Annotated in this window: 52 protein-coding genes (1 of these 52 running past the window's edge); 18 read left to right on the top strand and 34 right to left on the bottom strand. The window is 39.7% G+C overall.

Annotation, left to right across the window (positions count from 1 at the left end; all coding sequences use genetic code 11):
• Nucleotides 1–1,368 carry the 3' portion of an indolepyruvate ferredoxin oxidoreductase family protein gene (locus R5R67_RS10035; RefSeq protein ID WP_001017554.1) on the top strand. 2,115 nt of this gene lie to the left of the window's left edge, so the window shows 1,368 of its 3,483 coding nt (coding positions 2,116–3,483); its start codon lies beyond the left edge, outside the window; its stop codon occupies nt 1,366–1,368.
• Between the two features lie 61 nt (nt 1,369–1,429).
• Here R5R67_RS10035 and R5R67_RS10030 read toward each other — a convergent pair whose 3' ends face one another.
• Together R5R67_RS10030 and R5R67_RS10025 are read right to left on the bottom strand one after the other, a co-directional pair.
• The gene (locus R5R67_RS10030; RefSeq protein ID WP_000995514.1) at nt 1,430–2,233 is read right to left on the bottom strand and encodes a thioesterase family protein; all 804 of its coding nucleotides are present in this window, start codon (nt 2,231–2,233) and stop codon (nt 1,430–1,432) included.
• Between the two features lie 196 nt (nt 2,234–2,429).
• Nucleotides 2,430–4,232 carry an acyl-CoA dehydrogenase C-terminal domain-containing protein gene (locus R5R67_RS10025; RefSeq protein WP_001131913.1) on the bottom strand — a complete coding sequence of 601 codons (1,803 nt, stop codon included), beginning with the start codon at nt 4,230–4,232 and terminating at the stop codon, nt 2,430–2,432.
• Between the two features lie 304 nt (nt 4,233–4,536).
• Here R5R67_RS10025 and R5R67_RS10020 point away from each other — a divergent pair, with 304 nt between their 5' ends.
• A complete protein-coding gene (locus R5R67_RS10020) occupies nt 4,537–4,986 on the top strand; it encodes a PaaI family thioesterase (RefSeq protein WP_001990030.1) in 450 nt (149 codons plus the stop codon).
• 20 nt (nt 4,987–5,006) lie between these two features.
• Here the strand turns inward: R5R67_RS10020 and R5R67_RS10015 are convergent, their stop codons facing one another.
• The 6 genes from R5R67_RS10015 to R5R67_RS09990 are packed head-to-tail and all read right to left on the bottom strand — an operon-like array spanning nt 5,007 to nt 11,461.
• Nucleotides 5,007–6,224 (bottom strand): MFS transporter, encoded by a 1,218-nt coding sequence (locus R5R67_RS10015; RefSeq protein WP_000411823.1) that lies wholly within the window; start codon nt 6,222–6,224, stop codon nt 5,007–5,009.
• An 18-nt stretch (nt 6,225–6,242) separates the two neighbouring features.
• The gene (dcaP, locus tag R5R67_RS10010; protein WP_000733485.1) at nt 6,243–7,559 is read right to left on the bottom strand and encodes an outer membrane trimeric porin-like protein DcaP; all 1,317 of its coding nucleotides are present in this window, start codon (nt 7,557–7,559) and stop codon (nt 6,243–6,245) included.
• Between the two features lie 36 nt (nt 7,560–7,595).
• Nucleotides 7,596–8,249 carry a 3-oxoacid CoA-transferase subunit B gene (locus tag R5R67_RS10005; RefSeq protein ID WP_000116041.1) on the bottom strand — a complete coding sequence of 218 codons (654 nt, stop codon included), beginning with the start codon at nt 8,247–8,249 and terminating at the stop codon, nt 7,596–7,598.
• On the bottom strand, nt 8,249–8,917 hold the full coding sequence (locus tag R5R67_RS10000) for a 3-oxoacid CoA-transferase subunit A (RefSeq protein ID WP_000608703.1): 669 nt from the start codon (nt 8,915–8,917) through the stop codon (nt 8,249–8,251). Before R5R67_RS10000 ends, R5R67_RS10005 begins: the two co-directional genes overlap by 1 nt.
• A gap of 47 nt (nt 8,918–8,964) precedes the next feature.
• A complete protein-coding gene (locus R5R67_RS09995; RefSeq protein WP_002041103.1) occupies nt 8,965–10,248 on the bottom strand; it encodes an MFS transporter in 1,284 nt (427 codons plus the stop codon).
• 58 nt (nt 10,249–10,306) lie between these two features.
• On the bottom strand, nt 10,307–11,461 hold the full coding sequence (locus R5R67_RS09990; RefSeq protein ID WP_000617392.1) for an acyl-CoA dehydrogenase family protein: 1,155 nt from the start codon (nt 11,459–11,461) through the stop codon (nt 10,307–10,309).
• 311 nt (nt 11,462–11,772) lie between these two features.
• On the opposite strand from R5R67_RS09990, the gene R5R67_RS09985 reads away from it, so the two are divergent.
• From R5R67_RS09985 to R5R67_RS09945, 9 genes are all read left to right on the top strand, one after another.
• Nucleotides 11,773–12,561 (top strand): enoyl-CoA hydratase, encoded by a 789-nt coding sequence (locus R5R67_RS09985; protein ID WP_000116914.1) that lies wholly within the window; start codon nt 11,773–11,775, stop codon nt 12,559–12,561.
• Nucleotides 12,562–12,590: 29 nt separating this feature from the next.
• Nucleotides 12,591–13,352, top strand: a complete 762-nt coding sequence (locus R5R67_RS09980) for an SDR family oxidoreductase (protein WP_000101941.1) — start codon at nt 12,591–12,593, stop codon at nt 13,350–13,352.
• Nucleotides 13,353–13,413: 61 nt separating this feature from the next.
• Nucleotides 13,414–14,937: a 3-hydroxyacyl-CoA dehydrogenase gene (locus R5R67_RS09975; RefSeq protein ID WP_000220497.1), complete on the top strand. Its 1,524-nt coding sequence runs from the start codon at nt 13,414–13,416 to the stop codon at nt 14,935–14,937.
• Nucleotides 14,938–14,951: 14 nt separating this feature from the next.
• A complete protein-coding gene (locus R5R67_RS09970; protein ID WP_000930806.1) occupies nt 14,952–16,157 on the top strand; it encodes a 3-oxoadipyl-CoA thiolase in 1,206 nt (401 codons plus the stop codon).
• A gap of 109 nt (nt 16,158–16,266) precedes the next feature.
• A complete protein-coding gene (locus tag R5R67_RS09965; protein WP_000081482.1) occupies nt 16,267–17,109 on the top strand; it encodes an IclR family transcriptional regulator in 843 nt (280 codons plus the stop codon).
• Nucleotides 17,110–17,797: 688 nt separating this feature from the next.
• Entirely contained in the window at nt 17,798–20,011 is a 2,214-nt protein-coding gene (locus R5R67_RS09960) for an iron-containing redox enzyme family protein (protein WP_000240177.1), read from the top strand.
• A complete protein-coding gene (locus R5R67_RS09955) occupies nt 20,011–20,631 on the top strand; it encodes a LysE family translocator (RefSeq protein WP_001108708.1) in 621 nt (206 codons plus the stop codon). The genes R5R67_RS09960 and R5R67_RS09955 overlap by 1 nt, the downstream gene beginning before the upstream one ends.
• Nucleotides 20,628–22,460 carry a carbamoyltransferase gene (locus R5R67_RS09950; RefSeq protein ID WP_000120407.1) on the top strand — a complete coding sequence of 611 codons (1,833 nt, stop codon included), beginning with the start codon at nt 20,628–20,630 and terminating at the stop codon, nt 22,458–22,460. Before R5R67_RS09955 ends, R5R67_RS09950 begins: the two co-directional genes overlap by 4 nt.
• Nucleotides 22,447–23,532 (top strand): hypothetical protein, encoded by a 1,086-nt coding sequence (locus R5R67_RS09945; protein WP_001241325.1) that lies wholly within the window; start codon nt 22,447–22,449, stop codon nt 23,530–23,532. Before R5R67_RS09950 ends, R5R67_RS09945 begins: the two co-directional genes overlap by 14 nt.
• A gap of 207 nt (nt 23,533–23,739) precedes the next feature.
• Here the strand turns inward: R5R67_RS09945 and R5R67_RS09940 are convergent, their stop codons facing one another.
• Nucleotides 23,740–24,711, bottom strand: coding sequence for an NAD(P)H-dependent flavin oxidoreductase (locus R5R67_RS09940; protein WP_000850355.1), 972 nt, complete (start codon nt 24,709–24,711; stop codon nt 23,740–23,742).
• A gap of 221 nt (nt 24,712–24,932) precedes the next feature.
• Between R5R67_RS09940 and R5R67_RS09935 the strand changes: the two genes are divergently transcribed.
• On the top strand, nt 24,933–25,733 hold the full coding sequence (locus R5R67_RS09935; RefSeq protein WP_001186969.1) for an enoyl-CoA hydratase: 801 nt from the start codon (nt 24,933–24,935) through the stop codon (nt 25,731–25,733).
• Nucleotides 25,734–25,806: 73 nt separating this feature from the next.
• On the opposite strand, the gene R5R67_RS09930 is transcribed toward R5R67_RS09935, so the two are convergent.
• Together R5R67_RS09930 and R5R67_RS09925 are read right to left on the bottom strand one after the other, a co-directional pair.
• Nucleotides 25,807–26,652: an IclR family transcriptional regulator gene (locus R5R67_RS09930; protein WP_000996083.1), complete on the bottom strand. Its 846-nt coding sequence runs from the start codon at nt 26,650–26,652 to the stop codon at nt 25,807–25,809.
• A 186-nt stretch (nt 26,653–26,838) separates the two neighbouring features.
• Nucleotides 26,839–28,056 (bottom strand): CaiB/BaiF CoA transferase family protein, encoded by a 1,218-nt coding sequence (locus tag R5R67_RS09925; protein ID WP_000501117.1) that lies wholly within the window; start codon nt 28,054–28,056, stop codon nt 26,839–26,841.
• Between the two features lie 331 nt (nt 28,057–28,387).
• Here R5R67_RS09925 and R5R67_RS09920 point away from each other — a divergent pair, with 331 nt between their 5' ends.
• Complete coding sequence (locus R5R67_RS09920; protein WP_000617424.1) at nt 28,388–29,539, top strand: acyl-CoA dehydrogenase family protein; 1,152 nt, start codon at nt 28,388–28,390, stop codon at nt 29,537–29,539.
• Nucleotides 29,540–29,600: 61 nt separating this feature from the next.
• The gene (locus tag R5R67_RS09915) at nt 29,601–30,851 is read left to right on the top strand and encodes an MFS transporter (RefSeq protein WP_000224785.1); all 1,251 of its coding nucleotides are present in this window, start codon (nt 29,601–29,603) and stop codon (nt 30,849–30,851) included.
• A gap of 225 nt (nt 30,852–31,076) precedes the next feature.
• Here the strand turns inward: R5R67_RS09915 and phnX are convergent, their stop codons facing one another.
• From phnX to pobA, 8 genes are all read right to left on the bottom strand, one after another.
• Nucleotides 31,077–31,892 carry a phosphonoacetaldehyde hydrolase gene (gene phnX, locus R5R67_RS09910; protein WP_000210521.1) on the bottom strand — a complete coding sequence of 272 codons (816 nt, stop codon included), beginning with the start codon at nt 31,890–31,892 and terminating at the stop codon, nt 31,077–31,079.
• Between the two features lie 36 nt (nt 31,893–31,928).
• A complete protein-coding gene (phnW, locus tag R5R67_RS09905) occupies nt 31,929–33,116 on the bottom strand; it encodes a 2-aminoethylphosphonate--pyruvate transaminase (protein WP_009520436.1) in 1,188 nt (395 codons plus the stop codon).
• A 26-nt stretch (nt 33,117–33,142) separates the two neighbouring features.
• A complete protein-coding gene (locus R5R67_RS09900; RefSeq protein ID WP_001057864.1) occupies nt 33,143–34,297 on the bottom strand; it encodes a TIGR03364 family FAD-dependent oxidoreductase in 1,155 nt (384 codons plus the stop codon).
• Nucleotides 34,298–34,398: 101 nt separating this feature from the next.
• Entirely contained in the window at nt 34,399–36,108 is a 1,710-nt protein-coding gene (locus R5R67_RS09895) for a putative 2-aminoethylphosphonate ABC transporter permease subunit (RefSeq protein WP_000930932.1), read from the bottom strand.
• Nucleotides 36,102–37,304, bottom strand: coding sequence for an ABC transporter ATP-binding protein (locus R5R67_RS09890; RefSeq protein ID WP_001166814.1), 1,203 nt, complete (start codon nt 37,302–37,304; stop codon nt 36,102–36,104). The genes R5R67_RS09895 and R5R67_RS09890 overlap by 7 nt, the downstream gene beginning before the upstream one ends.
• A gap of 22 nt (nt 37,305–37,326) precedes the next feature.
• Nucleotides 37,327–38,364 carry a putative 2-aminoethylphosphonate ABC transporter substrate-binding protein gene (locus R5R67_RS09885; protein ID WP_000816400.1) on the bottom strand — a complete coding sequence of 346 codons (1,038 nt, stop codon included), beginning with the start codon at nt 38,362–38,364 and terminating at the stop codon, nt 37,327–37,329.
• Between the two features lie 91 nt (nt 38,365–38,455).
• Nucleotides 38,456–39,178, bottom strand: coding sequence for a UTRA domain-containing protein (locus R5R67_RS09880; protein ID WP_000434324.1), 723 nt, complete (start codon nt 39,176–39,178; stop codon nt 38,456–38,458).
• A gap of 175 nt (nt 39,179–39,353) precedes the next feature.
• A complete protein-coding gene (gene pobA, locus R5R67_RS09875; RefSeq protein ID WP_000353520.1) occupies nt 39,354–40,568 on the bottom strand; it encodes a 4-hydroxybenzoate 3-monooxygenase in 1,215 nt (404 codons plus the stop codon).
• Nucleotides 40,569–40,709: 141 nt separating this feature from the next.
• Between pobA and pobR the strand changes: the two genes are divergently transcribed.
• A complete protein-coding gene (pobR, locus tag R5R67_RS09870; RefSeq protein ID WP_001139492.1) occupies nt 40,710–41,525 on the top strand; it encodes an IclR family transcriptional regulator PobR in 816 nt (271 codons plus the stop codon).
• Between the two features lie 56 nt (nt 41,526–41,581).
• On the opposite strand, the gene R5R67_RS09865 is transcribed toward pobR, so the two are convergent.
• Nucleotides 41,582–42,178, bottom strand: a complete 597-nt coding sequence (locus tag R5R67_RS09865) for an NAD(P)H-dependent oxidoreductase (RefSeq protein WP_001062873.1) — start codon at nt 42,176–42,178, stop codon at nt 41,582–41,584.
• A gap of 98 nt (nt 42,179–42,276) precedes the next feature.
• Here R5R67_RS09865 and R5R67_RS09860 point away from each other — a divergent pair, with 98 nt between their 5' ends.
• Entirely contained in the window at nt 42,277–43,188 is a 912-nt protein-coding gene (locus R5R67_RS09860; RefSeq protein WP_001163448.1) for a LysR family transcriptional regulator, read from the top strand.
• 57 nt (nt 43,189–43,245) lie between these two features.
• Here the strand turns inward: R5R67_RS09860 and R5R67_RS09855 are convergent, their stop codons facing one another.
• The 10 genes from R5R67_RS09855 to R5R67_RS09810 all read right to left on the bottom strand — a co-directional run bounded on the left by R5R67_RS09855 (nt 43,246) and on the right by R5R67_RS09810 (nt 52,973).
• Entirely contained in the window at nt 43,246–43,629 is a 384-nt protein-coding gene (locus tag R5R67_RS09855; RefSeq protein ID WP_000064100.1) for a carboxymuconolactone decarboxylase family protein, read from the bottom strand.
• On the bottom strand, nt 43,626–45,083 hold the full coding sequence (locus R5R67_RS09850; protein ID WP_001176561.1) for an NAD-dependent succinate-semialdehyde dehydrogenase: 1,458 nt from the start codon (nt 45,081–45,083) through the stop codon (nt 43,626–43,628). Before R5R67_RS09850 ends, R5R67_RS09855 begins: the two co-directional genes overlap by 4 nt.
• Before the next feature lie 137 nt (nt 45,084–45,220).
• A complete protein-coding gene (locus R5R67_RS09845) occupies nt 45,221–46,390 on the bottom strand; it encodes a hypothetical protein (RefSeq protein ID WP_000750368.1) in 1,170 nt (389 codons plus the stop codon).
• Between the two features lie 25 nt (nt 46,391–46,415).
• Nucleotides 46,416–47,822: a purine-cytosine permease family protein gene (locus R5R67_RS09840; protein ID WP_000081167.1), complete on the bottom strand. Its 1,407-nt coding sequence runs from the start codon at nt 47,820–47,822 to the stop codon at nt 46,416–46,418.
• Between the two features lie 38 nt (nt 47,823–47,860).
• Nucleotides 47,861–47,989 (bottom strand): hypothetical protein, encoded by a 129-nt coding sequence (locus R5R67_RS09835; protein ID WP_002041109.1) that lies wholly within the window; start codon nt 47,987–47,989, stop codon nt 47,861–47,863.
• A gap of 137 nt (nt 47,990–48,126) precedes the next feature.
• Nucleotides 48,127–49,596, bottom strand: coding sequence for a (Z)-2-((N-methylformamido)methylene)-5-hydroxybutyrolactone dehydrogenase (gene tgnC / locus R5R67_RS09830; protein WP_000123059.1), 1,470 nt, complete (start codon nt 49,594–49,596; stop codon nt 48,127–48,129).
• A gap of 11 nt (nt 49,597–49,607) precedes the next feature.
• Nucleotides 49,608–50,645: a flavin-dependent trigonelline monooxygenase oxygenase component gene (tgnB, locus tag R5R67_RS09825; RefSeq protein ID WP_001212563.1), complete on the bottom strand. Its 1,038-nt coding sequence runs from the start codon at nt 50,643–50,645 to the stop codon at nt 49,608–49,610.
• A gap of 2 nt (nt 50,646–50,647) precedes the next feature.
• Entirely contained in the window at nt 50,648–51,580 is a 933-nt protein-coding gene (gene tgnA / locus R5R67_RS09820; protein ID WP_001293243.1) for a flavin-dependent trigonelline monooxygenase reductase component, read from the bottom strand.
• Nucleotides 51,581–51,610: 30 nt separating this feature from the next.
• Nucleotides 51,611–52,402, bottom strand: coding sequence for an alpha/beta fold hydrolase (locus R5R67_RS09815; protein WP_000987213.1), 792 nt, complete (start codon nt 52,400–52,402; stop codon nt 51,611–51,613).
• A complete protein-coding gene (locus tag R5R67_RS09810; RefSeq protein WP_000420415.1) occupies nt 52,371–52,973 on the bottom strand; it encodes an amino acid synthesis family protein in 603 nt (200 codons plus the stop codon). The genes R5R67_RS09815 and R5R67_RS09810 overlap by 32 nt, the downstream gene beginning before the upstream one ends.
• A gap of 152 nt (nt 52,974–53,125) precedes the next feature.
• Here R5R67_RS09810 and R5R67_RS09805 point away from each other — a divergent pair, with 152 nt between their 5' ends.
• Together R5R67_RS09805 and R5R67_RS09800 are read left to right on the top strand one after the other, a co-directional pair.
• Nucleotides 53,126–53,788 (top strand): GntR family transcriptional regulator, encoded by a 663-nt coding sequence (locus tag R5R67_RS09805; RefSeq protein WP_001049495.1) that lies wholly within the window; start codon nt 53,126–53,128, stop codon nt 53,786–53,788.
• Nucleotides 53,789–53,850: 62 nt separating this feature from the next.
• A complete protein-coding gene (locus R5R67_RS09800; RefSeq protein WP_001277472.1) occupies nt 53,851–54,135 on the top strand; it encodes a DUF1330 domain-containing protein in 285 nt (94 codons plus the stop codon).
• A 140-nt stretch (nt 54,136–54,275) separates the two neighbouring features.
• Here the strand turns inward: R5R67_RS09800 and R5R67_RS09795 are convergent, their stop codons facing one another.
• The 4 genes from R5R67_RS09795 to R5R67_RS09780 form a co-directional block, all read right to left on the bottom strand.
• The gene (locus R5R67_RS09795; RefSeq protein WP_001180291.1) at nt 54,276–54,848 is read right to left on the bottom strand and encodes a cytochrome b; all 573 of its coding nucleotides are present in this window, start codon (nt 54,846–54,848) and stop codon (nt 54,276–54,278) included.
• A gap of 12 nt (nt 54,849–54,860) precedes the next feature.
• Nucleotides 54,861–55,925: a catalase family peroxidase gene (locus tag R5R67_RS09790; RefSeq protein WP_001061490.1), complete on the bottom strand. Its 1,065-nt coding sequence runs from the start codon at nt 55,923–55,925 to the stop codon at nt 54,861–54,863.
• A 118-nt stretch (nt 55,926–56,043) separates the two neighbouring features.
• A complete protein-coding gene (locus tag R5R67_RS09785) occupies nt 56,044–56,670 on the bottom strand; it encodes a hypothetical protein (RefSeq protein WP_000670340.1) in 627 nt (208 codons plus the stop codon).
• 202 nt (nt 56,671–56,872) lie between these two features.
• Complete coding sequence (locus R5R67_RS09780) at nt 56,873–57,475, bottom strand: TetR/AcrR family transcriptional regulator (RefSeq protein ID WP_025467460.1); 603 nt, start codon at nt 57,473–57,475, stop codon at nt 56,873–56,875.
• Nucleotides 57,476–57,671 lie beyond the last annotated feature (196 nt).

The raw sequence follows: 57,671 nt of genomic DNA, 5'->3' as shown, positions 1-57,671 counted from the left end.
ACTGTTCATACACGTGATATGAAACGTCCTGCTAAATTTGAAGGTATTAGCGCAGGATGGCCAACGTCCCCAATTATTCCTCAGTTATATGATGTTCCAAGTCGCATTATGGTCGGCGGTATTGGTGGTACGGGTGTTGTGACTATCGGTGCACTTCTTGGTATGGCAGCTCACCTAGAAGGCAAAGCAACACGTGTTATGGATATGGCAGGTCTTGCGCAAAAAGGTGGTACGGTTTATTCATACGTACAACTTGCAGCAAGTGATGAGCAAATTTCTTCGACCAAGATTCCAGCAGGTCAATGTGAATTACTCATTGGTGCAGATGCGGTAGTTGCTGGTAGTGGTGCAGCCCTCTCTCGCTTAAAAGAAGATGCCTTAGTGATTGTGAATGAAGACAGCACTCCTACTTCTGAGTTTATTAAATCTCGCGACTGGTATGCACCTATTACTGATTTAATTGACCGTCTTCGTGGTCGTGTTCGTCAAGGTCAATTGGTTTCTCTACCAGCGGCTCGCATTGCCACACTACTCTTGGGTGATTCAATTTATACCAACCAGTTATTACTCGGTATGGCATGGCAATCTGGTCGCATTCCGCTATTACGTGAAAGCATTGAAAAAGCAATTCGCCTAAATGGTACGGCTGTTGAAAAGAACATCGAAGCTTTCCGCGTGGGTTGTCATCTTGCAAGTGACCCGACTTTAGCTGCTCGTTTACTTGCAGCAATGCCAAAAACTAAAACTCCGCAAACTTTGGCTGAACTTGTTGAAGACCGTTCTGCTCGTCTAACAGACTACTGGAATGAAGCTTATGCAGCTAAATACCGCACACTTGTAGAATTGGCAGCTAAAAAGTTACCAGAAGAGTTAACAGGTACGATTGCAACTCAGCTTTACAGAGTCATGGCTTATAAAGATGAATATGAAGTTGCACGTCTACTAACAGGTAAAAGCTTCAAAGAATCGATTGAAACCCAATTCGGTAAAGGCTTACGTTTAACGTATCATCTTGCTCCGCCAGCTTTACTTGGTGGCCTGAAAAATGTCCGTAAACGTGCGTTTGGTTACTGGATGCGCTTCCCAATGATGATGCTTGCTCGCTTACAATGGCTTCGTGAAACTTTCCTTGACCCATTTGCACGTCAAGAAGAACGTCAACACGAACAAGCTTGGCGTGACCGTTACATCGCATTTGTTGAAGCACTTGTTGAAGCACCCGACAATCATAACTTGGCAGTTGCTGAACAAATTGCAAAACTACCGGCAGAAGTCCGAGGTTATGGACATATCAAAATGAAAGCAATGGACGCTGCAAAACAACGTTGGGATGAACTTACCCCAACACTGCTAAAAGTCCGTAACTAAAAATTAAATCTCAAAATAAAAAAGTCATCCTGAGGGATGACTTTTTTATTGGCTCAAAAATTTATTTAGTCATTTTACGTAAAGTCAAAATCTGCTCGCTTCGTCCAAATGGACCATACACATCATGTAAAACTGCACTGGTTAAACCAATGCCATCCGTACCATATTGCTGAACGGTTTCCAAACCTAGCCATTTCCCTTGCGGATAACGGTGCATGTGGATTTGTAAATCAAGATTTGGAAAGCCCCAAGTAAATTCTCCTTCTTGTCTTGGAACAATGCCGTTTGCCGCATCTACCATGCCAATTAAATGCGCAAAATCTGTGGTCGGCTGCCCTTCAACCATTTCTTTGTCATTGTTTAGCCAAACAATGCCTTTGCCCGCGCGATGCTGATCATCTGTTTTAGTGACTAATGTCTGGATAAAACCACCCGGCCATCTTTTCATGCCCGACCATTCAGTAAAGGTATCGGGATGATGAATTGGTTGATCTTCAAGCCCCGCAATCTCGGAACTGTCTTGAGTGCACATGCGCCATGCTCTAGCCACAATACAAGTTTTACCTTGTGCTTGTAGTTCTGCTTCAATCAATTCAATCGTTTTACCGGCACGAATCACCTGGGTCTTAATCGTAAATTCACCAAATGCAATTAATCCAAAAATATCAAAACTAATTCGGCCAATTCGCATATCTTGTCGCGGTGAAAACTGTTCTAACTCTACTGCGATCACGCCACTTGCAGGCGCCATATGCTGTTCATGAGGGTTCCAAGCACCTTGCGCATGAACAGTTGAGCAATAATGAGCAATCACTTCACCTTGAGGACCAATTGTTCTATTCAGTAATTGATAATAAGCATTCATGATTTTCTTTCCTTAGTCCTTATACAACTTCAATATTTGATGAAAATTCACGTTTTAATGCTTATGTTAACCCTCTATTTCATTGGCTCAACTGGTTTTTCCTACCAAAAACTGATGAGTCTAAAATTACAAATTTAATCACTAGGTAAAATTTCGCATGTCAATTTCACCCAGCGATTCTAGAACTTACCATTCACTAAAATGCAAAAGCATCTTGATCGAGCTCCATCACCGATTCAGCTCCTGACTCAATAGAAGCGGCATGGCTCTGTGTACGATTTAAAAGTTTTTGATAGAAAAACTTAGCTGTCGTTAATTTTGCTTTATAAAAAGCTTCCTCTTGTGTACCCGATTCTAATTTTTCATGGGCAACTTGTGCCATTCGAGCCCATAAATAAGCGAACACGACGTAACTGGAAAAATAAAGATAATCCACCGAAGCGGCCCCTATTTCTTCAGGGTTGTGTTTTGCTTTGTCGGCAATAGTTTTGGTCAGTGACAGCCATTTCTGCTTAAGCTCAGCTAATTTTTCTAAATAAGGTTTCAAGACTTCATTGGATTGCTGTTGACCAATAAACTGATCAATTAAATCAGTCATATTTTTTAGAAGTTTACCTTCTGACTTGAGAACTTTACGTGCCAGCAGATCTAGAGACTGGATTTCGGTCGTTCCTTCATACAATGTCGAGATACGTGCATCACGTACAATTTGCTCCATTCCATGCTCAACAATAAAGCCGTGGCCGCCAAATACTTGAACGCCATGCTTTGCAGACTCATTACCCGACTCTGTTAAAAAAGCTTTAGCAATTGGCGTTAAAAAAGCCAGTAATTCGTCAGAGTGTTTTTGCTGTTCCTGATCGTTTGAGCTTTCGACAATATCGACATGCTGGGCTAAAAAGTAAGCCAGTGCACGACCACCTTCAGAAAATGCTTTTTGGGTCATTAACATCGAACGTACAGCGGGATGCACAATAATTGGATCGGCATTTTTGTCAGGATATTTAGGACCGGATAACGAACGCATAGCGAGGCGCTCTTTGGCATAACTTAATGCGCCTTGAAATGAAATTTCAGAAGCAGCAAGCCCTTGTACAGCTGTTCCAATACGTGCGGTATTCATAAAGGTAAACATACAATTAAGCCCGCGATTTTCCGGACCAATCAAATAACCTTTGGCACCATCAAAATTAAGTACGCAGGTAGCATTACCATGAATCCCCATTTTATGTTCAATCGCACTACAAACGACTTTATTACGGTCTTCTAAATTACCTTCATCGTCTACATTAAATTTAGGCACAATAAATAAAGAAATGCCTTTAGTCCCTGCAGGTGCCTGAGGCAAACGGGCTAAAACAATATGAATAATATTTTCAGAAAGATCATGCTCACCCGCCGAGATAAAAATCTTTTCACCTGTAATGGAGTAGCTACCGTCCGGATTTGGTTCTGCTTTCGTTCTAATTAACCCAAGGTCTGAGCCTGCATGGGATTCGGTTAAACACATGGTTCCGGTCCAAGCCCCACTAATGAGTTTAGTCAAAAACTTTTGTTTTTGTTGCTCGGTCCCATGATGCTCAATTGTTCTCATTGCGCCATGAGACAATCCCGGATACATTGCCCAAGCCCAATTAGAACCACATAACATTTCAGAAATCGCAATCCGCAGCAATGTCGGCAAGCCTTGCCCACCATATTCTGGATCGGCCGTTAGCGAGGTAAAACCTAGCTCGGCATATTTTTGGTAGGCTTCTTTAAACCCTTTCGGGGTTGTGACTACACCTTGATTTAAATGACAGCCTTCCTGATCACCATTTTGGTTAATCGGCGCCAACTCATTTTCACAAAAATCTGCTGCTGCTTCTAAATATTGATCAATTAATTCTCGATTTACGCTTTCCTGATATTTTCTTAAACCTTGATAGTTTTGTTCTGTTTGAAGCATTTCATGCAGTACAAATTGCATATCACGTAATGGAGCTTTGTATAAAGGCATCGTTTTTTCCTTTCACTTCACTGCCTGTGTCATGGGCAGATATCGTTTTTCCTTAAAATGGACTTTTATTGTTTCAATCTCACCAAAATATCAAAAAATTTCTTATAGCAAAATATATTTTCACTAATTTAATAAAATTATCCTAACTTAGTTATAGAGATAAAATATAAACATATGTTTTTAAATACAAATATAAGATAAAAATTAATTAGTCTTGTTTAACTAGAATAAATTTATATTTTGTATTGCAAAATTTTATTCCGTAAAAAATCAATTTATAGTATGGTGATTAGACTGCTTAATCATGCAAGGACGATTTATGGAAAGCCCGAAATACACAGGTCTTGAGTTTTTAACCGCTTTAAAAAATGGTGAAGTTTCTCCATCACCTATGGCTCACACCATACCGATGGAACTCATTGAAGTTTCCGAAGGTAAAGCAACTTATAAAGTTACTCCTCGCAAAGAACATAGAAATATACAAGGCGGTGTACACGGCGGCTTTTGTGCCACAGCTTTAGATACGGCGACAGGCAGTGCGGCCCATACCCTACTTGAACATGGTGTTGGCTATGGAACCATTGATTTAAATGTAAAAATGATCCGCCCCATGCAGGTTGATACGTCTTACTATGCGACGGCCGAGTTGATTAATGCGGGCCGCAATATTATTAGTACCCAAGGTAAAATCGTAGATGAAAACGGCAAAGTGTATGCTTTTGCTTCGGCAACCTTAATGATTATTCGCAAATGATAAAATATCTAAGCTCCTGTTTATGGAGCTTTTTCTTGCTTTGCTATCTTGTTCATTTCATAAAAATCAAAGCGATCAATCACGAAACTTAATATTGCCAACCCTAGCCCTAAGGCTGCACATGCTTCCCATCCCCAGTGTTTCCAAGCATACACCGCAATAAAAGAACCTAAGGCGGCTCCGCCAAAATATAAGGTCATATAAATTGAATTAATACGGGAACGTGCCTCGGCCGAAATACGGTAGACCAGATTTTGGTTGAGTACATGAAATGCTGACAAACCGAAGTACGCCATAATCACACCAACAGCGTAGGCAACCAGAGACTGCTGAGCAAAAAATAGGGGTATCCATGCACTCATTAATAACCCCATGCAAATCACTGCAATTTTATTTTCAAGACCTGCTGCAATTTTCTTACCTGCCCAAGGAGTCGCAAATACGCCAGCCAAGCCCACAATTCCAAATAAACCAATTTGGAAATCGTTAAAGTGATAAGGCTCATTCGCCAAAATAAAAGTCATGGTGGTAAAAATGAGAGCCAAAATACCAAAGCCAATTCCACCAGCAAAACCACGGCGTAATAAATGCGGCTGGTGAACAGCTAATGAAAATAGTGAGCCATAAATCTGTAGAATATTGAGTTCGTGAGACTTACGCGCAACTGGCAACTTCACCCACATTACCCAAGCAAACACCAAAATGACAATTCCACTAATTAAATAAACCGCATGCCAAGACCAAACTGTAGAAAGTAAGCCTGCAATAGAACGTGCCAATAATATTCCTAAGAACAAACCACTCATGAGAGTGCCTACAACTTGAGGACTTTTTTTCGGGCTGGCTAAACCTGCGGCAAAAGGAACCAAAACTTGAGTCGCAATCGAAAAGAATGTGGCTAAAAAGGTAAAGCCATATAAAGCTGGCAAGGTTTGACTTAAGGATAACCCTACTTGGGCAAGGCCTGTACAACACATGAGCAAGCAAATATAACTTCGCTTTTCAAAAAAGTCGCCTAAGGGAACCAATATAAAAAGGCCAACTGCGTAGGACAGTTGGCTAATCACAATAGTTAAAGCGACTTGATCGGCATTAACTTTTAATGCTTCAGCAATCGAATAGATTAAGGGCTGGTTATAATAGTTTGAACCCGCACAAATTCCACATGTCATTGCCATGATAAAAATAAAGCTTTTTGACAGTATATTTTCTGCATTGGGCTCAACTATTTTTTCCATTTTTAACTACGCCCTATTTTAAAATTTATACATCGAAACAAAGTTTACACGTGATACATCAGCGGTTCTGCCGTCAAACACTTCTCGTTTGCCTTGGTGATATTCCATCCCAATATCCATTTGCTCAATCGGTGAATAAAAGACGTTAGCTGCGTAGTCCGTTAAGCGTTTATTAGCATCTGGGTTGAGTTTGGCATATGCCGTGTCGTCGTCATAATCAAACATTGAAGCCGATAAGTTTGCACGCCATTGCTCATTAAATTTATATGAATAACCAATATTGATGCTATTCAACTTATTCATAACCAAATCTGTTTTGTCTTCGTTTAAAGAGAAATCACCCGCGGCATTTAAACTTGTTGAATTTGCCAACCCACTTTGGGCGGTATACGGCATAAATTTTTGATCACCGACAATATATTGATAATTTGCTTGTACTGATTGTTGTGGCGTGAGTTGATATTTTAAACCGCCTCCAGCACCCCAGCTTACTTTTTTCACCGTGGCAGTTGCGACATCTGTAGACTTTTCATTAATAAAACCTTGAGCAAGTGCCGTTAGAGGCCCCTGTTTAAAGGTATAGCGACCCGTTAAAGTTGGAAATGCCGATACTCTCGAACCTGTATATTCCAAAGCTACTTTTAAATCATTATTGGCATCAATTTTCCAGTCATAACGAATTTGAGGAGTACGTGTATAAGAAGTCCCCACAAATTGGGTGTAATCGACAGCTTCTGTACGGGTTTCCATGTTAGACATGAGTGACCATGTTTGACCAAAAGTCCAGTCTTTATAGGTAAAAAATGCATGACGGATACGGAATTTACCATCCCCCGTTCCCATGTTAGAGCTATCAAAGAAATCGGCTTCGATATTCCCTGTAACCGCTTTATTTGGGCTATTAAAATAAACACCTAATCGGCTTGCATTAATCATGGCATCAGAGCGTGCATGGTTTGAACGTTTTTCACTTTCAAAAGGTGTTCGGTACAGGCTGCTGGTCGTTCTACCACCCGAGTCAGGTGATGATTTAAAATCGACCGCTGCATCAATACGGGCAATACCGTAAACCTTGACATTATCCGTCCAAGTGACCCATGAAGGAGCAACTGGCTTTTCTGTTACCGTTGCTTTAGTTTTTTCAATGTTCTCTTCGATCTTAACCTGTTTGACCTGTAAATTATTTTGAGTTTGTTTCTGAGCAGCAAGTTCTGCTTTTAATTTTTGCAGCTCAGTTTCTAGCAAATTAATTCTTTGTTCTGTCGTATCTGAAGAATTTGCAAAAATAGTCCCTGAAGCCGCAGCACAAGCTGCAGCTAAAATTAATTTTTTCATCTTTTAATCCTTAAAGAAGCGTTTTTCCGTGTGTATTTAGGCTACACGTGCATCGATTAGTTCACAGTCAGTGACTGCCTGTAATTCATCAAAAGTTAAGCCGTCTACCATTTCCTTGACGTAAGCTTTTTGGTCTTTGAGTTCAATAATGCATAAATCGGTATAAATACGGTTTACACACTGCTCACCCGTTATTGGATAGCTCAGTTCTTTTACAATTTTGGGCTCACCTTTTTTAGTGACATGCTCCATATAGACATAAATCGTTTTTGCACCGACTGCCAAATCCATAGCACCACCAACTGCTGGCACATCATCTGCCTTACCGGTATGCCAGTTTGCCAGGTCTCCATTTACCGCAACTTGGAATGCACCAATCACACAAACATCCAGATGACCGCCACGCATAATGTCAAATGAGTCGCCATGATGCATAAAGCATCCGCCGTCTAACAAAGTAACAAGTTCTTTTCCGGCATTCACTAAGTCTTGATCTTCCTCACCCGGTTGTGGTGGTGGACCAAAAGCCAAAACCCCATTTTCCGAATGTAAAAAGATTTCTTTGTCTTTTGGCAAAAATTTAGCAACGTTGGTGGGTAAGCCAATGCCTAAATTGACATAAGAACCTTCCGGAATGTCATTGGCAATGAGTTTAGCAATATCTTCACGAGAACGCTTTTGAACTGACATTAGATATCTCCTACTTTTACAACGTGCTGAACAAAAATTCCTGGTGTAATAATGCACTCAGGGTCAAGCGTTCCTAGCTCTACGGTGTCATTCACTTGAACAATCGTGGTCTTGGCAGCTTTTGCCATAATTGGGCCAAAATTACGGGCTGCTTTGCGGTAAGTTAAATTGCCCCAGCGATCGGCTTTATCGGCATAAATCAGTGCAAAATCAGCTTCAAGTGGATATTCAAGCACATAGTTTTTACCGTTAATGGTTCGGGTCTCTTTACCCTCGGCAACTTTAGTGCCATAACCAGTCGGAGTAAAAATAGCCCCGAGACCAGCACCTGCGGCCTGAATACGACAAGCCAAATTACCTTGTGGAACCAGTTCTAACTCAATTTTTCCCGCTCTATATAAGTCTTGAAAAACGGTTGATCCAGCAGATTTCGGAAATGAACAAATCATTTTTTTAACACAGCCAGCAATAATCAGATTTGTTAAACCACGATCACCAGAAGCTGCATTGTTATTTACAATGGTGAGTTCTTTTTTTCCTAAATCGATTAAGGCTTCAATTAATTCAGCAGGTTGCCCCGTCACACCAAACCCGCCTGTCATGATGGTTGCCCCATCAGGAATAGCTTTTAAAATCGGTTCAATGTCACTGGTGATTTTATTTATCATCTCACTTGTCCCTTTTCATCCTTAATTTAAGGTGACAGATTGATCTGTCACTCTGCCTTTTGCGGGTTAAATAGTCGGTCTTTAATAAATAACAATGGAATTACACCGCAGATAAAATAAGCTGCAGCCATCACCAAGAGCCCTAAACCAATAGAACCGTTTTGCGATAGATAACCAATTGTTAATGGAGAGAAAATAGAAAGTACTTTGCCAATGTTATAAGCACCACCCACTGCCGAGCCTCGAATAGAAGTCGGGAAGCTTTCTGTCATATATGTGGCATTAATTGCATAAGGCATACCGTAAAGGAAACCGAAAAACAGCATCATCCATAAAATGTTGGTTGGTGTATTTAAGTAGACAATGACCGGAATAAATAAGGCTGTACCAATGGTTCCGAAAGCAAATACAGCGCGGCGTCCTAATTTATCGGCAACAATACCTGCAATTACTTTGGCAAACATCATAATTAGGAATGTACCGACCATATACATCGCCATTTCTTTAAACTTGATGCCAAGGTCAGACTCTAAATAAGCAGGTAACCAGTTACTTACGCCGTAATAACCAAACTGCAATGCACCCGTACTAATAATCCAAAGAACAAACATGGTGCCATGTTTCTTATCTCTTAAAATCTCAAGATATGGATTTTGGCGTTTTTTAGGTTGGTTACTTTGAGCGACTTCTAGCGCTTTTAGTTGACGGGCTTTTTTCCATGACTCAGGTTCAGGTACGCAAAAGTGCATCAAAACTGACAAAACCACAGGCGTAATTGCAATCCAGTATAGGAAACGCCAGCCATGTTCAGGAATAATATGTCCAGCTAATAAGGTCGCTAATAAAGAACCTAGTGTATAACCTGTCATCAGCGTTGCTAAAACGGTAGAACGGTGTTTGGTTGGCACCATTTCAGACATAAGAATGTTACAGGCAATATATAATGCACCTAAGCCCATGGCGCCTATTGTTCTTAAAACTGCAAATTGCATATAAGAATGTGTAAAGCCGAGTGCGCAGGTTAATATCGAAGAAAAAGCAATAAAGAAAACAATAATGCGAACCCGACCAAAACGGTCGCAAGCCCAACCACCAATAAGACCACCCACGGCCGAACCAAATAGTGTCAAGCTTCCTAATGTTCCGGCTTGCACACCAGTTAAATGAAACTCTGCTTTAAGACTAGTGAGACTTAATGCCAAAAAACCTAAGTCGGCCCCGTCACATAAAAGTGTAAAAAAAGCGAATATAAAAGCTGTAATCCAAATCTTTTTTGGTGTTTGAATAGCTTCAGTGCTACTCATATTCTCTGTAACAGTCTTTGTTGTCATGTCCATATCCTCAGAAGGAACATGAGGCATCCCATGCCTCATGGCATTTGATTTTTTATTAGGCTGTAGCTTCCCTAATCATGTTTTTGGCAATAATAAGTTGTTGAACTTGCGTGGTTCCTTCATATAAACGGAACAAACGCACATCTCGATAAAAACGCTCGATGGCATATTCACTGATATAGCCCGCACCACCGTGAATCTGTACACAGCGGTCAGCAACACGACCACACATTTCGGTCGCAAACATTTTTGCGCAAGAAGCTTCCGTGCTAATGTTTTCACCATTATCACGGCGGCGAGCTGCATCTAGGACCATACATTTAGCTGCATAAATCTCGGCTTTTGAGTCGGCAAGCATGGCTTGAATAAGCTGGAAGTTTGCAATAGGTTGACCAAACTGCTTACGCTCAATCGCATAGTGCAGTGCGTCGTTTAACATGCGTTCGGCAACACCTACGCTATAGGCACCAATATGCAAACGCCCTTTATCAAGCACTTTCATGGCCGTTTTAAAACCGACACCTTCTACCCCACCAATCAGTGCAGAAGCAGGCACACGGCAATTTTCAAAAATCACATCACAGGTATGTGAACCCTTTTGCCCCATTTTTTGGTCAATTTTGCCCAACGTAATGCCTGGCGTATTGGCCTCAACTAAAAAAGCTGAAATGCCACCCGACCCTTTAATTTCAGGATTTGTCCGAGCCATTACAGTGAAAGTTGCAGCATGGGGTGCATTGGTAATAAAACGTTTGGTGCCATTTAACACATAAAAATCGCCATCTTTTACGGCACTGGTTTTTAAAGAGGCAGCGTCAGAGCCAGATTCAGGCTCGGTTAAACAAAATGAACCAATAATTTCGCCACTTGCGTAACGTGGTAAATATTTCTGCTTTTGCTCTTCTGTGCCATCAATCAAAATTGCACTTGAGCCAATACCGTTATTAGTACCAATTAAAGAACGGAAAGCTGGTGAAGTTTGTCCAAGTTCAAATGCAACTCTGACTTCCTCTTCCATAGTGATGCCTAAGCCACCATATTCTTCGGGAATTGTAAGACCGAACAAACCAAGCTCACGCATTTGCTGCACAATGTCATCCGGAATTTTGTCTTTCTCTACCACTTCGTTTTCACGAGGGATCAATTCATTTTTTACAAAATCTCGAATTGTTGAAAGTAACTGCTCCAACATCCCTTCATCACGGATCATCTGTGATCTCCCTTTTTATGTATTTCCATCGTACCCATCAGCCATCTCCAGCTAATCTGGATACCATGTTTTAAATCTTGTTTACTGCGGATGTGTTTCATAGTACGAGAACAAAAATACAAATTTCAAGCTTTTTTGAAAATTAATTTCGTTTAACGAAATTTAAAATTAGACCACTACGTAATATCAATAACTTAGATCTTTTAAAAGATAACAACTACGCTCTTAAAAGAAATAAGACTTGAAATAAATTCCAAAATAAGCATCATAAAAGGAATATAGTTTTGATATGCGAAACAAGGAATTCAAAAATGAGTGTGTCAACAGGGAATAATTTCGTAGAAGTCGACTTTTCTATTCAAAAAATAGCGGTTGTTAAAATTAACCGCCCAGAAGCAAAAAATGCTTTAAACGGTGAAGTTCGCAAACAACTCGCACAAGCTTTTACCGAGTTAAGTTTTAACGATGAGATCAATGCGGTTGTGCTCACAGGCGGTGAAGAAGTCTTTGCCGCAGGTGCAGATCTAAAAGAAATGGCAACCGCAACTTCCACAGAAATGTTATTGCGTCATACAGAACGTTATTGGAATGCGATTGCCCAGTGCCCTAAACCCGTGATTGCTGCCGTAAATGGTTATGCATTAGGGGGTGGCTGCGAACTTGCAATGCACGCTGACATTATTATTGCAGGTAAAGGCGCAACATTTGGCCAGCCGGAAATTAAAGTTGGTTTAATGCCTGGTGCTGGCGGTACACAACGTTTATTCCGTGCTGTGGGTAAATTCCATGCCATGCGCATGATTATGACAGGCGCCATGGTCAAAGCCGAAGAAGCTTATTTGATTGGTCTTGTTTCACAAGTCACAGAAGATGACCAAACCATTTCAACTGCAATTCAAATGGCACAAAGCCTAGCCAAAATGCCGCCGATTGCCCTGCAACAAATTAAAGAAGTTGCGCTTATGAGCGAAGATGTTCCATTAAATGCAGGCTTAACGTTAGAACGTAAAGCATTCCAGTTGTTGTTTTCTACGGAAGATAAAAATGAAGGCGTTCAAGCTTTTATCGAAAAGCGTAAGCCGTCGTATCAAGGTAAATAATTTAAAACCATAATAACAAAGGAATGAAAATGGCCAGAAAAGTATTGATTAGTGCAGGTGGTTCAGGGATTGGACGATGCATTGCTGAAGTTTTTTTAAACAATCAGGATGAAGTTTTTGTTTGCGATATTAATGCTAAAAGCCTAGAACAATTTCAACAAGATTATCCAAATTTGCATATCTACACATGTGATTTGGCTGATCATGAGCAAATTAAACTCATGTTTAGTCAAGCCATTCAGAAACTTGGCGGTATTGATATTTTAATCAATAACACAGGCATCTCCGGCCCAACCGTTGCAGCAGATGAGCTAAGTTTTGAAGATTGGAACACGGTGATTAATTTAAACCTGAATAGCACTTTTTTAATTACCCAGTTAGCCATTCCCTATTTAAAGCAAGCACAGGCAGGCGTGATTATAAATATGTCGTCTATTGCCGGACGCTTAGGCTATCCATATCGATTGGCCTATTCCACTTCAAAATGGGGACTGATTGGTTTTACCAAAACGCTTTCTATGGAACTTGGTGCAGATAATATTCGAGTTAACGCTATTCTTCCGGGTGCAGTCGATGGTGATCGGGTTCAACGCGTATTACAGGCCCGTGCCGATGTAGCGCAGACCTCACTTGAAGAAGTGACTCAAAATGCACTGAAAAATCAGTCACTCAAATATTTTGTCAATCCAAAACATATTGCAGATTTATGCCTATTTTTAGCGTCAGACAGTGGCCGCTCAATTTCAGGGCAAATCTTACCAATTGATGGTGATAAACAATGCTTAAGCTAAATCACCCAACCCTATTTTTCCGTTTAATTTCAAATATAGATTAATCATCAGGATGATCGACATGACTTATGATATTAAAAGCATGGCTGTGATTGGTGTAGGTGTTATGGGCAGTGGTATTGCTCAAATTGCTGCACAGTCAGGTCATACCACTTATTTATATGATGCCAAAGCAGGTGCAGCAGAACAGGCTAAAGAAAAACTGGCTGCTACATTTCAAAAGTTAGTCGACAAAAATAAGATTACATCTGAGCAAGCAGCAGCGGCAAATAACCATTTAATTGTTGCTCATCAAATTGAAGATTTAAAAAATTGCGACCTCATTGTAGAAGCAATTGTTGAACGTCTTGATATCAAACAAAGCTTGATGCAGCAGCTTGAAGATATCGTTTCGGATAATACTATTTTAGCCTCAAACACCTCTTCTCTTTCTATTACAGCCATTGCTGCAAATTGCAAAAAGCCTGAGCGTGTTGTGGGTTATCACTTTTTTAACCCCGTTCCACTCATGAAAGTGGTCGAAGTCATTCGTGGTTTAAAAACAGACCCACTTATTATAGATGCTTTAAACGATCTGTCTCGTGCATTTGGTCATCGTCCTGTTGTGGCAAAGGACACCCCTGGATTTATTATTAACCATGCGGGCCGTGCTTATGGCACCGAAGCGCTCAAAATTTTAAATGAAAATGTCTGTGATATTAGTGAAATTGATCGAATTTTACGTGACGGCGTCGGTTTTAGGATGGGGCCATTTGAATTAATGGATTTAACTGGCCTTGATGTTTCGCATCCAGTTATGGAGTCGATTTATCACCAATACTATGAAGAAGCCCGCTACAAGCCAAACCCGCTCACCAAACAAATGCTTGATGCCAAACAACTTGGACGTAAAGTTAATCAAGGTTTTTATAATTATGAAACCGGTTCAAAAACAGGTGAACAACCTGCCAAGTTTGTAGAGCGTTTAGCGCAATATCCAAAAATTTGGATCGCTGCCGATTTCTTAGACGATAAAAAACAGCTCGAAGATTATTTAACTCAGCAAAATATTACCTTAGACACCAATTCGGAACCACAAACAGGTAGCTTATGTTTGCTCGCTTGTTACGGTGAAGACACAACCCAAGCGGCGACCCGACTAGGGATTAACCCAGAACAAGCCGTTGCTATAGACATGCTTTATGGCATTGCAAAGCATCGAACCTTAATGCCTTCACTCATTATCAAACCTGAATACCGACAAGCCGCTCACTCTATTTTCAATCTAGATGGAAATATGGTCAGCATGATTGCTGAAAGTATTGGCTTTGTTGCGCAGCGCGTTTTAGCAATGGTCATTAATTTAGGTTGCGATATTGCCCAGCAAAATATTGCAACGGTAGATGACATTAATGCTGCAGTACGTCTTGGCTTAGGCTACCCATTTGGTCCAATTGAATGGGGCGATCAAGTCGGCAGTGAAAAAATCTTACTTATTCTGAACCGTATAACAGCACTTACGCATGACCCGCGTTACCGCCCTAGCCCGTGGTTACAGCGTCGTGTCGCACTTCATTTACCTCTTACTTTTACTCACGAGTCTTGAAAAGGAATTTCTCAATGTTAAATGCATATATCTATGATGGTTTGCGTAGTCCATTTGGCCGTCATGCGGGTGAACTTGCCTCAATTCGTCCTGATGATTTAGCAGCAACGGTCATTCAAAAACTACTAGAAAAAACTGGTGTGCCGGGTGCGGATATTGAAGATGTTATTTTAGGCGACACCAATCAAGCGGGTGAAGATAGCCGTAATGTGGCACGAAATGCATTATTACTTGCCGGTTTACCTGTTACTGTACCGGGCCAGACAGTAAACCGCCTATGTGCTAGTGGTTTAGGCGCTGTGATTGACTCAGCACGTGCCATTACTTGTGGTGAAGGCGAACTGTATATTGCAGGTGGTGTAGAAAGTATGTCACGTGCTCCCTTCGTGATGGGTAAAGCGGAAAGTGCTTATAGCCGTGATGCAAAAATTTATGACACCACGATTGGCTCTCGTTTTCCAAATAAAAAAATTATTGCGCAGTACGGTGGTCATTCAATGCCTGAAACGGGCGATAACGTTGCAGCCGAGTTTGGGATTAGCCGTGAACAAGCCGACTTATTTGCAGCTCAATCACAAGCCAAATATCAAAAAGCCAAAGAAGAAGGTTTCTTTGTCGATGAAATTACGCCGATTGAGGTTTTCCAAGGCAAAAAATTGCCCCCTAAACTCGTTTCAGAAGATGAACACCCTCGCCCAAGCTCAACTGTTGAAGCACTCACAAAGTTAAAACCACTCTTTGAAGGTGGCGTGGTTACAGCTGGTAATGCCTCAGGGATTAATGACGGTGCAGCAGCACTTTTGATTGGTTCAGAAGCTGCGGGTCAAAAATATGGCCTAAAACCAATGGCAAAAATCTTATCCGCTGCAGCAGCTGGTATCGAGCCACGCATTATGGGTGCAGGTCCGATCGAAGCCATTAAAAAAGCGGTTGCACGTGCTGGCCTTACTTTAGATGACATGGATATTATTGAAATTAATGAAGCCTTTGCTTCACAGGTTTTATCTTGTTTAAAAGGCTTAAATGTTGATTTTAATGATCCACGTGTGAACCCGAACGGTGGCGCAATTGCAGTTGGTCATCCACTTGGTGCTTCTGGCGCCCGTCTTGCGTTAACAGTAGCGCGCGAGTTAATTCGCCGTAAGAAGAAATATGCCGTGGTGAGCCTATGTATTGGTGTAGGTCAAGGTCTTGCAATGGTGATTGAAAACGTTTCATAAGCATTGAACCAGATATCCATTCATCACAACAGCGCAGTGATGAATGGATTTATTTTGCAGAGCGAAATATAATGGCAAAACTATTGCTTTAATTATATTTGAGGATCGAATGTCTCAAAACACGGAAACTGAAAAACCAATAAATTTTGATGAGATACGTTTAGATCCTATTTCGCATATACATCGGGAAAATAACCCGCAATTTATTGCTTCTTTAGCGCGCGGTTTAGAACTTTTAAGATGTTTTTCTGCAAATAATCAGGTGCTTGGTAACCAAGAATTAGCAAAAATGACAGGTTTACCTAAACCGACCATTGCACGTATTACCAATACCCTTGTTTCATTAGGTTATTTAAAACAATTGCCTAACTCGACCAAATACACACTAGATATTGGTGTCTTATCTTTAGGATATGCAGCATTATCTAACATCTCGATTCGCAATATTGCTCATCAATATATGGAAGAGATGAGCCAGTATGTTCAAGCGCCTGTGGCGATGGCAACGCGTGACCGCTTAAATATGGTGTATATCGATGTTGTGCAAATTGAAACTGCATTGAATATGCGCCGTCCAATTGGTTCTACTTTACCACTGCATAGTAGTTCAATGGGACGAGCATGCTTGGCTGCGACTCCTGAACGTGAGCGCAACTTTCTACTTGATGCATTGAAACAAAAAAATCCAGAAAACTGGCCAGCCATAAAACGTTCTTTAGAACGAGCTTTCCGTGATTACCAAGATTATGGATATTGTTTGTCTTTAGGCGAGTGGCATAAAGAAGTGAACTCGGTGGCTGTACCTTTGGTTAGTTCTAAACATGGTCTTTATGTTTTTAACTGTGGTGCGCCAAGTTTTCATTTAAATCCGGAAAAACTTGAAGGTGAAATTGGGCCACGTTTAATTCATATGGTGCACAATATTCAAGATGCTTTGAATGAAACACATTAATGATGTATAAATTTATTTTATCGTCTTTATTGTATAAACTTCTATAGTTTACTTTCTATTAGCTATCTAAAGTTATAGTTATATGATGAAGCATAACCCAACTCAATTTATTAATTTTAGTTGGGTTTTTTATAAAACCAAATAAAACTACGCTCTTTCCAAAAGTAAAGCAGATTGAGTAATTATAAGAATTAATAAAATCTTATTTAAACAATTTACCCCCTATAGAAAAATTTTTTAAGTTTTTTCAAAAATACAACAGCACAAAATACTATTTAATTGTTTAATTTTATTAATAACTCCTATAAAGAAAATTAATATATTAGAGCTTTTATTATTAAAAACAATCTACCCACAAGGTATAATTAATAAAATTTAAAAAAATCACACAATGAAAAATATATTTAAATTCAACTTAATATTTAATATAAATTAAAAATTAAATTCAATATTTTAATTTTATATAAAATATAAATATTTTATATAAAAAACTTGAAAAATTAAAAAAAACACAGTATTTTCAGTAATCAAAAATCAACCTATATCATTACTAAAAAATTCATTCCCTAAGGAGGCAGAATAAATCCTTTTACATTACAAAGCGAAACTTTTAATAATCATTTCTTCATGTATTGGTTTAAAACATGGGGATTCTTAACAAATAAAGCTACTACATTGAGTATCTATAATGGTTAAACTTTATCAGGAAAAAATTAATAATACAGAACCTACATTTCTTCCTATTCCGAATACTATATTAAAAGATATACATCTTAAGGATCGTCAATGGTTCACTAAGTTAGTTCATCTTGAGGAAGTTTATCCATATCTAGAAATTATTTGGAAAAAACTAGATTTTTTATTTTCAAAAGAGATTAGAACTACGCATAACAATCTATTATGTGCTATTTCTGAAAATCAGTTTACTAATGATAAAGATTTACTAAGAAAACCAAGTGAATATATAAATTTATTAAAAAATAAAGCTTATTATCAATTTTTTTATACTCAATTTAGCCCTTTATTTAAGACAATTGGTAGTTGGCTTACAGGTATCTCCTCCATCAATTATGCATGGAAAGAAGAAGGTGCAGTATTGCTTAAAATTCATGCAGATATGGTTGGGAGTGGAAATATTTCTCATAGTTTGTCTCATCAATTTGAGTTAGATGCCAGTACGGTAGACTTAATTTTCCCTGATGTATTTAATAATACTTTTACACAAAATCTTAACATTCAGGAGTATGCATTTAATCTACCAGTATTCCTACTCAGTATTGCTCAATTTCCTGAAAAATTATATCCAGAGTCTTTAGGCGTTAATTTAGCAATGGCCCAATATTTAGATAAATTAAGCTTAATTAACCAATATGAAAAAAGTATTTTTAGCAATTTAAAACATAGAAATTTTACTAAAATTTCCATTTTAGCAATTAATCAATATATTAAATATAATAACACATTAGATAAGATTAATAATGGCTACAATACAACCATTAATATTATTAGAAAATTTGAAGATTCTCTATTTTCAGATTTAGTAGATTCTAAAAAATTTAGCAATAATACAGCTATGTTATCTTTAATACAGAAGCTAGGAAAATATGGTCATGGATACCATAAGCGTGGCAAGATATCTGATAAACCAATTGACGATTGGCTTATTTCAGATAATTTTTCTCCAAACCATCTTCTTAATGCTTTAGCTTCTTCCAGATATATATCACCTGGACAACCTGATAAAAGTACTTTTATAAAACTTATCAAAAATCCTAAAGGTGCAATGTTTGGTGTATTTTCAGAACAAGATATTGAGATAGTAGAAACATGGATTAAAGATTTAGCTAGTCAAGATATTACACAAACTAATTTTCTTGTTAGTAATAGTAATAAAAAGATTAATTCAGTACCTATTAAAGATTTGGATGAAAAAATAATAGCTCAAGCTAATCTTAAAGCTTTAGATAAATACAGTAATTTTACTCTCCAAGAATTGTATCCACTATTTTTACATGCTGGATGTTATCCCGATATATTACCTACAGCAAAAAATTTTGCTCAAAATTGGCTTGCAGCACATAAACAAGCTTTAAAACAAGAAGGACTACCATTTTATCCATATAGTCATGAACGACTAGATAAATGGCTAGATGTTCAACATCTACATCAAGTGAATAGTTATATTCCCTTAGAAGGAATACCAAAAGAAAGCCGAGAGGATATTATTAATGATGCTATAGCCTTAGCACCATTAACCCTAATTGATGGGGCATGGCTGCGTAATGTCTCAACTCCTGCAAGGGTCAGTACATATATTGGAGGATTACAATATCGGACACTTCTTGATGAACTCGGAGGTGGAGATATAAATGTCCACCATGGAAATATCTATAAACAACTATTAGAAAGTATGGGAATAGATATTGGGAAATTTACTGATAAAAAATTTGCCACTTCTATCTTATTTGATGAAGACGATTTCAAAGTTCCAACTTTCTGGCTAGCCATATCTTTATTTCCACATTCCTTTTTACCTGAGACTCTTGGATTGAATCTGGCAATGGAGCTTTCTGGTGTAGGTGGAGAATATCGTCGATCTGGAGACATTTTAAGTTATTACGGTTTTAGCTCACTTTTCACCAGTCTTCACAATACTATCGATAATGTAGCCACAGGACATTCAGCTTGGGCTATAGATGCTATTAAGCATCACCTCGACAATATTTTTCAACAAGGTGGTGAACAAGCGAGAGAACAACACTGGGAACGTATATGGACAGGTTATCGTTCGCTTAATCATCCACCGAAAGAAAATTGGTTCCGAAGCGGTATGAACCATCTTCTACATCGTACTTTCAAAAAAGCATTTAATGGAAAAGCACTTAATGAAAAGGTTAAGTAATGAATTATAATTTTTTATCTTTTGTTCTCACAGCATTAGTAATTAATTTAGCGCCCGGCCCTGCTATGTTTTATGTAATGAATCAATCATTAAAATATGGAGTAAAAGCTGGGTTAAAAGCAGCGGCAGGAGTTGAATTTGGCGTATTCTTCTATGTTTTGTTATCAGCATTTGGATTAATGTTTATCTTTCAACAAATTCCGTTGCTATACAAAATTATTCAATTCATTGGCGCTTTATATCTACTGTACTTAGCTTATATATCTTGGCCCAAACGTAAATCAGTAGAAAGCTCCAATGTTCTTTCACAGAACTCTACGGAAGCAGACCGTTATTCATTTAGCAAAGGAATGTTGATTAATCTATCTAATCCTAAGATTGGTCTATTCTTTGTGAGCTTATTACCACAATTTATACCTGCAAGTTCTCAACCTGCTTGGCTATATTTTCTCTTATATGGACTAATTTTCAACTTCGGAGGTATCTGTGTAAATATGACCGTTGGTGTGATGGCTCGCAAATTAAAATCGATTATACAAAGAGCATCTTGGTTTGATTATATTCCGCCCCTTCTATTCTTATCTATTGGCATTTTAACTATCACACGGGAAGGATTATGAGTTACATTCTAGGCATTTCCGCTTTTTATCATGATAGCGCTATTACCTTACTTAAAAATGGCGAGATTATATGTGCATTACAAGAAGAACGTTTTTCTCGCATTAAGCAAGACAATCGCTTTCCCCGTCAAGCATTACTTGCTTGTTTTAAGCAAGCTGGAATTACTCTTAAAGATATTTCTTATATTGCCTATTATGAAGATCCAGAAATTAAATTTGAACGTATATACACGACTTATAAAAAGAACTTTCCAAAAGGTGCATTAAATTTTGCAAAACAATATAAGCGTTTTGTTGCTAGAAAAAATATTATTTCTCTTATAAAAAAAGAACTTACAGACATTTTTCAAGAACAAGTTTTACCTCCGTTCTATATATGTCAACACCATCAGAGTCATGCTGCATCGGCATTTTATCCCTCCCCTTATACTAATGCTGCTGTGCTGTGTGTCGATGGGGTTGGAGAATGGTCAACAACTACAGCTTGGCATGGTTGTGGTACAGAGTTACGCTCTTTATTTGATATTCGTTTCCCACATTCTTTAGGACTACTATATTCTGCGTTTACCTATTACTGCGGTTTCAAAGTAGATTCAGGTGAATATAAATTGATGGGACTCGCCCCTTATGGCACCCCACGCTATGTCGATATTATTTTAAAAAATCTAATAACAATCAATCAGGATGGCAGTTTTTACCTAAATCGTGAGTATTTTGACTATGAAGTCGGGAATCGGATGATCACCGATAAATTCGAAGTATTGTTTGGAGGAGCTGCCCGAGAGCCTGAAAGTATTATTACAAATAAGGAGATGGATCTCGCTGCGTCAATACAAGTTGTTACTGAAGAAATTATGTTGATGCTGGCAAAGAAAATTAAGTCTCTTACTCAAGCTGAAAATCTTTGTCTGGCTGGCGGTGTTGCGCTTAACTGTGTAGCGAATGGCAAGTTGCTACGTTCTGGTTTATTTAAGAATATTTTTGTTCAACCTGCATCTGGAGACTCGGGTGGATCACTTGGAGCAGCATATCTATGCTACTACAAGCAAATGCAAGGAACTAGGAAAGTTGATGAGTTCAGTGACCAAATGCAGGGCGCCTATCTTGGTAATGCATATAAAAATTCTGAGATTCAAGAAGCCCTAAATCAATGGGGCGCCAACTATCAATATTTTGAAGAGAATACATTACTACAAAAAACGGCAGAACTATTGGCAAATAATAAAGTAATTGGTTGGTTTCAAGGGAGAATGGAGTTTGGTCCTCGTGCATTAGGAGGACGTTCAATATTAGGAAATCCTCAATCTGAAACAATGCAAAGTGTTATGAATTTAAAAATTAAGAATCGTGAATCATTCCGTCCATTTGCTCCTGCTGTACTAGCAGAGGATGCAGCCCAATGGTTTGATCTCAATAGTTCTTCACCTTATATGTTAATAGTTGCTCCAATACATGCTAATAGGCGTAAGACAGTTAACAATGAACATAATTACTCAGGTATAGAAAAATTAAAACTCACCCGTTCTGAGATCCCTGCTGTAACTCATGTTGATTTTTCAGCAAGAATTCAAACAGTAGATGGAAAACATAATATGCGCTTTAAAAAATTGATAAGTAAGTTTTCTACGATTACAGGTTGCCCAATATTAATCAATACTTCTTTTAATGTCCGCGGGGAGCCTATTGTCGAAAGCCCAACGGATGCATATCGTTGCTTTATGAGAACAGAAATGGATGGCTTGGTTATTGGCGACTTTCTTTTAATAAAATCTGAACAACCTGAATGGCAAGAAAAAACCGATTGGAGAAAAGAATATGCGCTTGACTAATAAACCTATACTTGACCACAAGCAAGCCATTCAAGAAGTCTATCGTTGGACTCCACAAATTCGTGATTATGATAATTTTATGCACGTAGGAGCCAGATGGGTACCTTATACAATGTATTTCCATGAAAAAAATTTTCGTTCTGAGACAGTTAATACTGATTCATTAGGATTTCGCTATAGCCTTCTAAATGGAAAGCGTTTTTCTGTTGGTGAGCGTCCCTCAAATGGCCGAGTAAATTTATTAGTCGGTGGGTCTACCGCTTTAGGAGTTGGCGCTACTTGTGATGAAAATACCGTTGCCTCACGTTTAAGTGAAATTACTGGCGAACGATGGTTAACTTTTGCAGGACGCGGCTACAATGCAACCCAAGAACTACTCTTATACTTAATGAATCAAGAGCGAGTTGGAGAGATTGGTCATGTCGTAGTCTTCAGTGGTATGAATACACTAGCTCTAGAAGGTATCCCAGATGAATTTGCAAGTGAATACGGACGTTATTATTATTCTTTTGAATTCCAACATTATATGAACAAATTTAATGAGGATATGAAACGTAAAAAAGATTCTTTTGATACAGCAAATAGAGATTCATTTTTTCAACGTTTCAAAAAAGTATTTTCAAGAAATAATCCAGCGGATGAGATTATCACAGACGCAGGCATTTCATTAGATGAAAGATTAATCCGCGCGGCAGATGCAATAACAGTTGCCCTACAACAATGGAAACTATTATTAGCTGCTCATGGAGCATCTCTAACATTTATTCTCCAGCCCTTATCACATTGGTGTAGAGAGTTTCTTACCCAAGAAGAAGATGCTGTATTCCATGCTATAGAAAGTTGTCCAAATAATTTCTATCGATTATTCAGTGGAGTATTAGGGAAAGAAGTTCATATCCCATTCTTTAATCATATCCAAAATAGAGCTAATGGCATCCCTTGTTTTGACATGAATGAACTTTTAAAAGATTCTCCAGCATTTAAAGACACAATTTTTGTTGACCGAGTACATTTTAATGACCTCGGTAATGACCAATTAGCACAAATTATTTCAACAAAAATATATAAATGACTTACAAAGGAGTTAAAGATGAGAATCATCAAAAATATTTTGAGTCTATTTAAACGCAAGAAAAAGAAAAAAGGAGGTTCTATCTATCCATTACGTTAAAATAAATTCTATAAAATGAAAAAATTCTTTAATAGAATTCGTAAAATAATGCCCATTTAATTTATAAGATGGGCATTTTAACAATCATATGTAAAATAAATAAAAATCCTATAAAAGCCCTGATAAACGTCCGCGAATAATATCTTCTGCCTCTTTGACAATCCGGCTAACCAGTTCATCGCATGTCGGAATATCATGAATCAAGCTAGCCACCAGCCCACATGACCATGCTCCTGCATTAACATCTCCATCAATCATGACTTTTGGATAAACCCCTGCAACTTCTTCCATAATATCTTCAAACTTAATGTTATCGCCGAGTGCTTTTTCTTTTGCCACGATTTTTTCTACGGCCGCATTATTCATGACACGTTCTGTATTTCGCAAAGCACGCATAATTAAACGCGTATCTCTTTCGGTTGCATTCAAAATCGCCTGTTTCACATTTGCATGTACGGGAGCTTCCTGAGTCGCAATAAAGCGCGTGCCCATATTAATTCCATCGGCTCCCATCGCTAAAGCAGCAGCAAGCGAACGTCCATCTGCCATACCACCTGAGGCAACAAACGGGATGTCTAATGCATCGGCTGCTAAGGGCAATAAAATCATATTTGGCACGTCATCCTCACCGGGGTGACCACCGCACTCAAAACCATCTACAGAAACAGCATCACATCCAATTTGCTGAGCTTTTAAGCTATGTCGAACCGAAGTACATTTGTGAATTACTTTAATACCAGCAGCCTTTAAATATGGCATCACCTGTTCAGGATTACGCCCTGCTGTTTCTACAATCTTTACGCCACCTTTAATAATTGCCTCTACAAAACCCGGATAATCAGGAGTATTTACCGTAGGCAAAAAGGTTAAATTTACTCCAAAAGGCTTATCGGTCATTTCTCGGCAACGTGCAATTTCTTTTGCCAGATTTTCAGGTGTACGCTGAGTCAGGCCAGTGATAATACCTAACCCGCCCGCGTTCGAAACCGCAGCAGCAAGCTCTGCAAAACCAACATAATGCATACCGCCTTGAATAATTGGATGCTCAATTTCAAATAATTCTGTAATTTTGGTCTTCATATTCTTTCCACTCACTGTTCTATAGCCAGCCTCTTATTTCCTTAGCAGGGCTAGATGCTTATTTACGCATAAATCCTATCAACATTTAAAGTAATTTAAGTTAAAAATTTCACAATACAAAATTTTATACCACAATATAAAACAAAATAATTGATAACGGAATTATTTTTCGATAGCATCAGTTTAAATTTTAGACGGAAAATTATTTAAAGGAATGAACGATGCAGCAGAACAACAAAACCCAAAGCGAGCTTAAAACAGGCACAATTCATAAGTATTTTGATAGAAATATACTAACGCTCACCATGAGTAATGCCACTAAAAAGAATGCAATTAATTATGAAATGTATGCAGCTTTAAGTCAGGCATTAGATCAAGCTGCAACCAATCAAGACATTTATGTGGTTGTGCTGACTGGTGAAGACTCCGCATTTACCAGCGGCAATGATGTAAACGCATTTGAAAAACGAGATACCACCACTTCAGAACCACCCGCTTCGATTATTTTCTTAAAAAGCTTAGCAACGTTTCCAAAACCGATTATTGCTAAAGTAAATGGTGTGGCAATTGGCATTGGCAGCACTATGCTTCTACATTGCGACCTTGTGTATGCAAGCCAAAACTCTATTTTTCAGTTCCCCTTTGTGAATTTGGGGCTTGTACCTGAAGCGGGTTCAAGTTACATCTTGCCAAGATTATTGGGCTTTGCTCGAGCTTCAGAAATTATTTTACTCGGTGAAAAGTTTTCGGCGGAACAGGCAAAAGATTATGGTCTAGTAAATGAAATATTTGAGGCAACTGAACTGGATCAAGTGGTTGAAGATGTGGCAATTAAACTCGCTCACAAACCAAGCCAAGCCTTACAGCTCAGTAAAAAGTTACTAAGAGATATGCCAATTGATGATCTACTCAATCGTATTGACCATGAGTCGACTATTTTCTCGCGTTGTTTACAAGGTTCCGAGTTTAAAGAAGCATTAAGTGCTTTCAAAGAAAAACGGAAACCGAACTTTCACAACTAAACAGCCTAAAGCTTACCCACTAAAGCCAGCCTTGAAAAAACAAAGCTGGCTCTTATAAATGAATCAAATAGGTTTAGCTAATCTCAGTGCGAATATTATTCACCATATGTAAAAGACGCGGTGCAATATCTTCTTCGAGTTTTTCACGGTTCATAATAAAGCTTGGACCACCACAGTTGAACACCAGCAAACCATGTTGTTCATGAATAAGTGGAACCGCAACCGAATTGACATCTTTATGCCATTCGCCAATTGAAAAACAGTATCCAAAATCTTGGTAGTCTTTAAAAGCTTTGTCTAGATCACGGTTAATCTTGATCCAGTCTTCTTTGTGCTTGTTACGAATGGCATTAAGCAAGAACTCTCTTTCATCTTCAGGCATGGCAGCTAAACACGCACGTCCCATCGAACTTAAATGAATCGGTAAATAGGTTCCAACTTGACGGCGCATGGTCATATTGCCTTTGCCTTGCACCACGTCAAGATAAATCATATTCAGTCGATCACGTGTTGCCATGGCTACAGCAGCACCAGCATAGTCTGCCAAATTTTTCATATATGGATGAGCAATAGAGCGAATCGATACGTTAGACAGCATCGAATAACCAAACGCAAGAACTCCTACTGAAAGCTGAAATTTGCTTGAGTTAGGTACTTGTTTAATATAGCCCAAACGCGACAAGGTATGTGTGAGGCGAGTAATGGTTGGTTTTGGCAAACCTGTCATCTGAGCAAGCTCTTGATTGCCCAAATGCTGATGTTTAGGCGTAAAACAACGTAATAGCTCTAAACCACGTGCTAATGCAGTAATAAATTGGCGATCATTTTCATCCTGCATGTCTTCAATCGGATGTAATAATTCATGCCTTAAAGGCGCTAATAATTTTTCTGTCTGTTCTGCATCAACTGCATCATTCATTGTCATACCAATCCATATTTTGTTTCGCACTGCGAAAATTATAATCTATTTTTTCTATAAATAGCAAAAGAGCAAACATCCTAGTCTGCATTTTAAAGATAACTTCATTTAACTTATTAAAGCGAAAGATTAAATATTTTATTTTCTGATTTTAAATATAATTTTAATCTTCCGCTTCTAAGCCACTTACCCAATTACGCCCTTTTCTTTAAGCTCTGCTAGTTTTTCTGAAGAAACCATTCGCCCCAAAACGGCCTGCGTATGCTCACCCAACAACGGCGGTGCTGTTTTGTATTCAACGGGTGTTCTCGAAAGTTTGATTGGTGACCCAATTACCTTCAGTTTTTCACGTTGAGGATGATTCATCTCGACTAACATTTCTCGGGCAATCACTTGCGGCTCTTGAAAAGCTTGTTCCAAGTTATTAATCACACCTACGGGAACTTTAGCCGCATAGATAGCATCTACCCATTCATCTGCTGTTTTTGTTAAAAAGTGAGTTTGTAAAATTCCAATAATTTCATCACGATGCTTGATTCGGTCTGCATTTCGGGCAAAACGTACATCATTTGGTAAATCGGGTAAACCAATACTACGACAGAGTTGAGTAAACTGAGTGTCATTTCCGCATGCAATAATGAAATCACGGTCAGAAGCTTTGAACACTTGATAAGGGACAATATTGGCGTGTGCATTGCCATAACGTTTAGGGATATTACCCGATGAAAGATAGTTCATTCCCTGATTTGCCATTGTGGCAATTTGAACATCAAGCAAAGCCATATCAATGTATTGGCCTAAACCCGTCACATGGCGGTTGAGTAAAGCAGCTTGTATGGCAATCGTAGAATAAAGCCCCGTGGCTAAATCAGAAAATGCGACGCCTACTTTTTGTGGTCCACCACCCGGCAAATCATCACGCTCACCTGTGACTGACATAAGCCCGCCCATGCCCTGAATAATAAAGTCATAACCGGGCTCTTCTGCTCTTGGGCCATTTTGACCAAAACCTGTAATCGAGCAATATACCAGTTTAGGATTAATCGCAGATAAAGACTCGTAGTCTAAACCGTATTTTTTCAAAGAACCCGCTTTGTAGTTTTCAATCACGACATCGGTGTCTTGAATGAGGGCTTTAATCAATTCTTGGCCTTCAGAACTGGCAATGTCGATGGCAACCGATAGTTTATTACGGTTGGTAGACTGATAATATGCAGCTTCTTGAGTGTCTTGGCCTGAGTCATCTTTCATCCAAGGTGGCCCCCAAGAACGGGTATCGTCACCAACTTTTGGTCGTTCAATCTTGATTACTTCTGCGCCTAAATCTGCAAGAATCTGCCCGCACCAAGGTCCAGCCAACACCCGACTTAAGTCAAGTACCCGAATTCCATTTAAAGCACCCATCTTCATCCCACTATATTTTGTGACTTATTTCCTATAAGAAAACTTATCCATTTAAAATTTCGCATAGCGATATATATTTTTAATATACACAGCTCTTTTTAAAAATCAAACTTTAATTTTCTACTAAAAATAATGATTTTTTATAAGAAAATATAGATCAAATAAATCAATAAATTAGCCAAACATAAATCAAAAACAAAGTATCGCATTGCGAAATTAATTTTCAAAATATATTGTTTTGCGTTCATCCTTTGATTACTATCGCTTCAAATATTGGTGATTTTACGAACATCACATTGATGTTTTCTGCATGTAGTAAAAGGACGAGACTATGATTCGAGATCAGGAAACCTTAAATCAACTTGTTGATATGATTCGACAATTTGTTGAAGGGGTATTAATTCCTCATGAGAATGAAGTCGCTGAAACGGATGAAATTCCTCAAGATATTGTTGAGCAAATGAAAGCTCTCGGCTTATTTGGTTTAACCATTCCTGAAGAGTACGAAGGTCTTGGCCTGACGATGGAAGAAGAAATCTATGTGGCTTTTGAATTAGGTCGTACCTCTCCTGCTTTTCGCTCTCTGATTGGAACCAATAATGGCATTGGCTCCAGTGGCCTGATTATTGATGGGACCGAAGCACAAAAATCATTTTTCTTACCCCGTTTAGCACGTGGTGAAGTGATCAGCTCTTTTTGCTTAACCGAACCGGACGCAGGTTCTGATGCGGCATCTTTAAAAACCAGTGCAGTAAAAGATGGCGATTTTTATGTGTTAAACGGCACCAAACGCTTTATTACCAATGCACCTCATGCTGGTGTATTGACAGTCATGGCACGCACAAACTTTGACATTAAAGGTGCTGGCGGCATTTCTGCCTTTATTGTTGATAGCCAAACTCCGGGCATTTCTCTTGGCAAACGCGATAAAAAAATGGGACAAAAAGGTGCCCATACCTGTGACGTTATTTTTGAAAATTGCCGCATCCCTGCTTCGGCACTCATTGGTGGTGTTGAAGGTGTTGGTTTTAAAACGGCCATGAAAGTACTCGATAAAGGCCGCTTGCATATTGCAGCTTTGAGCGTCGGTGCAGCAACACGAATGCTAGATGATTCTTTAAATTACGCCATCGAACGCAAGCAATTTGGACAACCGATTGCCGAATTCCAGCTCATTCAAGCCATGCTTGCTGACTCGAAAGCTGAAATTTATGCCGCCAAATGTATGGTCTTAGACGCTGCACGCTTACGCGATGCAGGGCAAAACGTTAGCACCGAAGCTTCTTGCGCAAAAATGTTTGCAACCGAAATGTGTAGCCGCGTTGCTGATCGCTGCGTACAAATTCACGGCGGTGCGGGCTATATCAGTGAATATGCCATTGAACGTTTTTATCGAGATGTTCGTCTGTTCCGTCTCTATGAAGGGACCACTCAAATTCAACAAGTGATTATTGCCCGAAACATGATTCGCGCTGCGTCTTAATCAAATTTTAAGCACTTTAAAACGACTTGAAGTGCTTTCAATCAAATGTAGGTAATGGATTATGGCTACAAATTACGAAGAAGGTCTTTCTCGTATACAACCTCATACGTGGAAAATAGCATTTATTTTTGCATTTCTAGCACTATTGGTAGATGGGGCAGATTTGATGCTGCTGTCTTACAGCTTAAATAGTATTAAGGCAGATTTTGGATTAAGTTCAGTACAAGCAGGTATGCTTGGCAGTTTTACATTGGCAGGTATGGCTGTTGGTGGAATTTTTGGGGGATGGGCATGCGATAAATTTGGTCGCGTGCGCATTGTGGTTATTTCTATTTTAACTTTCTCGCTCCTCACCTGTGGCTTAGGTTTCACCCAAAGCTTTCTTCAGTTTGGTATTTTAAGATTTTTTGCATCACTGGGTTTGGGTTCACTCTATATCGCCTGTAATACCCTCATGGCCGAGTATGTCCCAACCCGTTATCGCACCACAGTACTTGGAACCTTACAAGCTGGCTGGACCGTCGGCTATATTGTTGCGACCTTGCTTGCAGGCTGGATTATTCCCGATCATGGCTGGCGCATGTTGTTTTATGTTGCGATTATTCCTGTTGTTATTGCTGTCCTCATGCATATTCTTGTACCAGAACCAGAAGCATGGCAAAAGTCTCGACTACAACAACCTGTTGTGGCTCAGAATGCTCAAAAAACTTCAGCATTTAAGCTTATTTTCCAAGATAAACGAAACCGTAATATGTTTATCCTATGGGCGTTAACGGCAGGCTTTTTACAGTTTGGCTACTATGGTGTAAATAACTGGATGCCTTCATATCTAGAAAGCGAACTGGGTATGAAGTTCAAAGAAATGACGGCCTATATGGTAGGTACATATACCGCTATGATTTTAGGTAAAGTTCTTGCGGGTATGATGGCCGATAAATTAGGGCGTCGCTTTACCTATGCTTTTGGTGCAATTGGTACTGCTATTTTCCTACCTCTGATCGTTTTTTATAACTCACCAAGCAACATTTTATATTTACTGGTCACCTTTGGTTTCCTCTACGGCATCCCGTATGGCGTAAATGCAACCTACATGACCGAAAGCTTTGCGACAGCCATTCGCGGTACAGCCATTGGTGGTGCTTATAACGTCGGACGTTTAGGCGCTGCATTAGCCCCTGCAACGATTGGTTTCTTAGCCTCTGGCGGCTCAATTGGGTTAGGCTTTGTCGTCATGGGTGCTGCCTACCTCATTTGTGGTGTGATACCAGCCCTATTCATTAAAGAAAAAATATACGACCCTCAAAAGTCGTAAAGAGATCCATCACAAAAAATCCTATTGGTTCTGTGCCTATAGGATTGATGGTACTAACGATCTAAACATATGTTTTAGATGGTTAGCAGGAAATAAGGAATTGACGTTTCAAAGTTATTCCTTATTTCCACCTATGTAGAGTTTATTACTCTTCATTTTAATTTTTTAGGTAAGCTTAGCTCCCAAGGGAGCTAAGCTTAAAAAGATATAGACCGAAACATTTGTTTAAGGTCGTTCACCCTGCCCCAAACGGCGTTCAATATCATCTAAAACATTTGGCAAATCAGCGACACTATCAATCACATAGTGAGCGCCCGACGCATTCATTTTTTGGTATGCCTTATCTTTTAGCACAATCTGTTCATCGGCCGATAATGCGCTCCACTCTTCATAGCTTAAACCGACTTCATTGCCACTAATTGCAAGCCCGACTGTCCAACATCCCGCATTTAAACCTTCATCAATACCCACCACGGTATCATCTACTTTTACAACAGTTTTGATGTCAGATACGTCGAGTTGAATTAAGTTCTTCCATAGCATTTCAGGATATGGACGGCCATATTTCACGTCGCTGGCAGTAACGATACAGTCTGGTCGATAGCCCTGATCGGCAGCATCTTTAACCAAACGACCAATCATCATGGATGCATAGCCCGTGTTACTGCCAATTTTTGCACCACGCTTTTTAATATTTTCAAACGTTTCTAATGCGCCCGGAATTAAAGCAGAACATTTCGGAATAGAATTTAACTGATAAGGAATAAAATCTTTATATAAACGGTCAATATCTGCTTCTGTTGCAGGCTTCCCATATACTTCCTGCCATGCAGCTGCCACACGTGGCATTTCTAAAACTGCTGCAATATGGTCACGTTTTTCTAAGCCCATTGGGGCACGCGCTTCTTCAACCGTAATTTCAACTTTATTGTCTTTAAATAAAGCCATAAAAGCCAAAATTGGTGCGCGTGAGCCAAAATCTACTGTTGTACCAGCCCAGTCAAAAACAACAGCCTGAATTTGTGTGTTGTTGGTTGTCATGGTGTATTCCCTTTAATTCAAATGTTTTAATAAAAACTATACTGTTACAGCTTGATTTAGATGGTTTTCGCAGTAGCTGGCAATCGCAGCAAGAAGCCCTTCAATGTCCTGTACATAAACTTCGCCAATATTGCCAATACGGAAGCAGTTGAGATCTGTGACTTTGCCTGGATAAATTACGTAGCCTGATTTTTTCAGCGTTTCATAAAATGACTGGAAGCTAAATGTTTCGGCTGTCAGGTACAGAAAAGTGGTAATGATGGGTGATTGTGGACACTCTTTACCGAGTACCAATTCAAAGCCAAGTTGTTGCATACCTTGCGATAAGGTTTGTTGGTTTTGTAAATAACGTTGATAACGTGCAGCAACACCGCCTTCTGTCTCAAGCTCAAGCAATGCTTGATAAAATGCACGTACCACATGGGTTGGCGAGGTAAAACGCCATTTGCCGTTATGCTGCTCCATGGTATTCCACTGATCATACAAATCGAGGCTAACCGAACGTGCCAAACCTTTACATGCTTCTAGACAATCACGCTTTGCCAAAATAAAACCAAAGCCCGGAACACCTTGAATGCATTTATTTGCACTTGAAATCAGAAAATCAATTTCAAGCTCGGCAATATCCATAGGTACACCACCAAATGAACTCATGGCATCCACAATCCAGATTTTTCCTGCTGCTTTAACTAAACGGCCTATCTCTTGAATCGGATTTAAAATACCTGTGGTGGTTTCACAGTGCACACAAGCAACATGGCTAATGGTTTTATCTTCTAAAACGCGCTCAATCTCTTGTAAATCTGGTGTTTGGGTTTCTAAATAGTTCAGCTCGATCACTTCAATATTTAGGCAACGTACCATTTGCACCATACGTGCACCGTATGCGCCGTTATTGATAATCAAGATTTTGCCATCACGCGGAATAGCTGACCCAAGCACAGACTCCACAGCAAAACTTCCACTGCCTTGCATTAACACAGCCGTATATTTTTCAGGTTGGCTGGTTGCTAAGTTGACTAGACGAGAGCGAATATCTTGTACCAGCGAGTTGTATTCTTGGTCCCAAGTACACCAGTCTTTTTGCATGGCACGGCGTACTGTTGCCGATGTTGATAATGGTCCTGGAGTAAGAAGCAAATACTTGTTCTCTAAATCCATATCGAGTTGGGGTTGCATGTTCATAATGTTACTCATTTCTTTCGCGTTCATTTCAATATACATCAATCTGGTTTAAACCAGATGACAAACTAGTAAATATTTTGTTCCAATACATCTTTCATAAAGCCAGCCCCTGTAGTCATGCCTTTGCCAGCAATCGCACTCACCAGAAAGATATTTTTTTCAGCTTCAGCGACACAGGCCAACTCATGTTCATGGGTCAGGTAATAACCATTCCAACGTTTTTGAATTGGAGGTAAAGTCAGCCCTAATTTTTCATGGCAGTAAGCTTGGATAAATTCATTAATCTCTTCACGCTGCTCGAACTGAGGCGCTTCATTAATAGAATGATATTCGTGACTATCGCCTACGATCAGTTCGCCAAATTCGTTTTGTTTAATCAGAATATGAATACCGAATTCTTTAATGAAACCCTGCTGTGATGCTTTAACTAGCTCGGCATGACTTGGGCAAATTTCAAAAGCCGGATAACGTGAAATAGATAAGCCTGAATAAAGAGAAGCATTTAAGTTTTGGTGAAACGGTTGAGTCAGGGCCATTTGCAAACCACAACGTTTCAGATTCAAACTTTGTAAAAGATCTGGATATAAAACATCGATGACTTCACCGTGACAGATCAAAACTTTATTTGCCCGATATGCCTCGCCACTTGCCAAACGAACCTGACAACTTTCCTTCTGATATTGGGTTTGAACAACACAGGCATTGGTATAAATCTTTACGCCGTTTCTTTCGGCATATGCCAACAGTCGCTGCCCAATCACATGCGGTTCGACCGAATAGTCTTCTTCAAAAACCAAACCGCCTTGAAACTGCTGCGAAGGATTTAAATAAGAAAATTGGGTGACCAATTCCTCATGGCTAAACAAATGAACTGGAATTTGGTAGCTATTTGCACGCTCGGCAAACTCATTTAAAACCTGCCATTCAAGTGCCGTATTGGCGAGATACACACCTTGTCTTTGCTCAAATGAAATATCGGTTTCAGTTTGAATACGCTGATAAAAAGAACGCGTTTCAAGTGCGTACTTTCGCCACTGTTGCTCTGGATGGGTTAAGGTCGATGTTCCGACCATGCCGAAATTACGGCGAGTTGCGCCCACAGGCTTGGCATTTTTCTCGAAGATGCAAACTTTCAAGCCTTGTTCTTGTGCCTGTATTGCAGCGGACAAACCTAAAATACCGGCTCCGACAACAATTAAATCAAACTGTGCATTATTCATAAGACTTCCAATTTGCGAAATTTAGGATGAATAAACCCTTGCCTTGTTGAACAAAGCATTTCGTTTCAGTCGGTTAAATAAAAATTGTGTTTAGCTAAAACTTAGTGAGAACTTTCACGCCATTGCTGACTTCTTGCCATAATTTTTCGGGTAAATAACCAGTGAATGAGTTTTACAACACATGAGGTGGTTAAAATCAAAATGCTCATCGCAACAGCAGCAACAGTATCTCCCGCATCATCCATATTTAAAACAGCTACCGCAGCTAAACTGGTGTCTGGTGAATAGAGGAAAATGGCAGCCGATACAGTCGTCATGGCATTGACAAAAATATAGACCGATACATCGCATAGCGCTGGAAAACACATGGGCAAATACACTTTCCAAAAGGTTTTCCACTTCGATGTTCCTAGAGTTTGTGCTGCCTGATCGAGCTGTAGCGGAATTTGTTTAATCGCATTGGTTAAAGTCAGATGTGGCACGGTGTAATAATGCACAATGGTTGAAATCACCAAAATGGTCATGGTTCCATACAGCACATTTAACGGATTACTCTGCTGGTTAAAAAACAAAATATAGGCTATACCCAAGACCAGCCCCGGCACAGCAAGAGGTAATAAAACCAAAGCTTGCACATAGTTTTTAATGAATGGATGTGCCTTAAAACGTTCGGTTAATAGCGCTACCATAAAAATCAGTGCTGTTCCAAAAACCGTACTAAAGAGTGCCATGCGAACCGAGTTAAAGTACGCTGCCCAACCGCCGCCATCGACATATTCAAAACTGTAATGTGCTAAGGTCAAAGACAAATCATAAGGCCAAGACTGAATGAATGAAGCCAGCACTGCCGTAAAGATAATCAGTAAAATCGCAGCTGAAACCAAACCACAAAATATGCTTAGAACGACTTCAAGTTTTTTATTCGATGCTGAAACATAAGGTTTAGCCTGAAAGGCTTGAAACCGTGCATGCCGCTTGCTTTGTATTCGATCAAAAATAAATACAAACACTGCTGGTAGCAACAATAAGATGGAAATCACCGCACCCATGCTCATGTTTTGCTGACCAATAATCTGTTTATAGACATCAAGCGCCATCATGTTAAATGAACCGCCAATGACTTTCGGAATTCCGAAATCGGTCAACACATAAATAAAGGCCACTAGACTTGCACTGATGAGTCCATACCGAATTGCAGGTAGTGTGACGTGGTAATGCGTCTTCCAGATATTTTTGCCGAGCGACAAAGATGCCTCAATTAAACGCTGATCGACACTGCGAAAAGACACCATCATCAACATTAAAATTGCTGGAAATAGCCAAAAGCAATAACTGATTAAAATACCGATTGGACCATAAATTTGTATATCGCCCAGCAAAGGTTTAAACACACCTTGCTTACCAAACAAATAAACCAGTGCCAAAGAAGGCAAAAGTGAAGGCGCTAAAATCGGTAAAAAAGCCACCAGTTTAAAGAAGCCTTTGCCTTTTATATTCACATTGGTGAGTGCAAAAGCATAAATACTGGCAAGAAATACTGTAATGACAGTGGCAGCACAAGAAACCCACACCGAGTTAAATACAGAGCTGAGTAAAGCTGGACTATCAAAATAATTATAAAAATTTTCAAGACCAACAAAATTTTGATTTTCATCAAAAAATGCAGTTTCAAACAGCATGATTAATGGAGCAATAATCGCTAAAGTTAAAGCGATTGCGACCATAGCCAAAGCAATATTTGATCTTAATGAATATTCAGTTTTTCGACGCGGCTGTGTTTTTAAAACCGCTGAAGCAGCTTCATTTAACATAGTGCGTACCCGTGTTCGTCAAAGACATGAATGAGTTGATTAGGCACTTTTATAAACATCAGTTCTTGCAAAGTTTTGAACTTGGTATTTTCAATTTCAATTTGCAAAAGGTGTTTTGCCTGCTCAATTCCATCGATATGAATAGCGCAAAATAAACGACGCTTGGCACCTAAAAATTCAGTGCTTAATACTTTAACTGGCAAATACAACGACTCTTTATCACTACCAAAATCATCAACCAACTCGACAGCTTCGGGTCTAAAACCAATGCTGTAATTTTCCCCTACTTTAAGTTTTTGTTGCTCCAAATTTAGAGGAATAAAACCTAGAACCTCGAGCTGATTAACTACCGAACAAGTCGCAATCATAAAGTTCATGGTGCCAATAAACTTTGCAACGAATTGGCTTTGTGGCTTGTAGTAAATATTGTGCGGTGTATCAATTTGCTCAATGACACCATGATTCATCACCACGACACGATCAGAAATGCTTAATGCTTCTTCTTGGTCGTGTGTGACCATAATGGTCGGCAAATTAAGCTGTGATTGAATCGAACGGATCTTTTGTCTTAGCTTTAGACGTACCTGAGCATCAAGTGCAGAAAGCGGTTCATCGAGCAGTAAAATATCAGGCTTCGGTGCAATTGCCCGAGCAAGCGCAACACGTTGTTGCTGACCACCCGACAATTGGTTTGGATATTTTTTAGCAATATCAGGTAACTCAATCAGCTCTAATAATTGCTGAACTCGTTGGCTACGCTGTGCCTTATCGCATTTCTTTTTGTCTAAGCCAAACGCAATATTTTCTTCTACATTTAAGTTTGGAAATAACGCATAGTTCTGAAACACAATGCCACAGTGACGCTTTTCAGCACTTAGCAACGTAATGTCTGCGCCCTTTTTTATGACTTTTCCATAATCAGGTTTTTCTAGACCCGCAATTATGCGTAGCAATGTGGTTTTACCGCATCCAGAAGGTCCCAAAAAGCTCACGAACTCGCCCGCTTTCAGGTCTAAATTAATATGCGTTAGGGCCTGAAAGTGTTGGAACTTTTTTTGAATATCCATCACTTCTAAAACTGAGGGGCCATGTTCAGGATATTTATAGGTCGTTAAGGTCGACAATAAATGCCCTGTTAACTCGGCCTTTTGATTTTGACCTAGCAGCGATGACTGCAATGACGAAGGTATTTGCATAATGAGGCCCTTATCCCAAAGATCACTTTTCAAAACGCTTTGACCATTCAGCCAAAATACGTTCACGCTGCTCGGCCGCCCAATAAAAATCATTTTTTATGAGCATTTGAGGAAGATTTTTCGGGAAGTCCATAGTAGTATTTTCAATGCCTTTATAGGCCACCATTGAAAAGTTATGGGCATAGGCTTCGTTTGCCGCTTTGCTTACCGACCAATTTATAAATTTTTGCGCGCTACTTAATTTCTTGGTTCCTTTCACAATTGCTGAGGCTTCCATTTCCCAGCCTAAACCTTCAGTTGGATAAACCACTTCTAAAGGTGCACCTTCTGCTTTTAACTTAAATGCCGGATAACCAAAAGAAACACCAATTGGAATTTCACCTTGTGCTGCCATCTTGCAAGGTTTTGAACCCGAGTGAGGATATTGTGAAATGTTTTTATCTAAAGCCTGCATATAGTCCCATGCCTGCTTTTCGCCCCAAATCTGCATCCAAGCCGTGACATCTAAATAGCCTGTGCCACTCGAAGCTGGGTTTGGCATCACAATCAAGTTTTTATAAATTGGGTTGGTTAAATCTTTCCAAGTTTTTGGAATCGGTAACTTACGTTTTTCTAATTCGACTTTATTGACACAAATTGCAGATTCCCATGCATCCATACCCGTCCACGTTGGTACAGGTTTTTGACTTACAAATTCTGGTTTTAAATTTTGAATACCTTCAGGTTTAAAAGGCTCAAGCATGTCTTTCTTTTCCATGACCAACAAACTGGTTAAAGCCACACCAAAAACCACGTCCGCTTGTGGGTTTTTCTGCTCTGCCAAAAGTTTGGCGGTGATTACACCAGTTGAATCACGTACCCATTTTACTTTGAGTTCAGGATAAGCTTTGTGTAATTCTTCTTGGTATTGCTTAAGTTGGTCGGCTTCCACTGCCGTATAGACTGTAATTTCTTCTGATTGTTTTGATGTTGCTGATGAACATCCCATTTGAATAGCAACTACTACACCTAAAACTGATGCAGTACCGAGTTTAATTGTCTGTTGAACATACTGTTTCATCTGCAAACCATCGAATGCAATTATTTGATGATGGTATTTCAACAGCTTTATATGACAGTTTAATTAATCTGGTTTAAACCAGATTGCATTTTTATGCTCGCGCTTCGAAATGTAAATCTAAAACATCATGTAGCCAATATTCTTGGTCAACATCAGTAATCACACCTTCTTCATTTCTGTTGCTACGGCAAATATATAAACCAAGCGCGCCAACATTCACATGCAGTGCTTTGGCCTGCTGTTCCGATAAAGCTGTTGGATACAGATTAATATCAGCTCTGGTGATATGGCAGTTATATTGATTTGCCATCAGTAAAGTAATGGATTGCTTGAGATCATGAGTTAAAAACTCGGGAAAAAGCTCGGCATTCACACGTAAATGTTCAACCAAAACAGGTCGACCATTAATACAACGACGTCGCCAAACTGAATAAATCGGATGCCCTTTTTCAACTTTTAAATGTTTGGCATCCCAAGAAGTAGCTGTCGTTAGCTCACTCGAAATCACTTCTGTCGAAGGTTCATAACCTTGTTCAATCACGAACTGATTAAAGTTTTTAGTCGACTGCGGATGATAAATAATACGAGGAGAACGAACATACCAACCACGGCGGTCTAGTCGATAAATCAGACCATCAGTTTCCAAAGCCAGTAAAGCTTCACGTGCAGCCACTCGTGTGGTTTGGAATTGTTCCGAAAGTACTCTTTCCGAAGGGAGTTTTGCGTGGGCTTCTAATACGCCAGATTCAATATCATGGGCAATTGCATCGCGAATAGGAATATATTTAGGTATGCGTGCTTGGTCCTGTTCCATACAAACTTAGAATTTATAAATAAAGAAATTAATAGCAATATACTGAAAAAATATGACAAAAGCTTTTATTAATGCTGATCTTTTAAGCAAAACAATCTCTTAAGCTAGTACGGCCCACTTAAATTTTTCTATAAAAAAAGAGCATTTTCATGCCTTTTTTATTTTTACTTAGTCTTTAGCTGGCGTGCTTAAAACTATCAATTTGCTTAATTTCATAAGGCAACCCGACATAGTTTTCAGCCAAGGTTGTTTTACCCGCAATTGAACCCAGTACATAACTCAACTCGGCTTGTTTAATCTTATGGTCAAACTCACTTTCAGTTTCAAAACGATGCAATAAATGAGTCATCCACCAAGAAAAACGCTCTGCTTTCCATACGCGTTGTAGGCATTTTTCAGAGTATTCATTTATCCCTTGTTCGGAACCTTCGGCGTAATATTCAATGAGTGCGCTTGATAAATAAGCAATATCAGATGCAGCGAGATTTAAGCCTTTTGCTCCTGTTGGTGGAACAATATGCGCAGCATCACCTGCTAAAAATAGTTTTCCAAAACGCATTGGCTCGGTCACAAAGCTACGTAACGGCGCGATACTTTTTTCAATAGAAGGACCTGTCACTAACTTTTCACGGCTTTCAGGATCTAGGCGGTTTTTTAACTCATCCCAGAACTTTTCATCCGACCAGTCTTCGACGTGATCTGTTAAAGGGACTTGTAAATAATAACGGCTACGTGTTTCTGAGCGCATACTACATAAAGCAAATCCACGTTCAGACTGTACATAAATGAGTTCATCGGCTACAGGTGGGACATCGGCCAATAACCCTAACCAGCCAAATGGATAAACTTTTTCAAAGGTCTTAATTTTATCTTCAGGCACGCTGGCACGGCAGACACCGTGGTAGCCATCACACCCTGCTATAAAGTCACACTGAATTTGAAAGGCTTTACCTTGGTACTCAAACTCAACTTTTGGTGCAGTGTAAAAGTCTTTCACTTGTACATTGTGAGCTTCATAATATGAAGTGAGCTGTGCTGCTTCACGCGCAGTCATTAAATCTTTAGTGACTTCGGTCTGACCATATACAGTCACTTGTTTACCACCTGTGAGTGCGGCTAAATCAACCCGATGTAACTCACCATTGGTTAAGATTTCAATGCCCGAATGCGGTAATCCTTTTTCTTTTAAGTTTTGGTCAACGCCGGCTTGTTTCAGTAAGTCGACCGAAACTTGCTCTAAAATTCCTGCACGAATCCGTGAAGCCACATATTCAGCACTACGTTGCTCAACAATAATATGATCGATGCCAGCTTTATATAGAAGTTGCCCAAGCAATAACCCTGCTGGTCCAGAACCAATAATTGCAACCTGTGTCTTTAAAATATCCATAACTTCATCCTTGTTTCATCCTGACTTTTAAATTACTGGCTTTAAGTTTTGTTCACTATGTATCCAAGACGAAAATAACCGTTTATCATTTAGTTTGTCCGAATAGCGGACAGAAACAACCAAAATAACAGGAATGAAAGGATGCCTTCTCTCGATGCTTTTCTAGAGCACCCGAACTCGCATGAGAAAATTCGTCAAGATGACTACATTGCAGGATTAGCAAAAGGCTTGGCTTTATTGGAAGCTTTTGGAACAGATCGCCAGCGGCTTAATGTCACTCAAGTGGCAGAACGAACAGGTATTAGTCGTACAGCGGCAAGGCGTTACCTAAAAACTTTAAAATACTTAGGCTATTTAGAAACTGATGAACATTACTTTTGGCTCACTCATCGCGTGCTGCGCTTTTCGAGTTCTTATCTAAGCTCTGCCCACCTGCCTAAAGTTGCTCAATCATTTTTAAATCTTTTGTGCGCGCAGACGTCGCTGACTTTTTCGATTGTGGTGTTAGACGATAACGAAGTGGTGCCGATTGCCCGTAGTTATTTACCACAGCAAGATAATTTGCGCGTTAGCCCTTATGGCATGCATTTAGGAAACCGTCTCCCTGCCCATGCCACTTCCACGGGTAAAGTATTGCTGGCAGCACTACCTGAAGAAGCCCAACATACGTGGGTAAAAAATTACGGTTTAAAACGCTTAACGCCTTTTACCATAGTAGATGAGTCAAAGTTTTTTGAAGTGCTTAAGGGTATTTCGTTATCGGATTATTGTCTTTCTAAAGAAGAACATGAACTTGGTGTAATTGCGATTGCCGTGCCCGTTTTTAATGCACAAGGTCAAGCAGTGGCAGCACTTAACTGCATGTCTCAAACCAACCGCATACAAGAAGATTATTTGGTTCAGCAAATTTTGCCATTGCTGCGTAACACGGCAAATGAACTTAGAAATGTAATTTAAATAGACTTAGAAACTCTCGTCATCAATTAGAGGTACAAGAGTTTCAACTCATAATTTTAAAAAGCGAATTCTTTAACTTGATGGCTTGCCAAATCTAAAGCATTGCTGCGATAGGCCTGCATGTCTAAGCCTTCTGCATAGATAAAATCGACGTCATGAATGCCCATTAGCCCTAACACTGCTTTGAGATAAGGCGTGACTGCCTCAGTTTCTTGGCCGACATGAATACCACCCCGACTACTTACCACCACCGCTTTTACCCCTTCAACCAAACCTTGAGGATAAGTTTCGGTATAGCGGAATGTTTGTCTTGCTCGTGCCACCAAATCAAACCAGTTTTTAAGTTGAGTCGGGACATTTAAGTTGTACATGGGTGCACCAATGACCAATAAATCAGCGCTTTTTAATTCAGCAATTAATTCATCAGACAAAGCAACGATTCGTTGAATGTCTTGATTTACATTTTCAGCCCCACGAAGCGCTTGGAAAATTTCTAGATCTAATACAGGCAGATTCATTTCAGCTAAATTGCGTATGATAATGTCATCTTGCAAACCTTGGTCTTTACGGTGCTCAAGCATTACATCGATTAGACGATTGGTTTGTGAACCCTCACCCATAATGCTGGATTTTAATACCAATATTTTAGCCATGACCATCTCCACGTTTTTGATGAAGCCATATTAATCCCACAATAAATTCAACAGTGGTGATATTATTTCTTATCATTGGTTCCTTTTAGGCAACAATCATGCAACATGAGCTAAGTGCAATTTCTATATTTGTGACTGTGGTTGAAGCTGGAAGTTTTGTAAAAGCTGCCGAGCAATTGCATTTAACTCGCTCAGCCATAAGTAAAAATATTGCTCGGCTTGAAGAACAGCTTGGTGTAGTTCTATTTAAAAGAACAACACGTTCGCTCAGCATGACTGATGAAGGTGCTTTGTTTTATGAACATAGCCGTCGAGCATTAAGTGAAATACAAAATGCAGCAGCTTTATTAGACCAAAGGAAAATTAACGCAACAGGCCGATTAAGAATATCTGTGCCTGTACTTTTTGGACAACTCTTTGCTGCCCCGCTCATGGTTAAATTCGCTCAGCAGCATACGGACTTACAGTTAGAAATTTCATTTAATGACCGAAATGTAGACTTGATCGAAGAAGGTTTTGATTTATGTATAAGAATCGGGGCATTGCCTGACACCACTCAGCTCGTTGCCAAGCCGATTGGTGAGCATCGAATGCTACTTTGTGCCTCACCTGACTATTTAAATGAAACAGGTCCCCTAGAACATATTGAGGACTTAGACCATCATGCGACTATTGCCGATCCGCATTTTGGTCAAATGCAAAAATGGCGACTTCAAAAGGAAAATGACGAGCCTTTATTTATTAAACCGAAAGCAAAACTTCTTTTAAATGATCTACAAGCTATTAAAAATGCAGCGCTTGCTGGAGCTGGTATCGCTTGGCTACCCGACTGGCTCATTCAAAATGAATTACAGGACGGTAAGCTGGTACAAGTGTTAGACGCCATGTCGAGCACTGCTTTTCCGATTCATTTGGTATGGCCTACACTGCCTTTTATGCCACTCAAAACCCGTCTTGCAATTGATTATTTGGCGCAGCATTTACCCCCTGAACTGAACAAACAAGCTTAAAATAAAAAAGGCCTCGTCCACTTGAATAAGGCCTTTTTTAATATTCAAAGCTAATTTTTATTGCTCAGATTCAAATTCTTTAATTGCCTCTTTAGCAATACGAAAGCTATCTACGGCAGCAGGTACGCCACAGTAAATTGCAACCTGCAAAAGCACTTCACGAATTTTCTCTTTAGGTACACCATTTCGAAGTGCACCTTTAACATGTAGTTTTAATTCATGCGGACGATTTAAAGCTGAGATCATTGCCAAGTTAATTAAACTGCGCTCAGGCTTACTTAATTCTTCACGCCCCCAAACAGCTCCCCAGCAATATTCAGTGACTAATTCTTGAAGAGGAAGATTAAACTCATCAGCATTGTTGATTGAATTATTTACATATTCTTCACCAAGAACTTGTTTGCGGATTGCTAAACCCTTTTCAAATTTTTCATTACTCATATATTCAATCCTCCAAACAAGGTGTATTTAATTTCCAGATAATCTTCAATACCGTATTTAGAACCTTCACGCCCCAAACCAGACTGTTTAATGCCACCAAAAGGCGCAACTTCATTTGAAATAAGGCCTTTATTAATTCCGACCATGCCATACTCAAGCTGTTCACTCATACGCCAAGCACGGCCTAAATCTTTGGTATAACAATATGCGGCTAAACCAAATTCAGTTGCATTTGCCATTTCAACTGCTTGTTGCTCGGTTTCAAATTTAAATACAGCTGCTAGCGGACCAAACGTTTCTTGGGTTGCCACATCCATATCAGCGGTAACATCTGCAATTAGTGTCGGTTCAAAAAATAATTCACCCGCAGTATGCCTTTTACCACCAATCACAAGACGACCATTTTTATCTAATGCATCTTGAATATGAGCTTCAACTTTTTTCACCGCATTGGCATTAATTAATGGCCCAATGTCATGCCCAGCTTCTAGTCCATTACCAATATTAAAGTTTTGGATTTTTTGGCTTAAGGCAGCAATAAATTTTTCATAAATGCCCGCCTGCACTAAGAATCGATTGACACATACACAGGTTTGCCCTGCATTTCTAAATTTGGCAATGAGTGCTCCCTCAATTGCTGCATCTAAATCGGCATCATCAAATACAATGAACGGCGCATTGCCACCCAACTCTAAGGAAACTTTTTTTAAGGTTTTTGCTGAACGCTCAAGCAACATTTTGCCAACTGGTGTTGAACCCGTAAAAGTAAATTTGCGTACGACATCACTTTCAAAAATCGCATCACCAATATGAACTGCATCACCTGTAATCACACTAAAAATTTCAGCAGGCACACCCGCTTGCAGAGCTAAGTCCACTAAGGCCAAAGCAGTAAAAGGCGTTTCTGGTGCTGGTTTTACAATACAAGGACAACCTGCCGCCAAGGCTGGAGCAACCTTACGCGTAATCATAGCAGCGGGAAAATTCCACGGCGTAATAGCTGCAATGACGCCAATAGGCTGTTTATTTACAACAATACGAGCATCTGGATATGGGCTTGGAATAATATCTCCATACACTCGTTTTGCTTCTTCGGCAAACCATTCAATAAAACTGGCAGCATATAAAATTTCACCCTTGGCTTCAGCTAAGGGCTTTCCTTGCTCACTCGTTAAAATAAAAGCCAATTCATCTGTATTTGAAATGATTAAATCGAACCATTTTTTTAAAATAATTGATCGATCTTTTGCTGTTTTATTTTTCCATAGCGGCCAAGCTTCTTTGGCAGCTTCAATGGCACGCTCGGCTTCAGCCTTGCCCATATTTGGGACAGTACCAATAACCTCTAATGTCGCTGGATTTAAAATTTCGGATGTTTGTTGATGGTCTGCATCGCACCACTTTCCAGCAACAAAAGCTTGCTGACGAAATAAAGCGAGTTCATTAAGCTGCATGATCATTATCCTATTAAGATCTTCTGCATTGATAGTCGAGCGATACATAAATTAAATAGCTCACCATCAACTTTGTATTATGGCATACCAAAAATTAATTTAAAAAATTTTCGGTATGCCCGAATGTTTAAATGTCTTTAGAAATAATAAAACAGCGTTAAGTTAAGCAACTTATTCCACTGGTTATCATCCCCTTTTGCCAATGAATCTTGAGTCCCACCAATGAATGGGTCATTTTTACTCATGATGTATTCAGCCACCAAAGATAGCTGTTTATGGTCAATAGACACACCAATAATATTACGAATCGAATCTTTCATACTGTCCTGATCTTTATCGTAATGGCTGTACATAAAGTACGGCGTAATGTTTCCGATTTGCTTAACATTTTTGAAAGAATAACCAACATCTGCTGTATAGAATGTTCCTTTGTTAGCTACATAATATTCGGTGTCGTAGGACCCCATGAGTGACTGATTAGGATTAAGCTGATCCTGATTAGTTACATCATTTTTACCGCCAGTAAGGGTCACATTTAAATTGCCATAATTGGCTTTACCAAAAAGTGCCCATGCATGACGGCGCCCATCACTCGAAGCAGTTTTATTTTCAATATCGGATGTCCAATAGGAGCCACCCAGCTGTGTGGTTAAACCATTAATTCCAAGATTTATATCTTGAGTCACTCGGCCTACCCACATGTTCTTTTCTTGCAAATCGGTTTTATTCGGATCGTCTGAACTCACATAATTTGCAGTGTAGCGACCTGAATCTTGGGTAGAACCTGTGTAGTTCCCACCATCTACCGCAAAATAACCCACATCAAACTTGGTTGCTGTCGGCAATTCAAAATGATAATTCAAACCAAGATTATGAACATCTTCTAAACCTGCGGTTGTGCTCATACTTCCATATAAGCTATTACCCCAAAAACGTCCCGGCCCAAATGGAATCGGCTGAACACCTGCCACCACTTGATCTGTTTTATTTAATTTGTACCCTACATAACCATCAACCAACGTAGAAAAATCACATAGACGGTCATATTGATAACAACGATATTCCGCATGACCAAATAACGGTCCACGCTCGTAGTCCAGTTTTAACTGCGCAGCATCAAAACGAATTTTTTGATCAGAAGCAGACTCTCCATAGTGTTTATCTTGATAGTTAGCGCGAACATAGCCGGATACGGTGAGCTTGCCGTATTCATCATCGGTGTTTCCAAAACTTATACCTGCGTAACTCGGATAGATTACAGCCATTAATGCTGTGCTTAAAGCTGCTTGTAAATAGCTTTTTTTCATTGTGGGATTCCTTTCACTACAATGCTTATTGAGGTAATTTTGCGTTTAATGCAGGTGCAGAACATTTAATCTTTCCTAGATTAAAGACGTAATACACCACCAGACTCACCACCAATCCAATAACCCATGAAATATCCGCATCCGGAATTACATCAGCCAATGCACCTGTGAAAAACGCATTTTTTAAGAACGGAATTTGTACCGCAATCCCAATGAAATAAGCCGTAAGCGCTTTTGCATTAAATTTGCCGTAAATACCACCATCACGTGCAAAAATCGATTGAATGTCATAAGACTTTTTATTCACGACATAGAAATCTAGTAAATTAATAGACACCCATGGCACCAAAATAAATAACAAGGCAAAAATCACATTCAAGAAGAAACTAATAAAGTTACTTGATGCCCAAAGCGCCGTTAAAGTCGCTAGAACTAACACAATGATTGATAACACGACTCGGATATTTCGGCTTGGCATCCACTGCCCTGCAAAAGTCTGAATAGAAGTAATACACGACAGAACCGCACCGTATAGGTTCATAGCATTGTGACCAATGATATTGCATAAGAACAAAATCATAAGAACATAACCGAACAGTCCAGTACCTGACTTTACCGCTTCCATGGCATCTGTGGTTGAGCCAATACTGACCGCAATCGTACCAAATGCCATCGCAAAAATTGTTCCTAATGATGCGCCTAAATAGGTAAAGATAAATGGCTTATAAATACCAATCGACTTCGGTAAATATCGTGAATAGTCTGAGGTATAAGGTGAAAAACTAATTTGCCATACCGCACACAAACCAAACATGGCAAACCAGCCTTTCATATTGAAAGAGCCTTTAGCAAGTACATCTGCATTAATATGCGGCACCATAATCATGAGGCCAATGAGCAACGAACCACCCATAAACCAAGTTCCAATTTTATTGAACTTATGAATAAAGTGATAACCGATCACGCCTATGGTAGTTGCTGCGATTGCGCCAATGACAGTCGCAGTCGGCACAGGAATAGCAGGAACAACGGTATGAAGGGTTTTGCCTGACAAAATAATGTTAGAGATGAAAAAACCTAAATAAATGAGGGTGGTAAACACTACAACCAGCAATGCCCCATAACGCCCGAACTGTGCGCGGCTCTGAATCATTTGAGGAATGCCGACCTGTGGGCCTTGTGCAGAGGTTAAGGCCAGAATCGCTGCGCCAAAAAAATGTCCGCAGCAGATCGCAAGCAATGCACTTACAATATTGAGGTTAAAGGTTAAAATTGACATTGCACCCGTAATCACGGCAAGCGGTGCAATATTGGTACAAAACCATAATGTGAATAGATCACGAACTTTCCCATTACGTTCAGAGGGAGCAACATAATCAATAGAATGACTTTCGATAGCGAAAGCATTATTGCTATTTTCGTTTTGGCTCATATCCTTAATCTCTCTTTGAGGAATTCATTTCCTCAACATCAAAAAATCTGCCCAGCCAAAGTCATTTCAATATGACTCGGCTTCATCTTTTTATTTCCTTTTACAAACAGCTCATTTCTCTGTTTGTGTTGTTTTAGCCAAGAAAAAGGTAAAGCCAGTCCGATCAATACTTAATTAAGCATCGATACATCTAGTTTTACGTTTTCAACTATTTAAAGCTTTAGGCGATTACTGGGTTTGACTGATTCATTTTTTCATCCTTGAAATTAAAATCCCGATATATTTTCATACTTCAAGTCATGACTTATCTCATGACAAATGGGTCATCAATTGGCTCATCTGAGGTACGTAACCAAACTGTCTTGGTGGTGGTGTAATCTAAAACAGCATTTGCGCCACCTTCCCGACCATGTCCCGAAAGCCCATGTCCACCAAAAGGTGCAAGTGGAGAAACAGCACGGTAAGTATTGAGCCAAACAATTCCCGATCCAATCACTTTTGTCATGCGGTGAGCACGGCTTAAATTGGTGGTAAAAACGCCTGCTGCCAATCCGTAAGGCGTGCTATTGGCTTTTTGCACGGCTTCCGCTTCATCTTTGAAACTATCTACTGATAACACCGGACCAAATAGTTCCGTGGTAATACAATCTGCTTGAGGTACATCGGTGCAATCTAAAATGGTTGGTGGATAGTAATAACCTGCTCGCTCAAGGCTTTTACCCCCAATAAGCAGTTTTGCACCTTGCTGGATTGAACTTGCAACGACTTGCTCAATTTTTTGGCGTTGGCGTAAGGTACAAAGCGGTCCAAACTCGGTTGCCATTTCATGAGGTAAACCAATTTTTATGGTTTGTACACGCTCAACCAAACGCTGAACAAATTCATCTTTAATGCTTTCTTCAACCAGTAAACGTGAACCTGCTACACAACTCTGCCCTGTGGCCGCAAAAATAGCAGCGACCTGAGCATTTACCGCACTTTGAATATCTGCATCAGCAAATACAATAAATGGTGATTTACCACCTAATTCGAGTGAAACTTTTGCAAGATTTTCAGCCGAGTTACGCACAATGTGCCGTGCCGTTTCTGGACCACCTGTAAACGCAACATGGGCAACATCAGGATGACTACTCAACACGGCGCCACATTCAGGCCCGAAACCGGTAATCACATTGACCACTCCTGCCGGGAAACCCGCTTCATGGACTAATTTGGCAAAGGCTAACAATGGTCCAGGGCCGTCTTCAGAAGCTTTTAGCACGACGGTACAACCTGCCGCTAAAGCAGGCCCTACCTTCACTGCCGATAGAAATAACTGACTGTTCCAAGGAACAATTGCAGCAACCACACCTACTGGTTCACGAACAATCCATGCTTGCATGTCTGCCTTATCAATCGGTAGAAAACTGCCCTCTAATTTGTCGGCAATACCTGCATAGTAGCGATAATATTCAGCGACATAGGCAATCTGGCTCGATGTTTCACGAATAATTTTGCCCGTGTCACTGGTTTCAATTTGAGCAAGTTGCGGTGCAGCTTTTTCAATTAAATCAGCCAATTTATAGAGCAATTTACCGCGCTGGGAGGCGGTTAAACCTGCCCACTCCGGTGCTTTTAATGCCTGAGATGCCGCTTGAACTGCTCGGTTGACTTCATCGGTTCGAGCTTCCGGCATGTGTGCCCAAACTTCACCTGTTGCAGGATTAATACTTTCAAAAGTCGCTGCACCAGATTCAAACTGACCATTAATATAAAGCTGAAAGTCTGCTGTCATGATATTCGCCTCTATGCAAATGCCGGCATAACTTCATTGATCATACGTTCTAATGAGGCTTTTTTACGTTCAAAGCTCATGCCTGTATCAATCCAGAAAGAATATTCGTTATAGCCCATCGCCTCATAGGCTTTTAAGCGATCAATGACTTCTTGGGCTTGCCCAATCACGTTATTTTTGCGCATCGCTTCTGGTGTATAAAAAGGATGTGCAGCAATTTCTTCAGGGCTTAAAGGTGCAATTAAACCTTGTTTAATTTCACGCTCATTTTTAAACCAAGCGCCGAAGTAGTTATAGAAGGTATTGATTTCATCTGCTGCCAGTTGAGCATCTTCTTCACTATCTGCCACATAGGTATGGCGGAGCAACATAATTTCCGGACGCGGTACATCACTGAACTTTTCACAAGCTGCATTGAAATGTCCCATGAGTTTTTCAACTTCTTCGTCACCTAAATGTAACGGCGTTACCTGTACATTACAGCCATTTTGCACAGCAAATTCGTGGCTATTTGGATCACGGGCAGCAACCCAAATTGGTGGATGCGGTTGTTGAAGCGGTTGAGGTGCTGAGGTGGTTTTTGGAAACTGCCAAAATTCACCGTTATGCTCATAATCGCCTTTCCAAAGGTTTTTAATTGCGGGAATCATTTCACGTAAACGCTGACCTGCACTCCATGCATCCATGCCCGGAACCATACGTTCATATTCAAACGAATAAGCACCACGAGCAATACCAATATCTAAACGGCCGTTGGTAATAATGTCGGTCATTGCAGCTTCGCCTGCAAGTTTAATCGGGTGCCAGAATGGCGCTACCACCGTACCCGTACCTAAACGAACATTTTTGGTTTTATTCGCTAAATCGACCAGATTTAGAAATGGGTTTGGTGCAATGGTAAAGTTCATGGCGTGGTGCTCACCTGTCCAAACCGCATGCATACCGCCACGGTCTGCAATCTGACAAAGCTCAATCATTTCATCATAAAGCTGCTTCTGGGTTTGCTGATCAGAAACACGTTCCATATGCACAAATAATGAAAAACGCATGATTAAACTTCCTCTTTAACGATTTGACGAACTGTACCTGTTGTCTGATTTCCGTAATAAACACCATAAGTTTTCAAATGGTTTTCTTTGCGATAGCGCATCAGCATACTTTCTAAAGCACTGTCTATAAACTCAAGTTTCTCAAGATCATTTAAATCGACAAACTGACCTTTAGTGGCTTGAGCTACGGGTGTGTTGCATAAAAATGAAATATATTGCTGCTGGTTTTCAACGTTCTCATATACAGAGTAAATGAAGTTGGCAGAAGCATCTGGCTGATATTGTGCAAAGATTTTCTCAAGTGCTTTATCGGCACCGTCTTTATCGACCATGACATGCGGAATAGTCCATTTATGATCGGCAGTTTCTTCAAGTAAAATGGTATTTTCATGTCCGATAATGGCACTCATCACCACTTTAGGGCCAGAGATCACCTCGGCAGAAAGTTTGGCTGGTGTGAAATATCCACCACGATAATAACCAAGCCCTGCAAAACCGGTCGAAGCAAAATCTTCAACTTTACCAATTAAAATGGCATGGTCACCTGCATCGACAACTTGGTAGGTTGTACAGTCAAACCATGCACTGACATGATCGATCAGCGGGTTCTGGCAAGCGCTTTTTGACCATGAAATATTTGCAAAACGATCTTCGCTTGGACGAGCAAAGGTATTTGAAACATCCTTTTGCTCTTCTGCCAAAATATTGATTGCAAAATGTGTGGCATTTGCAAAGTTATGATAATTGCTTGATGTCTTGGCAATACTCACTAGAAGTAAAGCTGGGTCCAAAGACACCGAAGCAAAAGAGTTCGCTGTAAAGCCAAGTGGCGTTCCATCTTCTTTACAGGTTGTGACCACCGTAACGCCCGTCATAAATGACCCGAAGGCATCACGTAGTTCACGCATTTTATTAATCGTATCCATTTCACTCATTGTTATATTCCTTCAGCAATGTGTGGCAATTTAAACGTTGGTTTCCAACCACGCTTGCATTGCATTATTCACTTTGTCAGGGGCAGTTAAGTTCACCATGTGACGTTCATTTTCAATGACAATTGCAGTGCCATGCTTTGCCTGTTTTGCCATCTGTAATGCCATTTCTGCAGTTGAATTCGGATCATCCGTACCGGTCAACACCAAAGCAGGGCAAGTGATCTTTGACCAGTCATCTGCATAGGTTTCATCGCCTTGTGCAAACGCAGAATACGCAGTGGTATAACCAGACAAGTCGACATTTTCGAGCCAAGTTTTCACTTTGGCAGCTGCTATACGCTCGACTTCACTTTCACCAAACCAGCGTTGTAGCGGAGTTTCAACATCAATACGGCCTGTTTTTAACTCTTCAGCTCTTTGGATGACTGCATGACGCGCCTGTGGTGTCCGTTTATACACACCATTGAGTACAGCCATCCGTTTGACTAAATCAGGACGGGTAACACTGACGCCTGTCGTAATTAGCGAGCCCATTGAATGCCCTGCTAAATTTACCGGGCCTAAATTTAAGGCTGTAATAAATTCGATGGTCCATTCAACAAAATCTTGTAATTTTGCGTCTGCCGGTAATTTGGTACTTTGACCATGTCCCGGCATATCTACTGAAATCACATGATAATGTTTAGAAAAATATTCAATTTGTGGATACCATGCCGCAGCTTGCATTCCCACTCCATGGATCAGAACCAGAGGCTCTCCTTCGCCTTGCTCAAAATAGTGAGCAATACGGTTATTTGACAGCTGCAGGGTTTTTGACATCATGACCTAACTCTTCCAAATCTTTATAACGATCACCAATACGATGATGTGGTCGACCACCTGTTGCTGCACCAATCACAACAACCAGTTCGTCAGCAGCAGGTGCATCTGGAATTGCAAATTGCAATGTTAAGTAATGAGAACGGCGGCCTTCGTCATTTTTATCCATCATTGGAATTAAAATCGGCGCATTTGCTGGGCCACGGGTATTGTTAAATGCCAAATAAGACTTCGCGCCAACAGCACTACGGTAAGTATTACCAAAATGTAAGGTATGAATTAAAGCTGATGCATGCTCAAGTTCACCATTTAAGCCCACCACCGCACTTTTACCAAAAGCTTCAACGGCTTCGCCCGAACCGACTTCATCAAGAATAAGCTTGGTTAAATGCTCGCTTAAGATCGGCGCAATGCGACGAATTTCCGGTGTTAGGTTTTCTACATAACCTTGCCCTGCCCACGGATTTTTAATTACCGCTGCTGCTGCCACCATTTTTAAAGGCTTGGCTGCTTCTTTGCCGCCATCTACATAAGTGGTTTCTACATGAAGTACAGTTTTACGTATGAGTTCCATTGCTCTTCCTTGCAAGTAAATTATCTTGTCATTCGTATTATGGTATACCATAATACATACTGAAAAAAAAGCAAGAGTTTGCTATGCTAATTTTTATTGAAAAACATGTAATGAAACTCAACATGTTAAAAAACAGGAAAATTTAATTACCTATGAATCTTAAAATTGAAAACCCGCCCGTAACTTTACGAGAGCTGTGTTTAGATAAAGTGCGTAATGCCATTATTACGGGCTATTTCCCTTCAGGAAAAAGATTGGTTGAAAGAACGTTATGTGAAGAACTTGGCGTGAGCCGTTCTGTAGTTCGCGAAGTCATCCGCTATTTAGAAGCAGAAGGTTTAGTCGAGATTTTGCCAAATAAAGGCCCTATTGTTTCACTACTTAACTGGGACATCGCTTCACAAATTTATGAAATTCGTCTTTTGTTAGAGCAAAGTGCTGTGGTTGACTGCACTAAAAATCTAGATGAAAAAACTGCTGAAAAATTAAAACTTCTATTAGAAGATCTTAAAGCTGCATTTGCCGCCGATGACATCAATCTCATTATTGCGACCTCTACCCGGCTTTATGAAACTATTTTTACTACAGCCAATCACCATATTGCTTGGGAAGTGGTTCAACGTTTAAACGGTCGAATTAGCCGTCTTCGTGCCATGACCATGAAATCAACAAAGCGTGAAATTTCAGGTTATCAACGTATTAAAAATATGTGTGAGGCCATCTATCTTCACAAAGACCCTGAAAAGGCAAAACAAGCTGTTGCTGAACATATTGCTGAAGCTGCTGCTGTCGCAAAAAATATTTTAGATGCGTGAAATCACAAATTTTAGGAAAAGGTAAATAGGCCTTTATTTAATAAGTTATAGGGAAATACGATATGTCTGCGTACTGGATTGCTCATGTCACCATTCATGATATGGAACAATATAAACAATATATGGCCACTGCTCCGCAAGCTTTTCAAAAGTACGGCGCCAAGTTTCTTGCGCGTGGCGGTGCCTCTGAAGTCTTAGAAGGACAAGAGTTTGAACGTCACGTGGTGATTGAGTTTCCAAATATGGAAACTGCACGTGAATGTTATTTTTCACCTGAATATCAGCTTGCCAAAAGTAAACGCCAAGGCTGCTGTGATGTCATGGTGAGTTTTGTTGAAGGGATCTAAATTGCTGAATTGATTTCTCAACTTGAGAAATCAATTCTATTTTAAGTTATTATATCAGCGAGCTTATTTATATGTTTTAAATAAACCTTATAAAAACCTCACCATTAACTCATCGTTCAATCGAAAAAATTTCAAGCAAACTAATCAGCTTCTTCTTTTTTAGAAGAAGACCCCAAAGCCATACTCGAAAATACGCCATCGCGATAAATCCATGCATGTAATAACGCAGCGGACAGATGACCAATAACGACAGCAAATAATAGCCAAGCCAAAATTCCGTGTAGAGTACGGAACCAAGCGTAAAGCGTAGAGTTGGTTGGTGCTATAGGTGGAAGGTCCCAACCCGGAAATAAAGTGACAGGCCAATTACCTGCCGATAGCGTTGCCCATCCGAGCAATGGCAAACTAAACATCAAAATATAAAGTAGCCAATGTGATGCTTGGGCAAGAAACGCCTGCCAGCGCGGTACAGTCGGCGGCAAAGGTGGAATTGGATAACAGAGTCGATTTATTAATCTTATGATGACCAATAATAAGATTGCGATTCCTAAAGGACGGTGAATATCGATTAACCACGGACGCCAAGTCATTGAGGTGGTCATTCCTACCCCAATAAATAGCATAGCCAGAATTGCTGCCGCCATAAGCCAATGCAGTATTCGCGCAGTCAAATTAAAATGACGTGGAGCATTATCGTTAGATTTATTTTGCATTGTTCATCTCTCCTATTTGCCCACGGCATCCGTTGCTTTGCCAAATCCAATTTCACGTAATCGAGCATTGTAAGACTGTGAATAGATCGCCGCTCGTGCTGCGAGTACTGGGTCATCTGATAACTCAATTCCTGGTGGCACCAAAGTTGGGTCAAAGTTAATATCACGACAAGCGCCATTTACCTGATCAGTTACATTTTTGACTTCTAATGTTCCGGCTATAACTTCTTTACGGTCTTTTGGCCAAGGCTGAGATGGGTCATTCACCGGGTCTCCCGGCTCGGCAAGTTGCAAAACCAAGTCCCAATAGAGCGGTCCTTCAGCCAAACGTTTTTTGATGTCTTTAAATAAGAAATCATGATCAGCTTGATCACGTTGCTCTTTGGTTAGACTAATAAATTTTGAATGAGGACGCATAGACCAACGGACTGGCTGTTCTTGTCCATTGGCTGCCCGCAATATAAAGGCATTTACGACATAAAATTCTGCACCGCTGAAACTACCAGTTAATGGCATCTTGGCCTTTTGCTCAATAGACTTACGCGCTTCGGGATATTCTTTTAAAAACGCCTCAACAAGGGCTGGATCAGGTTTACCAGTAGACGGAACCGGTTTAAATGCTTTTTGCTGCGCCAAAAAACCCTCAGCATTTCGCGTAGGGAAATAGGGAAAGTTGTTTAATTTCATACGCCACTGTGAATGATCGGCTGGAGAAAGTAATAAAGCCATACTCACTGTTGCGGTAGAATTATCTGCCGCATGCGGATTACCGCTTCCAATAGAAAATCGACCAATTGCTGGTATATCAGACTTGGCAAATACAGTGGCTTTAGAGAGTGCTGCTGCCGCACCATTACTATGGTAAGTGCCATCAAAACAAATACCTTTACCGTGTGCACGTCGATATCCGGGATCAAAGTTTTTTAATGTGTCACCCAAAAAAGTTTTGGATGTTGTTCGATGTCCAAATAGACCAGCGGTCCAAGCAAATGCCAATATTAAAGAGCCTGCGATTACAGCAATACCCACGAATCGCAGCCAGTACTTCTTTAGAGTTTTAAAATTCAAATTATTCATTCTTCATCCTGTGTAAATTATATAGCTGCATTTATAAAGAAAAGTTTTATCCTATAAAATACGCAGGACTTCTTATCCTGTCGTCCTTTTGAACCAAGAAAATAATTTACGCTTAAGCTTATTTTTTTATAGGTAGTAGTAAAACAGGGTCTTCAATATCGTAACCAGTTTCTTCTGGAACCCCCAAATATTTAACGACAACCAACCTCTTATTTTGTTTAGGCACACTATAATTTTGGGAAATTTTTATTGCTTTGCTGTAATGAACCGCAACATGGGTCTTACTTTGTAAAGACGGCGATTTTACAACATATTCTGTTTTATTTTGCGTGATCTTTCCTGAAGGATCAAACCAAGACGATACCTGATTCTGATGAGTTTTTAATGTTTGAATTTTTACAGTCTTACTATTACTTACGATCAAAGGAGTTAAATTCTTTTTAATTTTATTAAGTGCCTTATTAAACGCTGTACTATCTTGATCATAATCAATCTTATGTGTTTTTGGATTGATATAGAGAGATTTAACTTCAATCAGTTTATCAGGCGATTTACTATTTAATAGATAATAATATAGTTGTGGTAGGCGTCCTCGGCCATCTTCATAATGTCTTAATACATAAAGTTTCTTCTCTTTTTGCTGATAGCCCAATACTTCAATTTTTTGTCCACCACCCACTGTCGCATAGGTATGTGCGGATAAGGTAAGAATCGTGCTAAAAGTTAAAAATTTTAGAAATTTCATTAGTTCATATCCTTGTGATCTGATAACTATATTGTATAAATACCAATCAGTTTAAAATGACACTTGAGTAAGTGTTACTTGCTGTTTTTATATTCTTTTGTACATAAGCAGTTTTTTTAAGGGGGCTTTATTTATTATTTCTCTCCCCCCCTTCAAAACAACTCGTCTAGCTTTTACATATAAACCGTCATAGAAGAACAGGCTAACACTTGCTAGCGTCGACATGAGTAAACATACATGGACTAAAATTTCTAACAAAAGAGTTTAAAAAATAATCCAACATCTTTTCCCGCTCGAGTGCCCCATCTGAGCTTAAAAGCTGAATGATTGTGCCCTCCACCATATATACAAATAGCTTGGCATCGGTAAAAGAAGCATCCGCGTTTAGCACTCTAAGCTGACTATAAATTTCATTTTTTAGCCATGTTCTATAGCGCATTGCGGTCTGATAGGCTTTTGGATAACTATTTTTAATCTCAAAAATAGCTTTAAATAATAAGTAATACGGCCCTTCTAGATCGGTATGTAAATAATACAGCTTTTTAAGTTTATCTATTGCGGGGGTACTTAAGTCGTACTCGACCATTGCGACTACTTGCTCTTGGAGCTTTTCTTTTTGCACCATCAGGCAGATTTCAATGAGGCGTTCTTTAGAGTGAAAGTAATTATAAAAAGTCGCTTTGGTAATTTCTGATTCTTTCACTATTCTGTCGACGCCAATAAGATGGAACCCACGGTGATGAAACAGATCAATTGCTTTATTTACAACATATAAGGTACGTGTTGGGAGAACTAAATTTGGCATAGTTTTACCGTTATAAAAATTTTTGTTGTATGTAGAGATAAAAAAACCTGTGCCCTTTTTGGGAGAAAAAAAGGCACAGCAAAGCCGTAAAGACTGTGCTTGGCACATCTCAAGTTTTGTTGTTGCTAAGTTTTAAGTAAAAATGACTTTAAGCCTGAAAACCTTAGGGCAATCAAGCTGCTTTAATTTTTAAGCT

It is taken from the genome of Acinetobacter sp. OYA S30, from assembly GCF_033599315.1.
GTDB classification, from domain to species: Bacteria; Pseudomonadota; Gammaproteobacteria; order Pseudomonadales; family Moraxellaceae; genus Acinetobacter; species Acinetobacter baumannii.
This window is presented reverse-complemented; position numbering and strand designations above follow the sequence as displayed.

Coding starts and splice junctions, on each gene's coding strand:
- R5R67_RS10030 (WP_000995514.1), bottom strand. CDS start 2,233: ATGAATGCTTATTATCAATTACTGAATAGAACAATTGGTCCTCAAGGT.
- R5R67_RS10025 (WP_001131913.1), bottom strand. CDS start 4,232: ATGCCTTTATACAAAGCTCCATTACGTGATATGCAATTTGTACTGCAT.
- R5R67_RS10020 (WP_001990030.1), top strand. CDS start 4,537: ATGCAAGGACGATTTATGGAAAGCCCGAAATACACAGGTCTTGAGTTT.
- R5R67_RS10015 (WP_000411823.1), bottom strand. CDS start 6,224: ATGGAAAAAATAGTTGAGCCCAATGCAGAAAATATACTGTCAAAAAGC.
- dcaP (WP_000733485.1), bottom strand. CDS start 7,559: ATGAAAAAATTAATTTTAGCTGCAGCTTGTGCTGCGGCTTCAGGGACT.
- R5R67_RS10005 (WP_000116041.1), bottom strand. CDS start 8,249: ATGTCAGTTCAAAAGCGTTCTCGTGAAGATATTGCTAAACTCATTGCC.
- R5R67_RS10000 (WP_000608703.1), bottom strand. CDS start 8,917: ATGATAAATAAAATCACCAGTGACATTGAACCGATTTTAAAAGCTATT.
- R5R67_RS09995 (WP_002041103.1), bottom strand. CDS start 10,248: ATGACAACAAAGACTGTTACAGAGAATATGAGTAGCACTGAAGCTATT.
- R5R67_RS09990 (WP_000617392.1), bottom strand. CDS start 11,461: ATGATCCGTGATGAAGGGATGTTGGAGCAGTTACTTTCAACAATTCGA.
- R5R67_RS09985 (WP_000116914.1), top strand. CDS start 11,773: ATGAGTGTGTCAACAGGGAATAATTTCGTAGAAGTCGACTTTTCTATT.
- R5R67_RS09980 (WP_000101941.1), top strand. CDS start 12,591: ATGGCCAGAAAAGTATTGATTAGTGCAGGTGGTTCAGGGATTGGACGA.
- R5R67_RS09975 (WP_000220497.1), top strand. CDS start 13,414: ATGACTTATGATATTAAAAGCATGGCTGTGATTGGTGTAGGTGTTATG.
- R5R67_RS09970 (WP_000930806.1), top strand. CDS start 14,952: ATGTTAAATGCATATATCTATGATGGTTTGCGTAGTCCATTTGGCCGT.
- R5R67_RS09965 (WP_000081482.1), top strand. CDS start 16,267: ATGTCTCAAAACACGGAAACTGAAAAACCAATAAATTTTGATGAGATA.
- R5R67_RS09960 (WP_000240177.1), top strand. CDS start 17,798: ATGGTTAAACTTTATCAGGAAAAAATTAATAATACAGAACCTACATTT.
- R5R67_RS09955 (WP_001108708.1), top strand. CDS start 20,011: ATGAATTATAATTTTTTATCTTTTGTTCTCACAGCATTAGTAATTAAT.
- R5R67_RS09950 (WP_000120407.1), top strand. CDS start 20,628: ATGAGTTACATTCTAGGCATTTCCGCTTTTTATCATGATAGCGCTATT.
- R5R67_RS09945 (WP_001241325.1), top strand. CDS start 22,447: ATGCGCTTGACTAATAAACCTATACTTGACCACAAGCAAGCCATTCAA.
- R5R67_RS09940 (WP_000850355.1), bottom strand. CDS start 24,711: ATGAAGACCAAAATTACAGAATTATTTGAAATTGAGCATCCAATTATT.
- R5R67_RS09935 (WP_001186969.1), top strand. CDS start 24,933: ATGCAGCAGAACAACAAAACCCAAAGCGAGCTTAAAACAGGCACAATT.
- R5R67_RS09930 (WP_000996083.1), bottom strand. CDS start 26,652: ATGAATGATGCAGTTGATGCAGAACAGACAGAAAAATTATTAGCGCCT.
- R5R67_RS09925 (WP_000501117.1), bottom strand. CDS start 28,056: ATGGGTGCTTTAAATGGAATTCGGGTACTTGACTTAAGTCGGGTGTTG.
- R5R67_RS09920 (WP_000617424.1), top strand. CDS start 28,388: ATGATTCGAGATCAGGAAACCTTAAATCAACTTGTTGATATGATTCGA.
- R5R67_RS09915 (WP_000224785.1), top strand. CDS start 29,601: ATGGCTACAAATTACGAAGAAGGTCTTTCTCGTATACAACCTCATACG.
- phnX (WP_000210521.1), bottom strand. CDS start 31,892: ATGACAACCAACAACACACAAATTCAGGCTGTTGTTTTTGACTGGGCT.
- phnW (WP_009520436.1), bottom strand. CDS start 33,116: ATGTATATTGAAATGAACGCGAAAGAAATGAGTAACATTATGAACATG.
- R5R67_RS09900 (WP_001057864.1), bottom strand. CDS start 34,297: ATGAATAATGCACAGTTTGATTTAATTGTTGTCGGAGCCGGTATTTTA.
- R5R67_RS09895 (WP_000930932.1), bottom strand. CDS start 36,108: ATGTTAAATGAAGCTGCTTCAGCGGTTTTAAAAACACAGCCGCGTCGA.
- R5R67_RS09890 (WP_001166814.1), bottom strand. CDS start 37,304: ATGCAAATACCTTCGTCATTGCAGTCATCGCTGCTAGGTCAAAATCAA.
- R5R67_RS09885 (WP_000816400.1), bottom strand. CDS start 38,364: ATGAAACAGTATGTTCAACAGACAATTAAACTCGGTACTGCATCAGTT.
- R5R67_RS09880 (WP_000434324.1), bottom strand. CDS start 39,178: ATGGAACAGGACCAAGCACGCATACCTAAATATATTCCTATTCGCGAT.
- pobA (WP_000353520.1), bottom strand. CDS start 40,568: ATGGATATTTTAAAGACACAGGTTGCAATTATTGGTTCTGGACCAGCA.
- pobR (WP_001139492.1), top strand. CDS start 40,710: ATGCCTTCTCTCGATGCTTTTCTAGAGCACCCGAACTCGCATGAGAAA.
- R5R67_RS09865 (WP_001062873.1), bottom strand. CDS start 42,178: ATGGCTAAAATATTGGTATTAAAATCCAGCATTATGGGTGAGGGTTCA.
- R5R67_RS09860 (WP_001163448.1), top strand. CDS start 42,277: ATGCAACATGAGCTAAGTGCAATTTCTATATTTGTGACTGTGGTTGAA.
- R5R67_RS09855 (WP_000064100.1), bottom strand. CDS start 43,629: ATGAGTAATGAAAAATTTGAAAAGGGTTTAGCAATCCGCAAACAAGTT.
- R5R67_RS09850 (WP_001176561.1), bottom strand. CDS start 45,083: ATGCAGCTTAATGAACTCGCTTTATTTCGTCAGCAAGCTTTTGTTGCT.
- R5R67_RS09845 (WP_000750368.1), bottom strand. CDS start 46,390: ATGAAAAAAAGCTATTTACAAGCAGCTTTAAGCACAGCATTAATGGCT.
- R5R67_RS09840 (WP_000081167.1), bottom strand. CDS start 47,822: ATGAGCCAAAACGAAAATAGCAATAATGCTTTCGCTATCGAAAGTCAT.
- tgnC (WP_000123059.1), bottom strand. CDS start 49,596: ATGACAGCAGACTTTCAGCTTTATATTAATGGTCAGTTTGAATCTGGT.
- tgnB (WP_001212563.1), bottom strand. CDS start 50,645: ATGCGTTTTTCATTATTTGTGCATATGGAACGTGTTTCTGATCAGCAA.
- tgnA (WP_001293243.1), bottom strand. CDS start 51,580: ATGAGTGAAATGGATACGATTAATAAAATGCGTGAACTACGTGATGCC.
- R5R67_RS09815 (WP_000987213.1), bottom strand. CDS start 52,402: ATGATGTCAAAAACCCTGCAGCTGTCAAATAACCGTATTGCTCACTAT.
- R5R67_RS09810 (WP_000420415.1), bottom strand. CDS start 52,973: ATGGAACTCATACGTAAAACTGTACTTCATGTAGAAACCACTTATGTA.
- R5R67_RS09805 (WP_001049495.1), top strand. CDS start 53,126: ATGAATCTTAAAATTGAAAACCCGCCCGTAACTTTACGAGAGCTGTGT.
- R5R67_RS09800 (WP_001277472.1), top strand. CDS start 53,851: ATGTCTGCGTACTGGATTGCTCATGTCACCATTCATGATATGGAACAA.
- R5R67_RS09795 (WP_001180291.1), bottom strand. CDS start 54,848: ATGCAAAATAAATCTAACGATAATGCTCCACGTCATTTTAATTTGACT.
- R5R67_RS09790 (WP_001061490.1), bottom strand. CDS start 55,925: ATGAATAATTTGAATTTTAAAACTCTAAAGAAGTACTGGCTGCGATTC.
- R5R67_RS09785 (WP_000670340.1), bottom strand. CDS start 56,670: ATGAAATTTCTAAAATTTTTAACTTTTAGCACGATTCTTACCTTATCC.
- R5R67_RS09780 (WP_025467460.1), bottom strand. CDS start 57,475: ATGCCAAATTTAGTTCTCCCAACACGTACCTTATATGTTGTAAATAAA.